The following is a 52,140-nucleotide window of genomic DNA, read 5'->3' on the forward strand; positions in this document are numbered from 1 at the left end:
TCCCCGCGGTTCACTGCGCCGACTGCGGCCATACGACGGTCGAGGTGGAGACGCCGGACCGCTGCGTCTCCTGCGGCTCCCGGAGCCTCCGGCAGGAGGAAGACGTCCTCGACACGTGGTTCTCGTCGGCTTTGTGGCCGTTCTCGACGCTGGGATGGCCGGAAGCGACCCCCGACCTCGCGCGGTACTATCCGACTTCCGCCCTCGTGACCGGGTTCGACATCCTCTTCTTCTGGGTCGCGCGAATGATGATGATGGGGATCGCGTTCACCGGGAAGGCCCCCTTCCGCGACGTCGTGATCCATGCCCTCGTTCGGGACGCGAGGGGGGAGAAGATGAGCAAGACCCGGGGAAACGTCATCGACCCGCTCGAGGTGATGGACCGATACGGGACCGACGCCTTCCGCTTCACGCTGGTGGCGCTGGCGGCGCAGGGGCGCGACATCCGGATGTCCGACGACCGTGTGGAAGGATACCGCAACTTCATGAACAAGATCTTCCAGGCCGGCCGTTTCGTGCGGATGCACGTCGACGGGGAGACACCGAGGGAACTGCCGGAGGGTCTTCCCGTTGTGGATCGATGGATCCTCTCCCGCCTCCAGCGCGTGATCGACGAGATCCGGCGGGGGATCGAGGAGTACCGTTTCAACGACGCGGGCTCGGCGTTCTACCAGTTCACGTGGCACGAGTTCTGCGACTGGTACGTCGAGATGATCAAGCCGTCCCTTTCCCAGGAGGCCGACCCGCTCGCCCGGCGGAACCAGCGCTCGGTCCTTCTCCGGGTGTTCGAGACGATCCTCGCCCTTGGGCAGCCGTTCATCCCGTTCCTCACGGAGGAGATCTGGCAGTCGCTGCCCGGGAAGCGGGACAGCATCCTCCGGCAAGGCTACCCCGCCGTCGACACGGAGAAAACCGACGTCGACGTCGAGGAGAACATGGGGCATCTCATGGAGGTGATCCGGGCGGTGCGCAATATCCGCAGCGAGCTGAACGTCTCCCCCGCGAGGAAGGTGGAGGTCCGGCTCAAAGGCCAGGTGGAAGAGCTCGCGTTCCTGAGGGAACACGAGGAGATCCTGCGACGCCTGGCACGCGCGGAAACGGTGACGTACAAGGATGCCGACTACATCCCCGTTCAGGACGCGACTGCGGTCGTGAACGACATCGAGGTCTGCCTCCCCCTGGCGGGGCTCATCGATTTCGACCAGGAGGCCAGGCGTCTGCGCAAGGAGATCGACCGGGCAGGTGCCGAGCATTCCGTCGTCACGGGGAAGCTTGCCAACGAGAAGTTCGTGGCGAACGCGCCCGCGGATATCGTCGAAGCCCATCGCACGCGGAAGGACGACCTCGAGGAGAAGCTTTCCAAGCTGTCCCAGAACCTGGAACTGGTGACCCGGTACCTTTCGTGACCCACCGCCTCGAATTCGAAGAATTGGTCCGTGCGGCGCTGCACGAGGACGCGCCCTTCGGAGATCCCTTCGGCGCTGCTTTTCAGGGGCCTGGCCGCGGGATTTTTCTCGCGGGAGCGCCGGGTCTTTTTTGTGGCGGCCCCGTGGCTGCGGAGGTCTTCCGCCAGATCGACCCGAAGGTTTCGGTGACGTTTGCGGAGGAGGGACGTGGCCTATCGGCAGGGGAGCGGGCGGGCGAGGCCAGCGGCCCCGTAAGTTCCCTGCTTCGTGGCGAGCGGGTGGCGCTGAACTTTCTGCAGCGGCTCTCCGGCATCGCCTCCGTGACGGCGAGGTTCGTGGAAAAGGTGGCCCCTTACGGCACCCGCATTCTGGACACCCGAAAGACCACCCCCCTGCATCGGGCGCTGGAGAAATACGCCGTGCGGGTGGGCGGCGGCGCCAACCATCGCTTCTCCCTCTCCGACGGCATCCTGATCAAGGAGAACGGCATCCGCGCGGCGGGGGGGATCCCCGAGGCAGTGGCTGCCGCGCGGCGGGTTGCCCCTCCCCTGATCCGCGTGGAGGTCGAGGTGGAAAATCTGGACGACGCCGAGACGGCGGTGGGGGAGGGAGTCGACGCGATCCTCCTCGACAACATGTCCCCCGAGGCGGTCCGCGAGGCGGTACGACGCTTCGGCGGCAGCGTTTTCCTCGAGGCCTCCGGTGGGATCCATCTCGGCAACGTCGAGGAATACGCGCGGACCGGCATCGCCGCGATTTCGATCGGCGCGTTGACGCATTCCGCGCCGGCGCTGGACCTTTCCTTCGAGCTGTTGCGGTGATGCGGACGATCCTTCTGGTTTGCATTCTCCTGACGCTCTCCGTCACGTGCGCGGCCGACCCCGAAGGATACCGGAGGATCGAGTCCGTGGCGGCTTCGGTCAACGGCGAGGTCCTCTTCCTGTCGGACGTTATACGAGAAGCCTGCTTTTACCGATGCGGGACGGTTCCGGGGCAGGCGCCGCAGGAGATGTCGCTTTCCCGCGCCAGGGAAATGCTCATCGCCGACACGCTGGTCCTCCAGGAGGCGAAGAAGCTGGGCCTGGGCGCGGTGGACAACGAGGCGCTCGCATCCTCGACGGCGGAAGCGCTTTCCAGGACGGGAAAATGCACGTCCCCCTGCGCGGCGTCCCTCACGGAGACGGAGGTGAGGGAGCTCCTTTCGCGCAGGCTGCTGGTGCGGGATTTTCTGGAACGGCGCATCGCGATCTTCATCGAGGTCAACGACGGGGAGGTGCGGCGCGAGACCGCGCAGCGCTCCCGCGCGGGCTTGCCCCCGGAGGAGCTCTCCGAGGAGAAGGTCCGGAAAAGCCTTTCCGAGGAAAAAGCGGCGGCCGAGATCCGAAACTGGTTCGCCCGGTCGACATCCAAATCCAGGATCGTGCTCTCCCCTTTGCCGGAGCCATGAAGATGGAGGTATACACCCTGACCATCCGCTCCTCGTTCTCCGCGGCCCACCGCCTGCGGGAATATGGAGGGAACTGCGAGCGGCTGCACGGCCACAACTGGCAGGTGGAAGTGACCGTCGAGTCGGAGAGCCTGGACGAGCAGGGGATGGCGATGGATTTCCGGGAGATGAAGGAAAGACTCCACGACATCCTTTCGGGGATGGACCACAGGTACCTGAACGAGATCCCGCCGTTCGACGTGCAGAACCCGTCGTCCGAGAACCTCGCACGCTACATTTTCGGCGAAATGGAAGGGAAGATCCCCGCGCCGGCGCGCCTTCGCCGGGTCACCGTCGGGGAGTCCGACGACGCCCGGGCTTCGTTCACCCGCCGCGCCTGAAGCGACGTCACGGCTTCAGCGATTCATTCAACCGTTTCAGAAATTCTTCGAGGTTGATTCCGTGGACCTTGGCGCCGTGTTCGAGGTTCTCGAACTCGGAGAGCTGACACCCGGCGCAGTCGATCCCGAAACGCTCGAAGACCGGGATCGTCCGGGGGAATTTCCGAACGACGTCCTCGATCTTCATGTCCTTGTGGATCATGGCGGCCCTCCCGGCGGGATGGACCCATTTTATCACGGCGGCCGGTCAGGGAAGTTCGAGGAATCGGAGGGGGGGCTCCGAGGGGATCCGCCCGATCTTCTTCGCAAGACGGTAGAACTTCACGAGTCCCTGCTTCTCCTCCTTCAGGTCGTAGGAGAGATTTCTCCAGTAGGCCGTGCGCATTTCCTTCGGCATCCAGTCCGGGCCGATCAGGAGATGTTCGGGGCGGGTCAGGGATTCCCGGGCGATCCGCTTGGCGGTGAGCAGCGTCCGCGCGAATCCGAGAAGGGCCTCCCGTCGCCTGGAAAGCGCCTCGCGGGAGACGATCCAGAGGGCGAAGACGAACGGCGTCCCCGTTTCGCGTCGCCACCATTCACCCAGGTCGGTCACATGCTTTGCGGTTCCGGAGATCCTTGCCTGCAGCGCTTCGTCCCCGATGGCGAGGTAGGCGGGGTAATGGCGCAACGCCTTCCCCGGCGGGAACTCCGTCCGGACGAGGCGGTTCCGTTTCCCCAGGGATTCCCGAAGCAGGATCTCCAGAAGAACGACCGAGGTGTCCGACGCACGTGTGACGGCGATGGGGCCGTCCGGGATCCTCGAAAGCGGGTCGTTCGAGAGGAGGAGCACGCTCATCACCTTCGAGCGGGAGGCGATCGAGATGTCCGGGCAGAGGAGGTACCGGTCCGGATGCTTCGCATACTCGATCGAGGAGGAAGGGGAGATGTCCAGTAGCCCCGAGCGCAGTTTCCGGTTGAGCTCCGACGGGGTTCCGGAGACGAAACGGACGTCCTCGAGCGAGAAGTGGGTGGTGAGGGCGTGGAAGATCGGGACCAGGTTCGCGTAGGGGATGCGCCCTACGCGCAGCGACGGGTTCGTCATTCGTATCTCAGCGCCTCGATGGGGTGCAGCGTGGCCGCTTTCCGCGCCGGGTAGACCCCGAAGAAGATACCGACAAACACGGAGAAGGTAAAGGCCAGGACGACGGCCCATGGCGGGATCGCCACAGGGAGCTTGGGGACCAGGATCCGGATGACGCCCGCCCCCAGCGTCCCGACGAGCACGCCGAAAAACCCTCCCGCCGCGGACAGGGTGGTCGACTCCATCAGGAACTGGATGAGGATGTCGCGGTTCCGGGCTCCCACGGCCTTCCGGATCCCGATCTCGTTCGTCCGCTCCTTCACGGTCACCAGCATGATGTTCATGATGCCGATTCCGCCGACCAGGAGCGAGATGGCCGCGATCCCGCCGAGGACGTAGGTGAGCGTGTCCAGGATCGTGAACAGCGAGGAGAGGATGGCCGCCTGGTTGGTGATCGTGAAGTCCTCGTGACGGTTGTGGTTCTTGAACAGGAGCGACCGGGCGAGCTCCTTCCCGGAGTCGATGTCGTTCTTGTTCCGCACGGAGATGAGGATCTCGACGAGGGCGTCGGTATCGAAGATGTCCATGGCCGACCGCACCGGGATGAAGACGATGTCGTCGATGTCGAATCCCAGGCTCACCCCCTTGCGTTCCATGATCCCCGTCACGCGGAACCGCGCCCCCGAGATCTTGACCACCTCGCCCAGCGCGCTGGCGTTTCCGAACAGCTCGCGCTTGACGGTCCGGCCGAGCATGCAGACCCTCCGCTTCGCCTCCACGTCCGCGTCCGTGACGAAGCTCCCGACCTCGACGTGGATGTTGCGGACCGGGGAAAAATCGGGGGTTACTCCCAGGACGGTGACGTTGCGGGACCGGGACCCGAGGCGCACCTCCGACGTGCCGAACACCACCGGAGCGACCCCGCCGAAGAGGTATCCCTTCTTCTCGAGGATTCTCGCGTCGTCCAGGGTCAGCTTGTGCCGCGCCGCCCCGATGATGGGCGGCCCTCCCTTGGTCTCGATCTTGCCGGGCGTGACGATCAGGATGTTGGCCCCCAGCCCCGCGAACTGCTCCTCCACGTAGTTCTTCGTCCCCTCGCCCAGCGAGACGAGGAGAATGACGGCGGCCACTCCGATGATCACTCCGAGCATCGTAAGGGCGGACCGGAGCCGGTTGGTGCGCAGCGCATCGAGCGCAACGGAGAGGAATTCCCGGGGGGTCATCCGCGCAGCTCCCGGTACTCCTCCGGCGTCACCAGACGGCCGTCGACGATGTAGACGATGCGCCTGGCGTTCCGGGCGATGGCGAGGTCGTGCGTGACCAGGACGATCGTCGCACCTTCGGCGTTGAGACGGGTGAGGATTCCCAGCAGCTCCTCGCCGGATTTCGAGTCCAGGTTCCCCGTCGGCTCGTCGGCCAGCAGAAGGGAGGGGCGGTTCACGAGCGCGCGGGCGATGGCGACCTTCTGCTTCTGGCCGCCGGAGAGCTGGTTGGAGAGGTGGTTCTTCCGGTCCTCGATCCCCACGGCCCGCAACGATTCGAGCGCCCGACGGGAGCGTTCCTCCCGCCCGACGCCGGCATAGAGCAGGGGGAGCTCCACGTTTTTCAGGGCGGTGTAGCGGGGTAGAAGGTGGAACACCTGGAAGATGAAGCCGATCTCCCGGTTCCGCATCTCCGCCAGGGATTCCTGAGACAGCCGGGTCACCGGAGTCCCCTTGATCTCGTAGGTCCCGGAAGTGGGGACGTCCAGGCAGCCCAGGAGGTTCATGAGGGTGGACTTGCCCGATCCCGACGGGCCCATCACGGCGAGGAAGTCGCCGGGGAAGATGTCGAGGTCGACCCCTTCGAGCCCGACGACGGGCTGCTCCCCGCCCTCGTAAATCTTGCCGACTCCCCTCAGGCGGAGGAGGGGCTCACTTCCGGCTGCGGATCCCAACGCGGCTCCCGGGGGTGAGGTTCTTGATCTCCAGGGAAGTGATGATCGCTTCTCCCGGGGAGATCCCGACGAGGATCTCCGTCCAGTCCCAGTTGGAGATCCCCGTGGTCACGTCCCTGCGGACGGCCCTCCCGTCCGCGACGACAAGGACGAACTTCCGCCCCTCCCGCTCCATCACCGCCGCGGAGGGGGCGAGGAGGACGTTGTCCTTTCCGCCCGTCAGCACCTCGACGTCCGCCGACATCCCGAGGCGCAGCGGCTTGGGGGGCTCGATCGGAAGGATCCGGATCGTGTTGGCCCGGGAGACTTCCTTGGAGACCTCGACGACCGGCTTGATCTCGGAGACCTTCCCGGCGAACGTCTCCCCCAGGTAGGCGTCGGGGAACAGCTTCACCTTCTGGCCGACCTTGATCTTGGCCGACTCCGACTCGTCGATGGGCGCTTCGATGTAAAGGTCGCCGGGGTCGGCCAGGGCGAAGAGAGGGGCGCCGGGAATCTTCGTCTCCCCCACCTCTGCCGTCTTCCGGATAACGATGCCGGCGTAGGGAGCCGTGATCCGCAGCTTCGCCCGGCGGCCCTCAAGGGATGCGGCCTTGGCTCTTGCGGAGACCACCCGCGCCTTCAGGGACTCGATCTCCCGGTCGACCGCCCGGACAGCCGCTTCTCCGGCATCCGCGATCTTCGCCTCTTCCTCGGCGTTGGCGAGGCGGGTTTCCGCCTGCTCCATCTCCGCCTTGGAGAGGAACCCGCGGCGGAACAGCCCGGAGGCCCGCAGGTGGTCATCCCTCGCCTGGCGCAGGTTGGCCGCCGCGCGAGCGGACTCGGCCCGGTATCTCCGATCGGCTTCGTCCCGCTTCGCCTCCGACTGCCGGAGCCCTTCCTGAGCCGAGAGGACGTCGGCCCGGGCGGCGTCCACCTGCCGGTCCAGTTCCGGATCCGCCAGAACCGCCAGCAGGTCGCCCTTCCGAACCGGGGTCCCTTCGTCGGCCGAGATCCTGGCGATCCGGCCCCCCACCTCGGCCGAGAGCGTGGACTCCTGCCGGGACTTCACCGTGCCGGCGGAAACCGAGGTGACGATCTCGTCGATCGGGCCCTTCCTCGCCTCGAAAACGTCGACCGTGAGCACGGAGGCGCTCCGGTAGAGGGCGAACGCGGCTGCGGCAAGGACGAGGGCGATCCCCCCGAGAATCGCCTTGGTGCGCATCTTCATCGGACGGCGATTCCTTCCCGGTCGAAAATCGTTCCCGCGGCCCTCCGCAGGCGGGTCTCCGCGGCGTAGGCGTCCGCCTGCGCGCGGATCTCGGCAAGGCGCGCCTCGGACAGGTCCTTCTGGAACCGGAGGACCTCGACCGTGGTGGATCTTCCCAGGTCAAGCATCTGTTCTTCCGCTTCCAGCTTCTTCGAAGCCGCTGCGACCGTGACGCGGGAAGCGGTGATCCTTTCCCGGGCCGACTCGAGATCCCGCGCGGCTTTGCGTACCTCCGTCCGGATTTTGAGGAACAGCGCCTCCTCCAGGAGGCGCTGTTCCTCGAGGGCGGAACGGGCCTTCGCCCATTCCGCCTTCTCCCGGTCGAATCTCCAGGGAATCTCCGACTTCAGCCCCGCGAACCAGTTGTAGTACCGGCCGGAAAACAACTGGTCGATGCTGTCCCCGTAGTTCCCCGCGAACGCCGTCGAGGAGACGGGGAACAACGGGTTGAGGATGGGATTGGGAGACCCCGCCAGGCCGGAGAGTCCGGCGGAGACGGTGAGGTCCAGGGAGGGGAGCGTCCGGTTCCTGGCGACGGCCTCCTGGATCTCGGCCTGCCTCCTTCGCTCGGCCTGGGCGGCGACCTCCGGGCGTCGCCGGACCGCCTCCTCGAACGATTCGTCGGCTCCTGGAGGGGAGACGTCTCCCTGCGGCGGGACGGGGGTGAGCCGCTCCTCCCATTCGCGGTCGAGGCGCAAGCCCAGGAGGTACTTGAGATCGTCCTCCGAGCCCCGCGCCGCCGCTTCGGCGCGGATCAGTTCCTCCTTCCGCGCCGCCGCCGCCGCTTCGGCGGGGAGCCGGTCCATGGGAGCCGCCGCGCCGGCCTCGATCCGGGCGTCGGTCTGGGCCATCAAGCGGTCTGCCAGCTCCAGGGCCTCCCTTCGGACCTCCACTTCACGGCTGGCCGCGTAAAAGGAGAGGAACGCGGACCGCGCAGCGGCGACGATATCCATCGCCTTTGCCTTCCATTCCTCCGTCCTGGCCGCGGCACCGGCCCGGGCGATCCGGAGCGGCCCTTCGGTGACCTGCCGGCCCCGGTTTTTCAGGAGCGGCTGCTGCGCCGAGAGGGTCAGCGCCGTGGTGTATTGCGGCGAGAGCAGGGCGATCGAGGTGCCGGTTTCCTGTCGCTGGTTCTCGAAGGCGAGCGTCAAGGCCGTGCCGGTGCGAAGCAGCTCCTCTGCCCCCAGGTCGAGCTTGTAGGCCCGCTGGTCGAGGGAGAGGCTCCCGTCGAGCGCCGAGCCGCTGGGGGTGATGGACCGGGAGGCGCCCAGGTCACCGGTGAACCTCGGAAGGAAGGCGGCTTCCTCGATCGGTACGCCGAAGGCCGCGATGTCCCGCTCGGTGCGGGAAACCGCGATGTCGATGTTGCCCCGGAGAGCGATCTCGACGCATTCCCGCATGGAGATTTCCCGCGGGGCGTCGTTATCCCTGGCCGGGAAGGCGGAGGAGGCAGGCACGAGGAGGGCCAGCAGGACGATGAGCGTAGAGGGCGTCTTCATCGGTGTCCTTTGGGCGGCAGCCGGGAGATAGTTTATCACGTCCGCCGGAGGGATATGGGTGCAAGGAACCGGCTGTCCTTTAGGGCCTGATCCGCCTTGACGCGGAGCCCCGAAATTCCAATAATGATGGGGCAATCTCCCTGGAGGTCGTTGAATGAACTGGACGGCGTTGAAGAAGTTCGTGCCGCCGAACGCCGCGGCCAAGGTTCCACGGGACCATCCTGCCTGTCCGCTCAACGGGCGCGACGTCTTCAAGGCCCTTTCCCCGCACAAGGGGATCGTGATGGCGTGCAACATCCGCATCCCCTCGGTCATCCCGGGAATCATGAGGGCCGCCGACGAGCTGGGCGCGGTCGTGGCGTTCGAGCTTGCGAAGACGGAAGGAAACGTGGACGGGGGCTACACGGGGATGAACCCGGAGACCTTCGTCCACACGATCCTCTCCCATGCGGAGAGGGTGAACTTCTCCGTTCCGTTCGTCATCCACGGAGACCATATCACCGTCAAGAACACCTCCGCCAAGGAGATCGACGAGGCCCGCGCCCTGATCGCGGCAGAGCTTTCCGCCGGGTACACCTCCTTCGCGATCGACGCCTCCTTCAACCCGATCCCGGAGAATGCCCGGATCACCGCCTTGCTCTCCGCCCCGATCCGGGAGCGGAAGCTGGGGCTGGAGGTCGAAGTGGGGGAGATCAAATCCGCGGGGAGCGAGTCCACGCTGTCCACCGTGGAAGAGGCCGTCGAACTGATGGAGCGGCTCTCCGCCGCAGGGGTCGCAGCCGATCTTCTCGCCATCAACAACGGCTCCAAGCACGGCAACTACCTGGAGGGGGAGAAGATCTTCATCGACCTCGAGCGGACGGGGCAGATCCACGCGGCGGTCCACGCCCGGTTCGGTGTCGATATCGCGCAGCACGGGATCACCGGCACGCCGCTCCACCTGATCGGCCGGTTCGCCGACTACGGCATCCGCAAGGGGAATGTCGGCACGCAGTGGCAGAACATTGCCCACGAGGGGCTGCCCACCGCGCTGATGCAGAAGATGCGCGACTGGGCAAAGGGCGTCGGCAAGGACATCAAGTTCGCGACGAAGCCGTTCAAGCAGGAGATCGACGCGATCCCGGCCGAGTACGCGGAGAAGATCGAGAAGGCGGCCTACCGGGAAGCCCTCCAGCTCTTCCGGGCGTTTCGCGCCGAGGGGACCGCAAAGATCGTCGCCGATTCCCTCGCCGTCAAGGTCTAAGAGAACGTTTGCGGATCGTCGCGGGGAAATGGCGGGGGAGGACCCTGCGAGCCCCGAGAGGCTTGGCTGTTCGGCCTACGTCGGACCGGGTGAGGGAAGCGATCTTCGACATCCTCGGGGAACGGGTGTACGGCATGGCCGTCCTCGACCTTTTCGCCGGAAGCGGGGCCCTGGGCCTGGAGGCGCTCTCCCGGGGGGCGTCACAGGCGGTATTCGTCGAACCCGATCCGACCGCATTCGGCTTTTTACGGAAGAACATCGAATCGCTGGGGGCCGGGCAAGCGGAAGGCCATCTCCTGGATTACCGGCAGGCGTTGCGCCACCTGCGGGCACGATCGATGCGGTTCGGCCTCGTGTTTCTCGACCCCCCGTACGGGAAGGGGCTGGCGGCGGATTCCGCGGCGGGACTTTCCCGGGCGGGCCTTCTCCAGCCGGAGGGCACGGTCGTGGTGGAGGAAGCGTTTCGGGCGCCCGAGGCTGCATTTCCGGAGGAGTGGGAGCTCTCCGTAGACCGGCGGTACGGCGGCACGAGGGTGAGAATGTTCAGGGTTTCCTCCTGAACGCGAATGCGATGATTTCGAAGAGGGAGACAAGATGAGGACGATCGCGGTGTACCCAGGCTCGTTCGATCCCCCGACCTTCGGGCACCTCGACATCATTGAACGGTCGTCGCGGGTGTTCTCGCAGGTGATCGTCGCGGTGGCCAGCAACCTCCGGAAGAACGTCATGTTCACCCCGGCGGAGCGGGGGGCCATGCTGCGCAAGCTCACGCGGCCCTATTCCAACGTGAAGGTCGACTCCTTCCGCGGGCTCCTGGTCGATTACGCCCGGGACAAGGGGGCCCACGTGCTGGTCCGGGGCCTGCGGGCCATTTCGGATTTCGAATACGAGTTCCAGATGGCGCACATGAACAAGAAGCTGGCGCCCGAGATGGACACGGTCTTCATGATGACGGGGGAGCGGTACTCCTACATCAGCTCCAACATCGCCAAGGAGATCGCCGCCTTTGGTGGAAAGATCGACGACCTGGTCCCCGCGCTGGTCCGGGAGAAGGTCCTTTGGAAAATCAGGAAGAGCAGGTAGCCAACGATCCGCATCCGTGGAAAGGAGCGAAGCATGATGAAGCTTGCAGGCAGGGTGGGGAAAATCAAGCCTTCACCGACGCTGGCGATCACGAGCAAGGCGAAGGCGATGAAGGCGCAAGGGGTCGACGTGGTCGGCTTCGGAGCGGGGGAGCCGGACTTCGACACTCCCGATCACATCAAGGAGGCCGCGAAGAAAGCTTTGGATGAGGGATACACGAAATACACCCCCGTCCCCGGTTCGCCGGAGCTCAAGGACGCGGTCATCGCCAAGCTCAAGCGCGACAACGGCCTCGAGTACGGGCGGGAGAACATCATCGTGTCGCTGGGCGCCAAGCATTCCATCTACAACGTTGCACAGGCGTTCTTCGAGAGGGGCGACGAGGTCATCATCCCGGCCCCGTACTGGGTCTCCTACCCGGACATCGTCCTGCTGGCCGGCGGGACGCCCGTGATCGTCGAAACGACGCAGAAGAACGGGTTCAAGATGACCGCCGCGCAGCTCAACAAGTCGATCACCTCCAAGACGAAGTGCGTGGTGCTGAACAGCCCCTCCAACCCCACGGGATCGGCCTATACCCGGCCTGAACTCAAGAAGCTGGCGGACGTGATCGTCCGGCGGGATATCACCGTCCTCTCCGACGAGATCTACGAGAAGATCGTCTACGACGGGTTCGAGTTCTCGAGCATCGCCTCGTTCGGCCCGGAGATCAAGAAGCGGACGATCCTGGTGAACGGGCTGTCCAAGGCGTTCTCGATGACCGGCTGGCGGATCGGCTACGTCGCTGCGGACAAGGACCTCGTGGCGGCGATGAACAACATCCAGAGCCAGAGCACGTCCAATCCCGTCTCCTTCTGCGACAAGGCGGCCATCACGGCGCTCAACGGGCCGCAGGACTTCATGAAGACGTGGGTGGAGGAGTTCGACAAGCGGCGCCGCTACATGGTCGACCGGCTGAACAGCATCCCGGGCGTGTCCTGCCTCCTGCCGCAGGGGGCGTTCTACGTCTTCCCGAACTTCTCGAAGCTGTACAGGAAGAAGACTCCCTCGGGGAAGAAGATCGGCAACTCGACCGAGCTGGCGGCGTACCTGCTGGAGGAGCACAAGGTCGCTGCGGTGCCGGGAGTGGCGTTCGGCGCGGACGCCTGCCAGCGACTGTCGTACGCGATGTCGATGGCGAACATCGTCAAGGGGATCGACCGGATCGAGGCCGCCGTCCAGGCGCTCCGGTAGCCTGCATCGGGGAGGCGTCGCCGCCGCGATGCCCCCCCGGCCGCGTTACTCGTAACGGAAGGCGCTGCGCCTCCTCCTTCGGCGGCTCCGCCGGACCCTCCTATGACATGCGCCTTTCGTTAGGTGCGCGTACCGCCGCGGGTGCAAGTTTCCTTCCCTGCTGTGGCAGCGAAGCAGGTAACGCTTGCATCGGAGCAAGCGACCATGGATCCGCGGCCGCCGCAGGAGTCCCCCTCGCGAGGAGACGCAGGCGGAATCGGCGAAAGGCCCCGCGTCCCTGGCAACCGAAAAGCCTGGCGTACTGAATCGGGTGACCGAAGGCCGGGGAAAGGACCTTGGGGCACGCTTGCTGGACGAAGCCGGGGAGACAAGGCGGAACGCGACGGGGGAGCTCCGGAGGCGTAGCCGCGGAGCTCCCATAGCTTGCCCTACGAAAAAAGGCCTGCGGCTTTACAGCGGACGCTCGCCGGTCCTCTTGAAACGGAAGTAGTCGGCGAGGATCTGCGCGTGGTCGAAGGCGAGCGGCGTCGGGAGGTCGTGCTCCGGGAAGAGCCGCGCCTCCACGGCGTCGTCGGCCCCTGAAGGCGTTCCTTCCGCTTTCCCCATGTAAACCGTTGAAATCGTGTGCCTGCGGGAGTCGCGGGCGGGGTCGGAATAGACGCCGAGCAGCCCCGTCAGGGTTACCCGCAGGCCTGTCTCCTCCAACGCTTCGCGGACGGCCGCGTCCTGCGCCCTCTCCCCCGCGTCGATGAACCCGCCCGGGATGGCCCACCCCGGCGGGGGGTGCTTGCGCCGGATCAGCACGATCCGGTCTTCCACTTCGATGATCACGTCGACGGTGGGGACGGGTGGCGCCGGTTTCATGCGGGATCTCCCTATTTATGCTATAAAATTGTATATGAATTTCACGAATCCCGCCGCCATCTTCGTGTCTTCCTTCATCATCGCGCTCTCCGGGGCGCTGATGCCCGGGCCGCTCCTTGCGGTGACCATCCGCGACACTACCCGCCGCGGTTTTATCGCTGCGCCGCTGCTCGTGCTCGGCCACGGGATCCTGGAGCTGGGGCTCCTGGCGCTCCTTATGCTGGGTCTCGCGGAGTGGTTGAAAGGGGAGGCGGCGACGACCGTCATCGCGCTGGCCGGCTGCAGCGCGCTTTTGTGGATGGCGGTCGGAATGGTGCGCGAGGTCCGTTCCCTCCGGTTCGACCCCGGCGCAGGGGCTTCGAATGCCGCCGGTCCCGATACGGGGAATGCCCGCAACCTCTGGCGTCCCGTGGCGGACGGCATCATCGCCTCGATCTCCAACCCCTACTGGTCGCTGTGGTGGGCGACGATCGGGCTGGGATACCTGGCGCTCTCCAGTGGGCAGGGGCTCACCGGCGTGGCCTTCTTTTTCGCCGGCCACATTCTGGCCGACATCGCCTGGTTCCTGTTCGTCGGCCTGACCGTGTCCGCGGGGCGGGGACGGTTCACCGACCGCATCTACCGCGGGATCGTCGGCGTCTGCGCCGGCTTCCTTTTCTTCTTCGCGCTGTCGTTCGGGTACTTCGGGGTGACGAAGCTGTTCCGCCTGCTGTGAGACGGAAACCATCGCAAGGAGGCCGATCATGAAGGCTGTCGTGATGGCCGGGGGATTCGGGACGAGGATGCGCCCGCTGACGGAGAAGCTGCCCAAGCCGATGGCGTACGTGGCCAACCGCCCCATGATGGAGCACGTGGTCCGCCTGCTCGCCAAGGGGGGGATCCAGGACCTGGAGGTCCTGCTCTATTTCTACCCGGAGAAGATCACCTCCTACTTCGGCGACGGCTCCCGGTGGGGGGTGAGGATCAACTACATCGGCGCGGAGGCGGATTACGGAACCGCCGGGGCGGTCAAGAACGCCGAGGAGCTCCTGGACGGCACCTTCCTCGTCATCAGCGCCGACATCCTCACGGACTTCGACCTCTCCAAGGCGTTCGAGTTCCACCGGGAGCGCAAGGCGGCCGCCACGATCGTCCTCACCCGGGTGCCCAATCCTCTCCAGTACGGGATCGTCCTGACGGACGAAGACGGCCGGATCGTCCGGTTCCTGGAGAAACCGTCCTGGGGGGAGGTCTTCTCCGACACGATCAATACGGGAATCTACATCTTCGAGCCCGAAGTGCTCTCCCTGATCCCGGAGAAGAAGAACTTCGACTTCAGCAAGAACCTCTTCCCGGCGATGCTCTCCCGGGGGGACCGCCTGCTGGGGTACATCGCGGAAGGGTACTGGAAGGACGTGGGGAACCTCTCCGAGTACCTGAACGTGCACCTGGACATCCTGGCGGGGAAGGCGGCAATCGAGTTCGAGGGGAAGAGGGCCGGCACCGGGAACGTCTGGATCGGCGAAGACACGCACATCGAATACACCGCCGAGCTGAAAAACGTCGTTCTCGGAAAAAACTGCGCCATTTATGGCGAGGCCGTCGTGGAAAACTCCGTGCTCGGGGACGGGTGCATCGTGGAGGACGGCACCGTCATCCAGTCGTCGGTGGTGTGGCCGCGAACCACAATCCACAAGGGCGCGCGGCTCCTCGAGAACATCATCGGATCGGACTGCGAGATCCGGGGCCACGCCTTCCTCGCCGAGCGCGCGGTCATCGGCGACCATTGCCGCATCGGCACCGGGGCGGTGGTCAAGGCGAACGTGAAGGTCTGGCCCCACAAGGTGGTCGAGGACGGCGCCGTCCTCTCTTCCTCGCTCATCTGGGGAGAGAAGTGGGCGCGCTCCCTGTTCGGCGCCTACGGCATCTACGGCCTGGCCAACCTGGAGATCTCGCCCGAGTTTGCCGCCAAGCTGGGCGCCGCCTACGCGGCGACGTTCGGCAAAAAGGTGGTCCTCTCCACCAGCCGGGACAGCCACAAGGCCTCCCGGATGATCAACCGGGCCATCATGACCGGGATGCTCTCGGTGGGCGTCGACGTCCATGATTTCGGGGTGACTCCGCTGCCCGTGGTGCGGTTCCTCGCCCGGGGTCACCGGGATGAGCGCGGAGGGGTCCACACCCGCAAGAGCCCCTTCAATCCCAAGTTCATCGATATCAAGTTTTTCGACGATACCGGCCTCGACCTTTCGATGGCGCTGGAGAAGAACATCGAGTCGCTCTTCTTTCGGGAGGATTTCGTTCGAGCCGACATCGAGGAGACGGGGCAGATCACCTTCCCCGTCGGAGGGTTCGAAACCTACGTTGACGGCTTCCTGAAATCCGTCGATACAAAGGCGATCCGCGGACGCGGGTTCAACATCGTGATCGATTACTCCTACGGCGCCTCCGCCCTGATCTACCCCCGCATCCTGGGGCGGCTCGGGGTCGAGACGGTGGCACTGAACGCCATGCTGGACCCGGAAAAGATCACCAGGACGCAGGAGGAGTTCGACAAGGGGCTCCATCACCTGTCCGCCATCGCGCGGTCCCTTTCGGCCAACTTCGGCGTGATGATCGACACGGGCGGAGAGAAAATCTTCCTGATCGACGAGAAGGGGGACGTCCTCTCCGACTGGGTGGCCCTCCAGATCTTCTGCCTCCTGGTCTGCCGGCAGAACCGGAAGGGGTTGGTGGGAGTGCCGGTGACCGCCTCCCGCAACATCGAAAAGATCGCGGCGAGGTTCGGAATGGCCGTCGTCCGCAGCCGGACCCTGCCGCGCTCCCTCGTGGAAACGGCCGCGCGGGAGGGGGTGGAGTTCGTCGGCGACGGCAACGGCGGGTACGTCTTCCCCCGATTCCAGCCCGCGTTCGACGGGATGTTCGGGATCGTCAAGCTGATGGAGCTTCTGGCGGGCGAGGAGCGCGCGCTCTCCGACGTCCTCCGGGAGATTCCCCCGACGGTGTTCGTCCAGAAGAAAATCCCCTGCGCCTGGGAACACAAGGGGGCCCTGATGCGCGTTCTGGCGACCCACGCCAAGGGGAAGCCCAGCCAGTTCATCGACGGCGTGAAGATCTTCCACGGCGAGGACTGGGTACTATTCTACCCCAGCCAGGACGAGGCCTACTTCCACCTGTGCGTCGAAGCGGAGGATCGGCGGAACGCCGAGGGTCTCTTGGTGCACTACACGGACCTCTTCTCCTCGTGGAGCAAAGGGCTTTGAACAAAGGGCAGACGGTACGCGTTCACGTCATGGAGGTGGGACCGCTTGCGGTGAGCTGCTACATCGTCGAGCATGTTTCCACCCGCAAGGCGGTGGTGATCGACCCGGGGGACGACGGCGAGGCGATCCTCGGGGAGATCGGGAGGCTGGGACTGGAAGTGGACAAGATCCTGCTCACGCACGGCCACTTCGACCACGTGGGAGCGGTCGGGCTCCTCCGCAAAAAATCGGGTGCGAAGGTCCACCTCCACCCCGACGACGTCGAGCGGATGAAGACCGCCCGGCGCCAGGGGCTGATGTTCGGCCTGTTGATACCGAACACCCCATCGCCGGACGTTCTCGTGGGGGAGGGAGATCGAGTCCCGTTTGCAGACCGGGAGTTCCGCGTGTCGCACACTCCCGGGCACACGCCGGGCTGTGTATCCTACATCATGGAAAGCGAGAAAATGGCGTTCGTCGGGGACCTGATCTTCGCCGGGTCGATCGGCAGGACCGACCTGCCCGGGGGAGACTACGACGCGCTGATCCGGGCGGTGCGGGAGAAGATCTTCGTCCTCCCCGACGATACCGTACTGTTCCCGGGGCACGGACCGGCCACCACGGTCGGCGGGGAGAAGCGGTCCAATCCATTTTTCACGGGGGGCGGGTAGATGGGCATCTTCTCCGGCAGGGAGGTGGTCCTGGGGGTGACGGGCGGAATCGCCGCCTACAAGGCGTGCGAGATCGTCCGGGAGCTCCGGAAGGAGTCGGCGAACGTCCACGTGATCCTCACCGCTTCGGGGGCCCAGTTCATCACGCCGCTGACCCTGCAGACCCTGGCCAGGAACCCGGTGGTGACGGATCTGTTCAACCTCATCTCCGAGTCGGAGATCGGGCACATCTCCCTCGCGCAACGGGCCCACCTGCTGCTGATCGCCCCGGCGACGGCGAACATCCTCGGGAAGATCCGAAACGGGATCGCGGACGACATGCTTTCGACGGTCGTGATGGCGACGACGGCGCCGGTGCTGATCGCCCCGGCGATGAACTCGCAGATGTACGCCTCCGCGGCGGTGCAGGAAAACCTTTCGGTTCTTTCGGCGCGGGGTTTCCACTTCGTGGAGCCGGACGAAGGCGAGCTCGCCTGCGGGACGGTGGGACCCGGGCGGCTTGCGGACGTCGGGAAGATCCTCGAAATGGCCCGGATCCTCCTGTCGGAGAAGCCCCTGGCGGGGAAGAGGGTGGTCGTGAGCGCCGGCCCGACGGCAGAGCCCCTGGATCCGATCCGCTTTCTCTCGAACCGGGCCTCGGGCAAGATGGGATTCGCGATGGCCCGCGCCGCGCGCCGTCTCGGGGCGCAGGTGACGCTGGTGTCCGGCCCGACGGCCCTGCCCGACCCCCTTTTCCTGACGACCGTCCGCGTCCGGACGGCGGAGGAGATGTTTTCCGCCGTCTCCCGCGCGGCCGAGGATGCCGAAGCCGTCGTGATGTGCGCGGCGGTCGCCGATTTCAAGGCCAAGAGGTCCGCGCCCGGCAAGATCAAGAAGGAGAGCTTCGACTACCGCGTGGAGCTTTCTCCCACGGTGGACATCCTGGAGTGCCTGGGAAAGAAAAAGGGGAACCGGGTCCTGGTCGGGTTCGCGGCGGAAACCGACGACCTCGCGCGGAACGCGCGGGAAAAGATGCGGCGGAAGAACCTGGACGCGATCGTGGCAAACGACGTTTCGCGGACCGACATCGGCTTCGAGTCAGACGACAACGAGGTCCGGATTTTCTTCCCGGACGGCGAGGTCCGGGAACTTCCGCTGACCACCAAGGACGGAATCGCGGTGGGGGTCTGGCTGGCGCTCAACGGGAAGCTGTTCCGCCGATGACGAGACGCCCCTCGCCGAAAATGGTCGCCGCCTACCTGCGGGAGATCGGGATCGACTACATCCTCGTTCCGCCACCTGCCGAAAGGCCGGCATCCGCCGCGAAATCCGCCGCTGCAACGGTTACGGGCACCGAGGCGGGGGAAACCTTGGAAGAGATCCGGAAGGAGCTTCTTTCGTGCCGCGGGTGCCCGCTGTGCAACGGGCGAAGGACCGTCGTCTTCGGAGTGGGCAATCCCCTTGCCCGGTTGATGTTCGTCGGCGAGGGACCCGGGGAGGAAGAAGACCGGCAGGGCGAGCCGTTCGTCGGGGCCGCCGGGAGGCGGCTCAACCAGTGGATCGCCCGCCTGGGCCTCCGGCGCGAGGACGTCTACATCGCCAACATCGTCAAATGCCGGCCGCCGGGGAACCGGGCCCCCTTCCCGGAGGAGGCCGCTTCCTGCCTGCCGTACCTCAAGCGGCAGATCCGGGCGATCCGGCCGGAGGCGGTCTGCACGCTGGGTGCCGTCGCCCTGCAGTACCTGCTGGGCACGAACGAGAAGATTACGCGGGTGCGCGGGAAGTGGCGGGAGGTCGACGGCATCCCGGTGCTGCCCACGTATCATCCGGCATTCATTCTTCGCAACCAGACCCGGGAAACGGAGGCGTTCGCCGATTTCGACCTCCTCGCGGAGCGACTCCATCTCAAGTGATATGGGCGCGCCGCTGCCGATCGTGGGGGTGAGCCGGAAGGGGGAGGAGCGGCTTCGCTCCGGCCACCTCTGGGTCTTCGGGGACGACCTCCGCGACCTTCCGCGGGAGCTGCCGCCCGGATCCTGGGTGCGGGTCCTCTCCCGGGCGGGAGAACCCCTCGGGACGGGAACCTTGAATCTTGCCAGCCGCATCGCGCTGCGGGTCGTCTCCCGCGGGGTGGTGAGCCCGGGGAAGGCGTTCTTCCGCGAGCGGCTCGAGGAGGCGTGGAGGAGGCGGACCGAGGCGGGGCTGGGGGGAGAGCGCGCCCTCCGTCTAGTGTATTCGGAGGGGGATTTCCTCCCCGGCCTGATCGTCGACCGGTACGGCTCCATTCTGAGCGTCCAGATCCTGACGGCGGGGATGGAGGCCGCACGAGAGGATATCGTCGAATCGCTCGCGGAGAGGTTCCCCTGCCGTCTCCTCCATGAACGCTCCGAAGGGGGCGGCAGGAAGCGGGAGGGGCTTCCTGAAAGCAAGGGGCCGTTGCGCGGCGGGGGCGAACCCCGGGAGGAAGTGGAAATGGACGGCCTGCTGTTCCTCGTCGACGTGGAAACCGGGCCCAAGACGGGGTTCTTCCTGGACCAGCGGGAGAACCGCCGGATCGTTCGGGACCTCTCCCGGGGGAAACAGGTGTTCGACGGGTTCTGCTCGACCGGGGCCTTCGGGCTTTATAGTCTCGCGGGAGGGGCCGGGAGCGTCCTTGCGATCGACTCCTCCGGTCCCGCCGTGTCCGCCGCGAGGGAAAACGCCGCGCGGAACGGGTTCACCGCGCGCTGGGAGGGGAAGGCGGCCGATCTCTTCACGGAACTGCGCGAACTGTCCGTGTCCGGACGGCGGTTCGACCTCGTCGTCCTGGACCCGCCCTCTTTCGCCAAGTCCCGGGAAGGCCGGGAGGGAGCGATGCGAGGATACCGGGACATCAACCGTCTGGGGCTCTCCGTTCTTGCACCGGGAGGGATCCTCGCGACGGCTTCTTGCACCCAGCGGGTCGATATGGCGAAATGGAAGGAGGCACTGAGGGCGGCCGCCGCCGATGCGCGGGTGGACCTGCAACTGCTGGTCACAGGCGGGCAGCCTCCCGACCACCCGGTCCTGCTCGGGGTGCCGGAAACCGAGTACCTGAAATTCGCCGTCTATCGGAAGAGGTCGTCGTGACGCTGCGGTCTGCCCGACAGGGGATCCTTTTCGTGCTCCTCCTTCTCGTCGCCGTCCTTCCCGCGCGCGCCGTCTCCGCGGAAGCGCCCCACGGAGCGGTGATCGCGACGATCGCCACCTCCATCAACCCCGTCACCGCCGATTATCTGTCTTCCGTCATCGAAAAGGCGGAAGAAGCGGGAGCCGCCCTGATCGTCCTGGAGCTGGACACCCCCGGCGGCCTCGACAGCGCGATGCGGCAGATGGTCCAGGAGATCATCAGGACCCGGATCCCCGTGGTCGTCTACGTCTCGCCATCGGGCGCCCGCGCGGCCTCCGCCGGGGTTCTCATCACCCTTGCGTCGGACGTCGCCGCCATGGCACCCGGCACGAACATCGGTGCGGCCCACCCGGTGAGCATCGGGGGCGGCGGGATGGACAACACCATGACGAGAAAAGTGGAGAACGACGCCGCCGCGTACGCCCGGTCCCTGGCGGAGAAGAAAGGGCGCAACGCGGACTGGGCGGAGAGCGCCGTCCGGGAGAGCACCTCCCTCACGGAAAGGGAGGCCCTCGAGAAGCACGTCATCGACCTGGTCGCGCCGTCGCTTGGCGACCTGCTTTCCAGGTTGGACGGGAAGGAGATCCGCAAGGGGGAGGAGGCGATCGTCCTGAGCACGAAGGGGATCCAGGTGACCCGGGTCCCCATGGGGATCCGCCATCGCATCCTGTCCTCGCTGGCCGACCCCAACATCGCCTACATCCTGATGATGATCGGCATCTACGGGATCTTCTTCGAGCTCTCCAACCCCGGCGCCGTCTTCCCGGGGATCGTCGGCGGAATCTCCCTGATCCTGGGGTTCTACTCCCTGCAGACGCTCTCGGCCAACTACGCCGGATTCCTCCTCATCGCACTGGCGATCCTCCTCTTCATCCTGGAGGTCAAGGTACACTCTTACGGCGCACTGACGATCGGGGGAATCGTATCGATGCTCCTGGGGAGCCTGATGCTCTTCCGCGCCTCCGCGGATCCGTACCTGCGGATTTCGTGGGGGGTGCTGCTGTCGATGGTCGGAGCCTCGGTGGTCTTTTTCACGACGGTCATCACGCTGGCGGTGCGAAGCCAGTTGCGCAGGCCCGTCACGGGAGCGGAGGGGATGATCGGGGAAACCGGGGAGGCGATGGAGGACTTCGCGGGAGAAGGCAAGGTGTTCGTCCTCGGGGAGTGGTGGAACGCCCGGTGCGGCGTCTCCCTGAGGAAGGGAGAAAAGGTGACCGTCGTCGGCCGGGAGGGGATGACGCTCCTCGTCGAGCCCAGGAATACGCGCAGCTGAAAGGGATTCCTCGGAGAATCCCGGAAGGAGGGAATGGAATGGTTCCTTACTTAGCGCTGGTGATCATCGCGATCCTGTTCCTGTACAGCGCCATCAAGATCCTCAACGAGTACGAGCGGGGGGTGATCTTCCGGCTGGGCCGTGTCATCGGGGCCAAGGGGCCGGGGCTCATCCTGCTTATCCCCGTCATCGACAAGATGGTCCGGGTGGACCTGCGCGTCGTGGCGATGGACGTTCCCGCGCAGGATGTGATCACGCGGGACAACGTCACGATCAAGGTGAGCGCCGTGTTGTACTTCCGCGTCCTGGACCCCAACCGGGCGATCATCAGCGTCGAAAACTACCTGTACGCCACCTCCCAGCTGGCGCAGACGACCCTCCGGTCGGTGTGCGGGCAGGCCGAGCTGGACGACCTCCTCTCCGAGCGCGAGAAGATCAACGCGCACCTCCAGGAGATCCTCGACAAGGACACGGAGCCGTGGGGCGTCAAGGTCGCGAAGGTGGAAATCAAGAACATCGACCTGCCGCAGGAGATGCAACGCGCCATCGCCAAGCAGGCCGAGGCCGAGCGGGAGCGGCGCGCCAAGGTCATCGGCGCCGAGGGGGAGTTCCAGGCGGCGCAGAAGCTCGCGGACGCGGCGCAGATCATCGGTGCCCAACCGATTGCACTGCAACTGCGCTTCCTGCAGACGCTCCGGGAAGTGGCGTCCGAGAACAACTCGACCACCATCTTCCCGGTTCCGATCGACCTGTTCACCCCCTTCATGGAGGTCGCGAAGGCCATGAAAGCCACCCTCCCGCCGGCCGGCGACCGTCCCCCGCAGGGGGGAGCGTAAAACCGACGTCGATGGGGAGGAGCCGCCGTTCATCGGGGAGCGACGTGGTCGCGCCGGCTCACGCTCACACGATGCCAGGTGTCACTGCGCCGGCCGCCTCGGGGCCTGCCGCGCTCGCCGTCGCTCGCGCTTTTCCTCCCTATCCGGTCGGCGGCCCCTCGGAGCTCGAACCCTCCCCCCGTAACCGTAGGGTCGGGCTCTCGCTCCTTCTCTTTTCCGTTGGGGTCGCTTTCCTTTTCGGAGGGTGCGCCGGCGCGCCGCCGCGTGCGAAGCTGCCTCCCGCCCCCCCGCCGGCAGTCCCCCCTCCGCCGGTTCCACGGCCGCAGGCGCCGCTCCCGTACGTTCACACGGAGTCCGCGTCCGTACGCCCCGTGCGCGTTCTTCTGGGAGGGACGCAAAAGGAGCTTTCGGTCACGGGGGAATCGATCCGGGCCTGGAGCTTCGCCGGAGCCCTGGTGGCCGAGGGAAACGGGGCGGTGAACCTTTCCGTACGCGGCGAGAAGATCCTGTGGAGCGGATGGAAAACGCTTTCCTCGCCGATCGACATCGCCTCGCCTTCCGGTTTGCGGCTCGGCGGGAAACAGCTCGTCGGAAGGATCCGGGTTTCGGCCCACAAGGGTCAGCTGCTGGCCGTGGCGGTCGTCCCGTTGGAGGAGTACGTCACGGCGGTCGTCAGCCGGGAAGCCCCCCCGTCCTTCCATCCGGAGGCGCTCTCCGCCCTGGCGGTGGCGGTGCGGACCTACGTCCTGATGGCGATGGAGAAGCCGCGCGATCCCACCCACGATGTCGCCGCAGGGGTGGAAGATCAGGTCTTCGAGGGAATGGACAACGTCGCGGAGGTCTTCCGGAAGGCGGCCGGCTCGACGAGAGGCGAGGTCCTCGCCTTTCAGGGGGCTCTCGCGCGCGCGGCGTATCATTCCACCTGCGGGGGAAGGACCGAAACCGCGAAGGGCGCCTGGGGGACCGACGTGCCGTATCTGCAATCCATTACGTGCGATGACTGCCGGGACAGCCCCGCGTTCCGTTGGGATTACCGGATGACGGCGAAAGAGGGGAAGCGGATTGCGCATTCGCTGGGAGTGAGAGCGATCGACGACCTGAGGATCGAAGTCGCGGGGCGCACCTCCACGGGCCGCGCGCTCCGTGTGCGGCTTTCCTCGGGAAGGGTTTCCCGGGAGGTTTCCGCCGCCGTATTCCGGCGGGAGGCCGGTTACGCCCGTGTCAAAAGCCTGAAGATGGAAATCGTTCCGGTAGGGAACGGGTGGGTGTTCGCGGGGCAGGGGTACGGCCACGGCGTGGGAATGTGCCAGTGGGGGGCCGACGGCATGGCCAAGAGCGGGAAGGCGTACCGGGAGATCCTGACGCGTTATTACCCGGAGACCGCTCTTGCCCGGAGCTCCCCCTGAGGACCGCGGATCTCGATTACCCGCTGCCGCAGGACCGGATCGCCCAGGTCCCGGCGGAAAGGCGACGCGACGCGCGCCTGATGGCGGTGTGCAGGGAAACGGGGGAGATTCGCCACCTGCGGTTCCCGGACCTCGTCGGTCTCCTGCGCCGGGGCGATCTCCTCGTGCTGAACGACACGAAGGTGATCCGGGGCCGCCTGCGCGCGAGAAAGGCGACCGGGGCGGCGGTCGAGATCTTCCTGCTTGCCCCCCTCGATGGGCGGGAGCCCGGAGGAGAAACGTGGGAAGCCCTGGCCCGGCCGTCGAACCGGCTCAAGGAAGGAATGCACTTCCGGGTGGGAGGGGATCTCTCCGTCCTGCTCTTGCGCCGGTTGGGGGAAGGGCGGTGGTCGGTGCGTCTTTCCGCCCGCGGGTCCGTCCACGAGGTCCTTGAGCGTACGGGGGAGGTCCCCCTCCCGCCCTATATCCGAAGAAGGGCGGGGGATCCTCTGCTTTCGACGGACGCAGAGCGGTACCAGACGGTGTACGCGCGGCGCCCGGGCTCCGTCGCGGCGCCCACCGCGGGGCTGCACTTCGATGGGAAAATGCTCGCGGAAATCGCCGGCGTCGGCGTGTCGACGGCCACGGTGACCCTGTCGATCGGGTACGGGACGTTCTCCACGATCCGCGCCGCGGACGTGGAGCACCACGAGATCCACCCGGAGGAGTACCGCCTGGGGAGCGAGACGGCGGCCGCGGTCGCCGCGGCGAGGAACGGCGGGGGAAGAGTCGTGGCGGTGGGGACGACGAGCGTCCGGACCCTGGAGTCGTGCGCGGGACCGGACGGACGGGTCGCGCCGTCCGAAAGTACGACGCGTCTGTTCATCACACCCGGGTACCGGTTCCGCGCCGTCGATGTCCTCCTGACCAATTTCCACCTCCCCCGGTCGAGCCTGCTGGCGCTCGTGATGGCGTTCGGCGGCGTGGAGCTGATCCGGGAGGCCTACCGGAAGGCGGTTTCGGAGCGGTACCGGTTTTTCAGCTACGGCGACGCCATGCTCGTTTTTTAGGGACCGCTCCGGTTTTTAGGAGTCACGATTGCCGATTTCCTTTACCGTGACCGCCCGCGATCCCGGGACAGCCGCCCGGACCGGGACGGTTTCGAGCGAGCACGGAACGTTTTCCACGCCGGCGTTCCTGCCGGTGGGAACCGCGGCCGCGGTCAAGGGGGTATGGCCCGGCCAGCTGACGGAAATGGGGTATGGGTGCGTCCTGTCCAACACCTATCACCTGTACCTGCGGCCAGGGCACGAACGGGTCCGGCGGCTGGGCGGACTGCACCGGTTCATGGGATGGGATGCCTCCCTCCTGACCGACAGCGGGGGGTACCAGGTGTTTTCCTTGAGCTCCCTGCGAAAGGTGACGGACGACGCGGTGACCTTCCGGTCCCACATCGACGGCTCGCTTCATGTCCTGTCGCCGGAGCTCGCCGTTTCGGCGCAGGAGGCGCTGGGGTCGGATATCCGGATGGTCCTGGACGAATGCGTCGAGTACCCGGCGGGGCGCCGCGAGGTGGAGGAAGCGGTGCGGCGGACGACCGGGTGGGCGCGCAGGAGCCTTGTCGCCAACCGCCGCGAGGAGGGAGGGTTGTTCGGGATCGTCCAAGGCGGGATGTTCCCGGACCTGCGAAAACGCAGCGTGGAGGAGATCTGCTCGCTGGATTTCCCCGGCTACGCCATCGGTGGGGTGAGCGTCGGAGAAGGGAAGGAGCTCCAGCGGGAAATGGTGGCCCTCGCCGCCCCGCTTTTGCCCGCGGAGAAACCGAGGTATCTGATGGGCGTGGGGACGCCGGCCGACATCCTCTTTGCCGTCTCCTGCGGTGTGGACCTGTTCGACTGCGTACTGCCCACCCGCAACGCACGCAACGGGATGCTGTTCACTTCGGCGGGACCGCTCGTCATCAAGCAGGCGCGCTACGCCGAAGACCCCCTCCCTCCCGACGGGAAGTGCGGCTGCCCGACCTGCCGCTCCTTCTCCCGGGCCTATCTGCGCCATCTCTACCTGCAGAAGGAGATCCTGTCCTCGATGCTTTTAACCGTACACAACCTGCACTTCTACGCCCGGTGGATGGAGAGGATCCGCCAGGCAATTTTGGTTGGAAATTTCGGGGAATTTATGAAAGAATCACACGGTTCCGGCAACGATTAGTCCCTCGCGGAGGTCACGATGATGCTCGTACTCGGTGTTGCGTACGCAATGGGATCGAAGGGCGTGGGAGGAGGCGGTGGAATCGAGGTCCTCGCCCTGCCCTTGCTCTTTTTCGGGATCTTCTACCTTCTGGTCTTCCGCCCCCAGCAGAAGCAGGCGAAGAAGCAGCGCGAGTTCCTGCAGAACATCAAGGTCGGAGACCGCGTGGTGACGAGCGGCGGACTGCACGGAGAGATCACGGGGCTGACCGACACGACGATCACCCTGGAGATCGCCGACAGGGTGCGCGTCAAGGTGACCCGTTCCGCGGTGACGGGAAAGAGCCAGGAGGCGGCGGCCCCGGAAGCCAAGACGGCCAAGGGGTAGGTATCAGGACGAAAGGAGCGATTCAAGGGAGATGTGGAAGAGCATCCGGTGGAGGACCACGCTCATCGCCGTGTTGACCGCGGTCTCCATCGCGGCCGTGCTGCCGAGCCTGACGGACAACCTGCCGGACACCTGGAAGAAGATGCCCAAGATCCACCTGGGGCTGGACCTCCAGGGCGGGGTTTTCCTCCGGCTGGCCGTGGAGATCGAAAAGGCCATCGAGAACACGACGCTGCGGTACGCCGACGACGCGCGCGCGATCTGCCGGGAGAAGGGGATCCCCGTTCTGGGGTGGCAGAAGGAAGGATCGGACGGGTTCTCGCTCAAGTTCCCTCCCGGCGACTTCGCGGGACGGGCCATGACCGTGCTGAAGGACGAGCTGGGTTCCCTCGACTTCGCGCTCGGCGAGACGAAGCCCGAGGGCGCGACGATCATCGGCCGGATGAAGCCGGCCGAGGTCCAGGCGATCCGTGCGAACGCCGTGGGGCAGGGCGTCGAGACGATCCGAAACCGCATCGACCAGTTCGGGGTGCGCGAGCCGCAGATCGTGGCGGAAGGCGAGGACCGCATCGTCGTCCAGCTCCCGGGGGTCAAGGACCAGCAGCGCGCCATCGAGCTGGTGGGCAAGACCGCGCTCCTCGAATTCAAGCTGGTGGACGAAGGGGCGAGCGTCGAAGAAGCGCTGAAGGGGAATATCCCCGAGGACGACGAGATCCTCTACCAGAGAGCCGTGGACCCGCAGACCGGGCGGACCAGCAAGACGCCCCTGCTGGTGAAGAAACGGGCCGTATTGACCGGGGACACGATCAAGACGGCCAAGGTGAACTTCGGATCGCAGCGCGGGGGGGGCGCCTACGTTTCGATCTCTTTCGACGCGCGGGGCACGAAGATCTTCGACCGGGTCACCGCCGAGAACGTGAAACGCCGGCTGGCGATCGTCCTCGACGGCACCGTCTATTCGGCCCCCGTCATCCAGGAGCGGATCTCCGGCGGAGAGGCGCAGATCACCGGCGACTTCACCGCCGAGCAGGCCTCCGACCTGGCGATCGTCCTGCGGGCGGGGTCGCTGCCCGCCCCCGTCAAGGTGATACAGAACGTCACCGTGGGCCCGTCGCTGGGGCTGGACTCCATCCAGAAAGGGGTGCGCGCGGCCCTCATCGGCGCATTCCTCGTGGTGGCCTTCATGGCGGTCTACTACCGCTTCGCGGGGCTGGTGGCCAACTTCGCCCTGATCTTCAACATCCTCTATCTGCTGGCAGGGATGGCGCTCCTGGAGGCGACCCTCACCCTTCCGGGAATCGCCGGCATCATCCTGGCCATCGGGATGGCGGTCGACTCCAACGTACTGATCTTCGAGCGCATCCGGGAGGAGATCCGGACGAAGAAGACGGTTCGGGCGTCGATCGACGCGGGCTACGAAAAAGCGTTCTGGACGGTGGTCGACTCCCACGTGACGACGCTCATCACCTCGATGATCCTGTTCCAGTTCGGGACCGGCCCGATCAAGGGGTTCGCCGTAACGCTCTCCATGGGCGTGGCGATCAATCTCTTCACGGCGCTCGTGTGCACCAAGGTGGTGTTCGACTACCTCAACGCCCGGCGGCCGATGCAGGCGCTGAGCATCTAGGAAGGACAGGGAAAGCCAGCAGCCATGATGGAGCTCATCAAAAACACCCGCATCGACTTCATGGGGATCAGGAAGTACGCGTTCGCCTTCTCGTGCGTGCTGGTTCTGCTCGGGCTGTTCGGCGTCGTCCAGATCTACCGGGGGCACGCCAACTTGGGGATCGACCTGGCGGGCGGTACCTCCATACAGCTGAAATTCGGGAAGCCCGTGTCGATGGACCGGATCCGCCAGCTGCTGGCGGGGGCGGGGCACGGGGAGGCGAACCTGCAGGAGGTCCCGGGGGAGAACATCCTGATCATCAAGGTGGGGGCGAGGGGCAAGGAGGAGAAGATGATCTCCGACCAGGTGGTGAACCTTCTCCGCCAGAAGTTCCCCGACAACCAGGGCACGGTGGAGAGCGTCGCCGAGATCGGGCCGGCGATCGGCAGGAAGCTTCGCTCGGACGCGATCCTGGCGCTGGCGGTATCCGCGCTGGCGATCATCGTGTACCTCGCGTGGCGGTTCGAGTTCAAGTTCGGCGTCGCCGCGGCGGTCGCAACGTTCCACGACGTGGCGGCCCTCGTGGGGATTTTCTACCTGCTCGGGAAGGAGATGGACCTCCTCTTCATCACGGCCCTCCTGACCATCGGCGGCTACTCGCTCACCGACACGGTCGTGGTCTTCGACCGGATCCGGGAGAACATCCGCCTGAGGAAGAAAAAGACCTTCTCCGAGACGATCAACCTGAGCGTGAACGAGGTCCTGAGCCGCACGATCGTCACCTCCCTGACGGTGTTCCTGACCTGCGTCGCGCTGCTCTTCTTCGGCGGCGTCGTCCTGAAAGAGTTTGCGCTGGCCCTCACGATCGGGGTGGTCGTGGGGACCTACTCTTCCATCTTCGTCGCCAGCCCGATCGTCGCGATCTGGCGGGGGGAGAAGATGGTCGAGGTGAAAAGGTAAGGGGTGGAGGAGCGAACCCGACGAGAGTGGGCGCTCCGGACCCCTGACCGATCGCTCGTCCGGGAGATCTGCGGTAAAACCGGGCTTTCTCCCACCGCGGCCAAGATCCTGGCCAACCGCGGGATCGCCGGCGACGGCGAGACCGACCGCTTCCTCTCCGGGACCCTGCGGGACATTTCTTCTCCCTGGTTGATGAAGGACCTCGAGAAAGCGGCGCTGCGCCTGATCGAGGCGGGCCGACGGAAGGAGCCGGTGCTGATCTACGCCGATTACGACGTGGACGGCGCAACCGGCGCCGCCTGCCTGTTCCTCTTCCTCCAGGAGGCCTTCCCCGGGCTCCCGGTGCGGATCCACCAGAATCACCGGGTCGTGGACGGCTACGGGCTGCGTCCCGAGCACCTGGACGCCGCCGCGGCCTCCGGGGTCAAGCTCGTCGTGACGGTCGACTGCGGCATTTCCGACATCGAGGCGATCGGGCGCGCGGCCGCGCGCGGGGTGGATGGGATCGTGACCGACCACCATCTCCCGGGCCCGGCGCTTCCTCCGGCGGTCGCCGTCCTCAATCCCAAGCGGCGCGATTGCGGGTTCCCGGAGAAGGATCTGGCCGGCGTGGGGGTGGTGTTCACGCTGCTGCGCGGCCTCCGCGCGCTGCTGCGCGGCGACGGATCGCACGCGGGAGAGGCGGACGCAGGCCTTCGCCGCTTTCTCGACCTCGTTGCGCTGGGCACCGTTGCGGATATGGTCCCCTTGCGGGGGGACAACCGCATCCTCGTGAAGGAGGGGATTCACGAGATCCGGGAGCATCCCCGCGCGGGAGTGACCGCCCTCCTGTCGGTGGCGGGCATCGATCCGGGAACGGCGAACGAGTCCGACCTGGGATTCCGGGTCGGACCGAGGCTGAATGCGGCCGGCAGGGTGGGGGAATCCCGCCGCAGCTCCGACATTCTGGTCACCGGCGACCGCGACGAAGCCTGTCGGATTGCCGCCGAGCTCAACGTCGACAACTCCCGCCGGCAGCGGGAGGAGGAGCGGATCCTGCGTTCCGCCGAGGCGGCTCTCCTTTCGGGCCCTCCCGCCTCCGGCCTGGGCGCCATCGTGCTGGCCGATCCGGACTGGCATCCCGGGGTGCTGGGGATCGTGGCCTCCAAGCTGGCGGAGAGGTTCTTCCGCCCCACGGTCCTCCTGCGGCTGGAAAACGCGGAGGCCAGGGGGTCCTGCCGCAGCGTCGACGGCTTCCCGTTGGTGGACGCCCTCGAGGAGCTGTCCGCCCTCCTCTTCCGCTACGGGGGGCACAGCCAGGCGGCGGGCCTTGCCCTCCCTGTGGAGAACCTGCCCGCGTTCCGCGAGGGGATGAACCGCATCGCCCGCGGTTACGCCTCGATGCGGGGGGGCGCTCCCGGCAAGCCGGTGGACGCGCAGGTCGGGCTCGGCGACCTCACCCCGGGATTCATGGAGGAGCTGGAGCGCATGCGCCCGTTCGGCATGGGGAACGAGGAGCCGGTCCTCCTCGCGCGAAGGCTCCGGGTCACGCGGAAAAAATCGTTCGGGGCCAGCGGGCAGCATCTAAAATTCGAGGTGGCGGACGACAACCGGAGGTTCGAGGTGGTGGCGTTCCACCACCCGGCGCTTTCCGTGGGGCCGGAGGGGTACGTGGACCTGCTGTTCACCCCCCAGAGGGTCTATTTCCGGGGGAACAGGAGCTTGCGCCTTCTCCTCCGCGACGTCCGCCCGTCGGGCGGAGACACTCCTCAACGAGGGACTTGATACAGGGATGTCCCCCAGGGGAATGTCCCCTGTGGGATGTCGCCCGCCATACGGGTGAGGGGGAGAGGGGAAGTGCTGGGCTGGGGGAAGATCCGAGACAAGCTCCGCGAGGCATTCTCGGGGGAGATGGACGAGAAGGCGCTGGCCGCAGGCTTCGCCGTGGGGGTCTTCTTCAGCTTCTCGCCGCTGGTTTCCCTTCACACCGTCCTGGCGCTCCTGGTGGCGTTGATCTTCCGGCTCAGCAAGATCGCTGCGGCCGCCGGCGTGTGGGTGAACAATCCCTACACGATGCCCTTCGTGTTCTACGGCTGTCTCCGGCTCGGCGAGTGGATGCTGGGCAGCGGCTTTCACCCGCTGGCGTGCGAGCGGTGGACGCTCGACGCCATCCTCCGGGCGGCCATGCCCTGCATCGCCCCGCTGATGCTGGGAACCACGGTCGTCGGGCTGATCGCCGCTGTGGTCGCTTACGGGATTGTCTATCGGATCGCCGTCAGGGTAAAATCTGCGCGGCGGAACACATAAGAACCCCGCGTTTTGCGGCGGGCCGCCGTCCGCAAAGGAGGACCTCCCGTGAAGCCTTACTCGGTCAGTTTCGGAGGGATCACCGACAAGTATTCCTCCTGGAAGAATTCGTCCTTCGCCGTCATCCCGTTCCCGATCGACCTGACGACCACCTACATGGGGGGCGCCCGCAACGGCCCCCGGGCGATCCTGGAGGCTTCCAGCCACATGGAGCTCTTCGACGAGGAGAACAAGATCGAGCCGTACCGGGCGGGGATCTTCACCTCCTCGGAATTCCCCCTGTTGACGTCCGGACCGCTCTCCATGCTGAAGCAGGTGGAGCGCAGGTTCCGCTCGGTCATCAAGGCCGGCAAGTTTCCCGTTCTCCTGGGCGGGGAGCATTCCGGGACCTGCGGCGCCGTGGCCGCGCTCCGGAAGAAATATGGGGAGCTGACGGTGCTCCAGTTCGACGCGCACGCGGACCTCAGGGACTCCTACCTCGGGACTCCCTGGAACCACGCCTGCGTCGGGCGGCGGATCGTGGACTCCGGCGCGAAGCTCGTCCAGGTGGGGATCCGCAGCATGTCGGAAGAGGAGGACCGCTTCCTGAAGAAGTCGGAGAGCGTGAAGACGTTCTATGCCTCGGAGCTCAGGGAGAGCCTGGGCGACGTCACCAAGGGAATCGTCAGCAGCCTTTCCGGCAACGTGTACATCACCTTCGACCTGGACGCCTTCGACCCGGGGATCATGCCTTCCGTGGGGACGCCGGAGCCGGGAGGCTTGAGCTGGTTCGAAGCCGTCGACATTCTCCGCGACGTCATGCTGTCCAACTGCAACATCGTCGGGTTCGACATCATGGAGCTGGCGCCGATCCCCGGGATGATCGCCCCGGATTTTCTCGTCGCCAAGCTGTGCTACCGCATGATGGGTTGGGTCCTCGCGAAGCGAGAGGAAAAATAGGGTCTGCCCCCGCAAAGGAGAATCCGCCGATGTTCGTGCCCTCGAAGATCTTCTTCACCAAGGGTGTCGGGCGACACCGGGAGCAGCTGACCTCGTTCGAGCTCGCCCTGCGGGACGCCGGGATCGAGAAATACAACCTGGTGCAGGTGTCGAGCATCTTCCCGCCCAAGTGCAGGATCATCAAGAAGGAGGAGGGCTTAAAGCTCCTCACGTCGGGGGAGATCGTGTTCGTCGTCATGAGCCGGTGCCAGAGCGACGAGCCTCGGAGGCTGATCGCCGCGTCGGTGGGATGCGCGCTTCCCTCCGACCGCGACGTGTACGGCTACCTGAGCGAGCACCACGCCTACGGACAGACCGAGAAAGTCGCCGGGGATTATTCCGAAGACCTCGCCGCCGCGATGCTCGCCTCGACGCTGGGCATCGAGTTCGACGAGGAAAAAAGCTGGGATGAGAAGAAAGAGGTGTGGAAGATCAGCGGGAAGATCTACCGGTCCTTCAACATCACCCAGTCGGCGATCGTGCGGGACGAGTACACGACCGTAATCGCGGCTGCCGTCCTGGTCATCTGATCCGTAAATGGGAGGCGGCATGAGAGGAGCGAAAATCCTGGGAACCGGCAGGGCGCTGCCCCCGCGGGTGGTGACCAACGCCGACCTGATGAAATGCATGGACACCACGGAGGAGTGGATCGTGCAGCGCACCGGGATCCGGGAGCGGCGTTTCGTCGACCCGGGGACCGGGACCGCCGACCTGGGGACCGAGGCCGCGCGTGCCGCCGTTGCCCGCGCCGGTCTTTCCCTCTCCGATATCGATTTCATCGTTTTTGCCACCGTCTCGCCGGATTACTTCTTCCCGGGCGGAGGGGTGTTCGTCCAGGAAAAGCTCGGGCTCCCCACGATTGGCGCCCTCGACGTCCGGACGCAGTGCACCGGTTTCCTCTACGGGATCTCGGTGGCCGAGGCCTACATCAAAGGCGGGTTCTTCAACCACGTCTTGGTCATCGGCTCCGAAGTCCAGAGCACGGGTCTGAATCTGAGCACCCCGGCGCGGGATGTCTCGGTCATCTTCGGGGACGGGGCCGGGGCTGCGGTCGTGGGGCCGGCCGAGGCGGGGAAGGGGATCCTCTCCTCCCACCTTCACGCGGAGGGGAAGTACGCAAAAGACTTGATGTGCGAGGGGCCTTCCTCCATCGAGCACCCGCGCTTAAGCCACGAGATGCTGGACGCCGGGCGCCACTTTCCGAGGATGAACGGACGGTATGTGTTCACCCACGCGGTGCGGAGGTTCCCCGAGGTGATCCGCGAGGCGCTCGCGGCGAACGGGGTGTCGATCGCGGACCTGTCCCTCGTCATCCCGCACCAGGCGAACCTGAGGATCACCCAGGCCGTGGCCGGTGCCCTGGAGGTCCCCGAGGGAATGGTCTACTCGAACATCGAGAAGTACGGGAACACCACCGCCGCCTCGATCCCCATCGCCCTCGACGAGTGCGTCGAGCAGGGGAGGATCCGGGAGGGGGACCTCGTGTGCCTCGCGGCCTTCGGATCGGGGTTCACCTGGGCCGCGACGCTGATCCGCTGGTAGCGTGGGGAAGCTTCTGCGCGTCAGGATCCGGGAGATGGAGCCGGGAGATCTCGACGAGGTGATGGCGATCGAGGAGGTTTCGTTTCCCACGCCGTGGCCCCGCAGGCTCTTCGAGGAAGAGATCGTCCGGGAATTTTCGGACGCCCTCGTCGCGGCCCCCGCGGAAGGGGAGGGCGTCCTGGGATACTCGGTCTGCTGGACCGTGGCGGACGAGTCCCACCTGTTGAACATCGCGGTCCGGCCGGATGTGCGCGAGCGCGGCGTGGGCGGCGCGCTCCTCGGGGCATGCATGCTTCGGTCCGCCCGGGCAGGGGCCGTCCGCATCCACCTGGAAGTGCGCGCCGGGAACACTCCCGCCATCCGGATGTATGAGCGGGAGGGGTTTTCCTTCCTGGGGATTCGAAGAGGATATTACGCGGATACCGGAGAAGACGCGGTTCTTCTCTCCCGGGAGCTTCGGAGGTCGGATGTCCCATAGCCGGATGCAATTCGTGGCGGGAAAAATCGTGCGGAACGAGGGGCACGGGGAGATCTTCTATCGCCTGGAAGCGGCCGTCCCCGAGCCGGTCGAGTACGAGCCGGGCCAGTTCGCCATGGTCTCCGGCTGGCCGGGGAACGACCCGCTGCTCCCGCGGCCCCTGGCGATCTTTCGAGCGGGCGCGGCGCCGAAGGGCAAGGGGACGGTCGAGTTCGTCTACAAGGTCGTGGGGCGCGGCACCGCGCTGCTGTCGGGGATGCACCCGGGAGAGTCGCTGTCCCTCACCCTTCCGCTGGGCCGGGGGTTCGACCTCGCCAAGGACGGGCAGCTGTACTGGCTCGTTGGCGGCGGCGTCGGGTTCGCGACCGTCTTTCCCGCCGCCGCGGCGCTCGGAAGGCGGCGGGCGGAATATGAAATGTTTCTGGGAAGCCGCACCCGCGAACAGCTTCCCCCGAAGGAGTGGACGCCCGGCGGCTCATCCCCGGGGCGTGTCCACCTCTGCACCGAGGACGGGACCGCCGGTTATTTCGGGCAGGTCACCGACACCATCCGGGAGCGGATGGCGGCCCTTTCCGATGCCGATGCCACCCGCCTGACGATCCTCGCCTGCGGCCCCCGGGAGATGCTGAAGGAGATCGCCCTGGCGGCTTCGGTGCGGGGCGCGGAGATGCAGGCGGCGCTCGAAAATCACATGGCGTGCGGGTTCGGCGTCTGCTGGGGGTGCGTCGTTGCCCTGCGGGAGGGGGAGCAGATCGCCTATCGGCGGGTCTGCAAGGAAGGGCCGGTCTTCGATGCGCGGGAGGTCGTCTGGTGAAACCGGACCTCTCGGTATCCCTGGGAAGGCTGCGCCTGAAGAACCCGGTGATGAGCGCGTCGGGGACGTTCGGGTACGGGCTCGAGTTCTCCCCCTTCTACGACATCTCGCGCCTCGGGGCCGTCGTGGTCAAGGGGTTGTCGCTTGCGCCCACGCCGGGGAACCCTCCGGGGCGGATCGTCGAGACGGCGTCGGGGATGCTCAACGCCATCGGCCTGCAGAACATCGGGGTCGAGCGGTTCATCGAGGAGGTCGCTCCGCGCCTTTCGGACGCGGGGGCCACGTTCGCCGCGAACATCTACGGACGGACGGTGGAGGAGTACGAATCGGTCGCCGTCCGGCTTTCGGAGCTGTCCTCTCTCGCCGCGATCGAAGTGAACGCCTCCTGTCCCAATGTAAAGGAGGGCGGGATGGCGTTCGGCGCGACGCCGGAGGGGATCTCGCATCTCACCGGCCGGGTGCGGAAGGCGACCGGGAAGTCCCTCTGGGTCAAGCTCAGCCCCAATGTCGCGGACATCGCCTCCGTGGCGGCTGCTGCGGAAGGCGCAGGGGCGGACGCCGTGTCGCTCATCAACACCATCGTCGGGATGGCGGTGGACCACCGGACGCGCAGGCCGAAGCTGTCCAACGTGACCGGGGGGCTGTCGGGGCCGGCGATCAAGCCGGTCGCCCTGCGGATGGTGTGGGAAGTGTGCCGGCGCGTGAAGATCCCGGTGATCGGGATCGGCGGGATCCAGACGGCGGCGGACGCGCTGGAGTTCCTTCTCGTGGGGGCCTCCGCGGTGCAGGTCGGGACGGCCAATTTCCGGAACCCGAGGGCGTGCGTGGAGATCCTCGAAGGGGTCGAGACGTTCCTGCGGGAAGAGCGGCTCGCCGGGATCTCGGAGTACCGTGGGAAGCTGCACCTGTAAAGAAAAAGAATTGTCTTGTGGGCGATTTACGATTCCTCGTATAATGGGGCCAGGTAGCGGGGAAACTCTGGAAAGTGGGCCGTCGCCCACTTTTTTTTTCGATGTGACAAACCCATGAAAGCGGACATCGAAAAGATCGAAACCCTGGTCGCCCAGGTGGCGCGGGAAGAGATGGTGGAGGTCTTCGACCTCGCTGTTGCGAGGGAAGGCCCTCGGACAGTGATCCGCGTCTTCCTGGACCGCGAGGGAGGCATCCGCCTCGGAGAGTGCGAGTCGTTCAGCCGGAAGATGAGCGCGGTGCTCGATGTCAGCGACCCGATGCCGGGCCCTTACGTCCTGGAGGTTTCTTCGCCGGGGCTCAACCGGAGGCTTACGAAGCCGGCGCATTTTGCGGCGGTGGCGGGAAGGCGGATCCGGGTGGCGCTCTCCGAGCCGGTAGAAGGGAGTCGGAACTACCGGGGAACCCTGTTCCGGGCCGACGGGGAGGGCATCGACCTCGAGCGGGACGGCAAGATCTTCCGGTTCCCCTACCGCGCGGTGCGCAAGGCGAACCTGGAGGTTGACCAGGAAGAACTCTTCGGAAAGGGAAAGAGATAGCAATGATTCTGGACATCGGGCAGATCATCACGCAGCTGGGCAAGGAGAAGGGGATCGACCGGGTCGTGATCGTCGAAGCGATCAAGGAGGCCCTGGAGATCGCCGCCAGGAAGAAGTACGGGATGAACAAGCGGATCGAGGCTACCTACGACAGCGAAACCGGCGAATTCGAGATCCTGGAGTTCCGCACCGTCGTGGAGGAGGTCAAGGACCCCGAGGCCGAGATCTCGCTCGAAGCCGCCCGCGAGTACGACCCCGAAGCGGTCTACAACGACAACATCGGGTTCCGGATGAGCACCCGCGACCTGGGCCGCATCGCCGCGCAGACGGCCCGCCAGATCATCATGCAGAAGGTGAAGGACGCCGAGCGGGAAGTGATCTATAACGAGTTCATCGGCCGGAAGGGGGAGATCATCAACGGGATCGTGCAGCGCTACGAGCGCGACTGCCTGGTCGTCGACCTGGGCAAGACGGAGGCCGTCATGCCGATGTCGGAGCAGATCCCCCGCGAGCGGTATCGCCAGGGAGACCGGATTCGGGCCTATATCAAGGACGTCAGCAAGACCCCGCGGGGGCCGGAGATCCTGCTTGCGCGCTCCGACCCGCGGATGATCCTCAAGCTGTTCGAACAGGAGGTCCCCGAGGTCTACGAGGGGGTCGTCTCCATCCTGAGCGTCGCGAGGGAGCCCGGTTTCCGGACGAAGATCGCCGTCCGCTCGAAGGACCGCGACGTGGACCCGGTGGGGGCATGCGTGGGGATGAAGGGATCCCGGGTGCAGAGCGTCGTCCAGGAGCTGCGCGGCGAGCGAATCGACATCATCGCGTGGGACGAAGATCCCGCGAAGTTCGTGTGCAACGCCCTCCAGCCGGCGGAGATCATCCGGGTGCTGGTCAACGAGTCCGAGAAGAGCATGGAGGTCGTCGTACCCGAGGAGCAGCTCCTCCTGGCGATCGGGAAAAAGGGGCAGAACGTCAAGCTGGCTTCGAAGCTCGTGGGGTGGCACATCGATGTCCGAGCGGAAGGGCAGGTCGAGGACGCCCTGAAGCGCGCGGAGGGGCTCTTCGCCCCCAAGAAGGCGGACCCGTCGGCGAAGGCCGAGGTTCCCCCGGGCGACGTGCCCGCTGCGCAGGAGCCCGAACCTTCGGTGGAGCCGCATCCGCAACCCTCCGTTGCGCCGCAGGGCCTGGAAGGCGGTGAGACTCCGCCCGCGGAAGAACCCTCCCCGGGGGAAGGGGACAGTGAAGCCAAACAGTGACCGCCGCCTCCCGGAGAGGACGTGCGTTCAGTGCGGAAGCACAGGGAGGAAGGAATCGTTTTTCCGGATCGCGGGACGGCCCGAATCGGGCTGGGAGCCGGATCCGGGAGGGAGGAAGCCGGGCCGCGGGATCTACCTTTGCCGGGCCGCGGAGTGCGTGGAAGGATTCGCGAGGCGGATCCGGACCCCGAAGGGAGCGGCGCGGTGGAAGATGGGGGTCAACGGATCGGTGCTCGCGGACAAGGTTTCCGCCTGGTGGGCCGCTGAAGAGCGAAAGTAGGGAGGGTGGATGGAGAAGGTTCGCATTCGGGAGCTGGCCAAGGAACTCAGGATGGAGACGAGCAAGGAGATCCTCGCGTTCCTTGAGCGGATCGGGCAAAAGGGCAAGTCGGCATCGAGCAGCATCGAGGGAGACGTGATCGAGCGGGTGAAGAATCACTTCCGGAGGACCGCGCCGCCGCCTCCCCCGAAGCAGACCCTCGTGGTCACGCGCGCCGACGGGACCCTCGAGCGCCGCTCGAGCAGGGTGGTCCTGCGGCGCGGCGCACCGGTGGTCGAGAAGCCCCCCGCCCCCGAAGAGCCTTCCGCACCGGCACCTCCCGCAGGCGAAGCGGCCGCCGGGGCTCCTTCCGTCGCCGCGGCGCCCGCCCCCGTGGAGTCGGTTCCGGACGTCGCCAAGGCGCCGGAGGCGGTCCCGGCCGCGGAAACGCCCGGGGCGGAAGCGGAAAGCCGGCAACCGGCGGTAGCTGTTGTCCGGGTGGTGGAAAAGACGCCCGCCGAGAAGGCCGCCGAGGAGCGGAAAGAGAAGGAAAAGAAGTGGAAGAAAGCCAAGCCCCACGAGAAAAAGGTCCAGAAGGGAGTCCTGAAGAGAACCATCATCCAGGAAATCGTCGAGGAGCCCGAAGCCCCGAAGGCGCCGGAGAAACCGGCGGCCGAGGCCGAGCCGGTAGTGGTGCGCCAATTCCAGCCGGTCCGGGCGCTCAAGAAGAGGGGAAAGCCCGTCAAGGAAAAGAAGGCTCCCTCCACCCTTCCGCCGAAGGCCAGCAAGCGCGTGTTCAAGATCGAGGAGGTCATCACCGTCGGGGATCTCGCGCACCGGATGGGGATCAAGGCCGCCGACGTGATCAAGAAGCTGATCGAGATGGGGATGCCGACCACGGTCAATCAACTCCTCGACGCCGACACCGCCCGGATCCTGGCCCAGGAGTACGGGTACGAGGTGGAGAACGTCGCGCCCGAGGTGGAGAGCCTCATCGACCAGGAGGAGGACCGGGAGGAGGACCTCGTTTTGCGTCCGCCCGTCGTGACCATCATGGGGCACGTGGACCACGGGAAGACCACCCTGCTGGACGCCATCCGGCAGAGCAACGTCACCGACCACGAGGCGGGAGGGATCACCCAGCACATCGGCGCATACGAGGTCGAGCACGGCGAGCGGAAGCTCGTCCTGCTGGACACGCCGGGCCACGAAGCCTTCACCTCCATGCGGGCCCGCGGCGCGTCGGTCACTGATATCGTGGTGCTGGTCGTCGCCGCCGACGACGGCGTGATGCCGCAGACGATCGAGGCGATCGACCACGCCAAGGCGGCGGGCGTGCCCATCGTGGTGGCGGTCAACAAGGTCGACAAGTCCGGGGCGCAACCCGACCGCATCCGGCAGCAGCTCTCCGAGCACGGGCTCCTCCCGGAGGAATGGGGCGGCCAGACGCTGTACGCCAACGTCTCCGCGAAGAGAAAGACGGGGATCGAAGCCCTGCTCGAGCTCGTCCTGCTCCAGGCCGACCTCCTGGAGCTGAAGTCCAACCCCAGGAAGATGGCGCGGGGGACGGTCATCGAATCCCGCCTGGAGAAGGGACGGGGTCCGGTGGCGACGGTTCTTGTCCGGGAAGGGACTTTGCGGGTCGGCGACCCGATCGTCACGGGGATCCACTACGGAAGGGTCCGGGCGCTGGCCAACCACAAGGGAAAGCGACTCGTGGAGTCTCCACCCGGGACCCCCGCGGAGATCCAGGGGCTTGACGGGCTCCCCGCCGCCGGCCAGAAGTTCGCGGTCCTCAAGGACGAGCGGACGGCGCGCCAGATCGCACTGCACCGACAGGAAAAGGACCGGGAGAAGACGGTCGCGCGGCCCCGGTTCAGCCTGGAGGATCTCCACCGGCACATCGAGGTCGGGGACCTGAGGGAGCTGAACATCGTCATCAAGGCGGACGTCCAGGGGTCGATGGAGGCGCTGCAGTTCTCCCTGGGGAAGCTCTCCGGAGAGAAGGTCAAGGTGAAGGTCATCCATGCCGGGGTCGGCGGGATCTCGGAGACCGACGTGATGCTGGCTTCGGCTTCCACAGCCGTCGTCATCGGCTTCAGCGTGCGGCCCGAGCCCAAGGCGGCGGAGCTGGCCGAGCGGGAGAGCGTCGATGTCCGGCTCTATTCCGTGATCTACGACGTCGTCGACGACATCCGGAAGGCGATGGAAGGGCTGCTCGCGCCGACGTTCCGGGAAGCCTCCCAGGGGCGCGCCGAGGTCCGCAACACGTTCCACATCTCCAAGATCGGGACCATCGCCGGCTGCTACGTCCTGTCGGGAAAGATCACCCGGAACTCGAACCTCCGCCTGCTGCGCGACAGCGTAGTCGTGTACGAGGGAAAGCTCTCGTCCCTGAAGCGGTTCAAGGAGGATGTCCGCGAGGTGTCGGAAGGGTACGAGTGCGGGATCGGTATCGAGAACTTCAACGACATTCAGGTAGGCGACCAGATCGAGGCGTACGTGATGGAGAAGGTCGCCGGGACGCTCGCGTAGCGCCATGCTGGTGGCGGTGCTGTTGGCAGAGCTTCTCTTTCCCGACGCCGCTTCCCTCAAAGACAAACGCCGGAGGCTTTCCGGGCTGACCGGGAAGATCCGTTCCGGGTACCCGGTGTCCGTCGCCGAGGTCGGCTTCCAGGACCTGTGGCAGCGGGGCCGGATCGGCATCGCGCTGGTGTCGACCGACGCGCGACTGGCGCGGTCGATGCTGGACCGGATCAGCGATTTGGTGGGGCGGGACGGGGAGGTGGAGCTCCTCGACCGCCGGATCGAGTTCCTCCGGGTCGATGAGGAGGAGACATGAAAGGCCGAGGCGACCGCCCCGCCCGCGTGGCGGAACGGATCCGGGAGGAGGTTTCCCTCATCCTCCAGAACAGGGTGAAGGATCCCGGCATGGGGGTGGTGACGATCACGGACGTGACGATCACCCCCGATCTCAAGACCGCGCGCGTCCATTATTCCGTCCTGGGCGGGGACGAGGAGAAGATCGCCGTCCGGGACGCGCTGCGGCGCTCCAAGGGGTTCATCCGGAAGGAGCTCGGACGGACCCTCCAGCTGCGGTACTCCCCCGAGGTGGCGTTCCTGTTCGACAATACCTATGAAAAGGGTGCCCGGATGGACCGGCTCCTGAGGGAGATCCGGTCGGAGGGCGACGGTGAAAAATAACATCGAGGCGATCTGCCGCGTCTTCCGGGAGAAGGATCGGTTCCTGATCGCCTCCCACGAAAACCCCGAGGGGGACGCCATCGGCTCCCAGCTGGCGCTGGCGCTTGCGCTGCGGAAGATGGGGAAGACCGCGACCGTCCTGAACGCCGATCCCGTTCCCGGGAACCTGGCGTTCCTACCGGGGGCCGACAGCGTGGTCTACGAGGAGAACGGCTCCCGCTACGAGGTGGCCGTCGTGGTGGATTGCGGCTCCTCCGAAAGGACCGGGCGCGTGCAGGCGGAGCTTTGCAAGCCCCCCGTCCTGGTGAACATCGACCATCACCGGACCAACGGCGGCTGCGGCAATTATTGCCTTGTCGACCCGGAGGCGGCCGCGACGGGGATCCTCATCTACCGGATTCTGGCGGCCATGAACGTGGAGATCGATTGCGACGTCGCCGTCAACATCTACGTTGCCATCCTGACGGACACCGGCTCCTTCCACTACGCCAACACCTCGCCGGAGGCCTTCCAAATCGCGGGGGAGATGATCCGGCGGGGGGTCGACCCCTGGGCGGTGGCGGAAAAGGTCTACGAGACCCAGAGCGCCGACCGGCTGCGCCTGCTGGGGAGGGTGCTCAGCTCCCTGGAGATCGCGGCCGGGGGGAAGGTCGCGGCCGTCACGACAACGAAGAAGGACCTCGCCGACTTCTCCGCCAGGAAGGATTTCCTCGAGGGGTTCATCAACTATCCCCGCTCGGTGATCGGGGTCGAGGTGGCGGTGGCGTTCCGGGAGGAGGACGCCGGGGAGATCCGGGTGAGCCTCCGGTCCAAGGGGCGCGTGGACGTTTCCGCGATCTCCCAGGCGTTCGGGGGAGGGGGGCACCGCAATGCCGCGGGATGCAGCCTGCGCGGCCCCCTCGATGAGGTGAAGCGCAAGGTCTACGGGGCGTTGGAGGCGGCGCTCCGGTGACGGACGGCGTCATCGTCCTGGACAAGCCCGGCGGGATCACCTCCTTCCGCGCCGTCGAGGAGGTGGGGAGAGTCCTCCGGACGAAGAAGTGCGGGCACGCCGGCACCCTCGACCCGATGGCGACCGGAGTCCTGCTGGTGTGCGCCGGCAGGGCCACGAAGATCGCCGGATACCTCGCCGCGCAGGAAAAGGAATACGAGGCCCGTTTCCGGTTCGGGGCCGCCACCGACACGGGGGACGTCACCGGCAAGGTGATCGAAAGCCGGCCGGCCGCGTTTGCGCCTTCGGATGCCGTTGCCGTCGCCGTTTCCGGGCTTGTCGGCACCCGGGAGCAGGTCCCTCCGGCCTTCTCGGCCGTCAAGGTGGCCGGGACCCGGGCGTACGTGATGGCCCGGCAGGGGAAACCCCTGGAGCTTTCCCCGCGCACGGTGACCGTCGCCGAGGCGCGTCTTCTTTCATGGTCGGAGGAAGGGTTCGCCGTTTTCTTGCGGTGCTCGAAGGGGTTTTACGTCCGCGCGCTACCGCGGGAGCTGGGCCGGCTGCTGGGCGTCCCGATGGCCGTTTCGTCGCTGCGCCGGCTGCGGTCCGGCACCTTTCGCGTCGAGGATTCGGTAACGCTCGCGGACCTCGTCGAGGAGGGGAAGCGCGGCGCGGCGGCGTCCCGGCTGGTCCCGATCGAGAAGGCCCTCGCCGGGTTCCCGCAGTGGGAGATCCCGAAGGAGGCCGTCGTAGCGGTCCGTCACGGCGGCTCGCCCGCGCCCTGGCTTGCCGGGCGCGATCCGGGGCCCTCGCAAGGCGTGGTCCTGCTGACTCACGGGAAGGAGGGGCCCGTCGCCCTCGTCGAGCGGATCGGGGAGGGCCGGTGGAGGATCGTGCGGGGCATATGAATTTACTTCCCTGCGGGGATATGTTATAAAATAAAAATCCGGCAAATCTGTATGATTTTCTGATCCTTTGAAAGGGGAAGGGCGAAGCGAAATGGGCTTGGAGACGGAGAAGAAGAAGGACTTGATCGGCAAGTTCCGGGTACACGAGTCGGACACCGGCTCGCCCGAGGTCCAGATCGCCCTCCTGACGGAGAGGATCAACGAGATCACGGATCACCTCAAAACGCACAACAAGGACTTCAACACCCGGAGGGGGCTGTTGAAGCTGGTCGGTCAGAGGCGCCGTCTCCTCGACTACCTGAAGTTGAAGGAATCGCTGCGGTACAAGGCGGTAGTAGAAGCGCTCGGCCTGCGCAAGTAATTCGGGAAACGAACGATATCCACATCATCGCTGCCCCCGTGGCGGCACAAGAAGGGAATACAAACAAATTGGGACACGTGTACGAAAAGGAAATATCGGGAAGAAAACTTTGCATGGAGACCGGCGTGTTGGCCAAGCAGGCGGGCGGCGCCGTGGTCGTTCGGTACGGGGACTCCTTGGTCCTCGTGACGGCGTGCGGCGACGAGACGACTCCGCGGCAGGGGATCGATTTCCTCCCCCTCGTCGTCGACTACGTCGAGAAAACGTTCGCGGTCGGGAGGATCCCTGGCGGCTTCTTGAAGCGGGAGGGGAGGCTCTCGGAATTCGAGGTGCTGACGTCGAGGCTCATCGACCGGCCGATCCGGCCGCTGTTCCCGAAAGGGTTCTACAACGAGACCCAGGTGATCGCCACCGTCCTCTCCGCGGACAAGGAAAACGACACGAGCATCCTGGCGATGATCGGCGCTTCCGCCGCACTCACCCTCTCCGACCTCCCGTTCAGCGGGCCGATCGCCGGCGCTCGGGTAGGTCGGATCGACGGGAAGCTCGTCATCAATCCCCGGATCCCCGAGCTGGCCGGCAGCGACGTGAACATCTTCGTGGCCGGCAGCCGCGACGCCATCCTGATGGTGGAGGGAGAGGCCGGCGAGGTCCCGGAGGAGGAGGTGCTCGACGCGATCCTGTTCGCCCACGAGTCCCTCCAGCCGATCCTCGAGATGCAGGAACGGATGCGGGAGGAGATCGGCAAGCCCAAGCGCACCTTCGAGAAGAAAGAGCTCTCCGAGGAGGACCTGCGCAAGATATCGGAGGTCGCGGAGAACGACTTGCGGGCCGCGTACGGCATCCAGGCCAAGCAGGACCGCCGGAAACGGATCGACGAGATCGCGGAGGCCGTCCGGAACGCCTTCTCCGAGGAGGAGCGCGTCGAGAAGGCCACCCTCATCGCGGAGACCTTCAAGAACCTGGAAAAGCGGATCGTCCGCGGAAAGATCCTCGCTACGGGCCAGAGGATCGACGGCCGGCGGCTCACGGACATCCGGCCCATCGAGAGCCGGGTGGGGGTGCTCCCCCGCACGCACGGCTCCGCGATCTTCACGCGGGGGGAGACCCAAGTGCTCGTCACCGCCACGCTCGGCACCACGCAGGACGAGCAGCGGATCGACTCCCTGCTGGGCGAGTCCTACAAGTCGTTCATGCTGCACTATAACTTCCCCCCCTTCAGCGTGGGGGAGGTGAAGATGCTCCGCCAGCCCGGGCGCCGGGAAGTCGGCCACGGCGCGCTGGCCGAAAGGGCCGTCTCCAAGGTGGTCCCCGGGGAGCAGGAGTTCCCGTACACCATCCGTATCGTCTCCGAAGTCCTCGAGTCGAACGGCTCCTCCTCGATGGCCACGGTCTGCGGCGCCTCCCTCGCGATGATGGATGCGGGGATCCCCACGGCCGGCGCGGTCTCCGGCATCGCCATGGGACTCATCAAGGAAGGGGACAAGGTCGCCGTCCTCTCCGACATCCTGGGCGACGAGGACCACTTGGGCGACATGGACTTCAAGGTGGCCGGGACCGCGAAAGGGGTCACCGCCATCCAGATGGACATCAAGATCGGGGGGGTTAGCCGGGACATCCTGCTGGCCGCCCTTCGGCAGGCCCGGGAAGGGCGCCTCCACATCCTCGACAAGATGAACGTCGCGCTCGACAAGCCCCGCGCCGAGCTGTCGCCATTTGCGCCGCGCATTTACGTCATGAACGTGAGGACCGACAAGATCCGGGAAATCATCGGCCCGGGAGGAAAGGTCATCCGCAGCATCCAGGAGCAAACCGGCGTCAAGATCGACGTCGATGACGACGGGACGGTCAAGATCGCGGCGGTCGACGCCGCTTCCGCCAGGGCGGCCATCTCCATCATCGAGGGGATCGTCCAGGAGGCCCAGGTGGGGAAGGTCTACGAGGGGAAGGTGCGCAAGATCATGGACTTCGGTGCCTTCGTGGAGCTGTTCCCCGGTACCGACGGGCTCCTGCACGTCTCCCAGATCTCCACGAAGCGCGTCCGCTCCGTCTCCAACTGCTTCAAGGAGGGGGACAAGGTCACCGTAAGCGTCCTCGAGGTCGACCGCGACGGGAGGATCCGCCTCTCTCACAAGGAGTTCGAGAAGGAGGGGGAATTCCCCGCCACGGCGTTCGTCGGGCCGGACGATCCGGAAGGCCGCAGCGAGCGGGAACCCCGCGGCGACCGCCCGCCGCGCGACAAGGACCGCGAGCACGGGGGCGGGAGCCGGAGAGGCAGGCGCTGACGACCCAACCGATGACGGTCGGCAAAACAGTCCTCGAGAGCGGCGTCACGATCATCAGCGAGCAGGTCCCCTACCTTTTCTCCGCGACGGTGGGGATCTGGGTTTCCGTGGGATCCCGCGCGGAGTCCCTCCCCGACAACGGCATCAGCCACTTCATCGAGCACATGCTGTTCAAGGGGACCGCCCGCCGGAAAGCCATCGACATCTCCCGCGAGGTCGAGTCGGTGGGCGGGTCGATGAACGCGGTTACCGATCGGGAGTACACCTTCTTCTTCGCCAAGGCGCTCTCGAAGGATTTCCTCCTGGTCGCCGACCTCCTCTGCGACATCTTTCTCAACTCCCGCTTCGACGGGGAGGAGCTGGAGCGCGAAAAAGGGGTCGTCCTGCAGGAGATCCTCATGGTGGAGGACAGCCCCGAGGACTACCTCCACGACTTCTTCCACGAATCGTACTGGGGAGGGCACCCGCTGGGCTTTCCCATCCAGGGGACGCCGGAGAGCGTATCCGCCTTCGACCGGGAGCGGGTGATGCGGTATTTCGGCGACCGGTTTCGGCGCTGCGGCACGGTCGTGACCGTGGTGGGGAACCTGCCGCACGACCAGGTCGTGGATGCCTTCGCGAGGGCGCTGGGCCCGCTGGCGCTGGGGGAGCGCCTCCTGCCCGATGCGCCGCCCCCTCCGGAGCGCGGCGTGTTCCTCAAGAAGCGGCCGCTCGAGCAGCTCCACCTGGCTCTCGGGGCCCCGGCGATCTCCCGGAGAAGCGAGCTCAAGTACGTGGCCTATGTCCTGAACACGATCCTGGGCGGCAGCATGAGCAGCCGCCTCTTCCAGGAAATCCGCGAGAAGCGCGGCCTCGCCTATTCCATCTATTCCGCCATTTCCGCCTACGAAGATTCGGGGATCCTGAAGATCTGCGCCGGGACGTCGCGGGACAAGGCGCGCGAAGTGCTGACGGTGACGGGGGAGGTGGTCGATGGGATGCGGGAGGGGCGCTTCGAGGACAGGGAGGTCGCCCTGGCGAAGGAACTGATCAAGGGAAACATGCTCCTCAACCTGGAGAGCGCCGAGTACCGCATGTCCCGCCTGGCGATGAACGAAATGTTTCTGGGGCGCCTCGAGCCGCCCGAGGAAGCGCTGCGCCGGGTGGAAGAAGTAACCCCGGAGCAGGTGCGCAAGCTCGCCGCAACGATGCTCGACCGGGAGCGGTTCTCCCTTGCCGCCGTCGGCGACCTGCCGGCGGGCCCCCGGCTGGCATTCTAGAATGACGGGCGACAGAGTGATTCCCGTCCGGCTCCTCCGCGATGGGGCCGGGGATCTGCTGCCCGCCTACCAGACCGAAGGCGCGGCCGGGATGGACCTGCGCGCCGATATCGACGAGGAGATCGTGCTTCCGCCGATGGGGCGGGCGATGATCCCGACGGGGATCTCCGTGGCGCTCCCCGCCGGCGTGGAGGCGCAGGTCCGGCCCCGCAGCGGTCTTGCGGCGCGGCATGGAGTGACCTGCCTGAACTCGCCCGGCACCATCGACTCCGACTACCGCGGTGAGATCCTCGTGATCCTCATCAACCTCGGAAACGAGCCGTTTTCCGTGCGGCGGGGCGACCGGATTGCGCAGCTGGTCTTCGCGACGTCCCTGCGGGCGTCCCTCCGGGTCGTCGACGACCTCGACGCGACCCGGCGCGGGGAAGGCGGGTTCGGGCACACCGGGGTGTAACACCGGGAGGAGGGCATCATGATCGAACGGTACACCAGGCCCGAGATGGCGAAAATCTGGGAACCGGAGAACCGGTTCCGGATCTGGCTGGACATCGAGCTCCTCGCGATGGAGGCGATGGTGAAGAAGGGGTGGATCCCCGCCGCCGCCCTTGCGCGGGTGCGCAAACGCGCCCGGTTCGACGTCTCCCGGATCCACGAGATCGAGAAGAGGGTCAAGCACGACGTGATCGCCTTTCTGACGTCGGTGGCCGAGCACATCGGGGACGACTCCCGGTTCCTCCACGTCGGCATGACCAGCTCCGACGTCCTGGACACCTCCCTCGGCGTGCAGATGCGGCAGGCCCTCACGCGCCTTGTCCGCGAGGCGGAGAAGGTGTACGAGGTGCTTCGGAAGCGGGCTTTCGAGCACAAGGACACGGTGATGATCGGACGCACCCACGGCATCCACGCGGAGCCGGTAACCTTCGGGCTGAAGATGGCTTTGTGGGCCGACGAGATGCGCCGGAACGTCGCCCGGCTCAAGCGCGCGCGGGACGTGATCTCCGTGGGGAAGCTCTCGGGGGCCGTCGGGACGTTCGCGAACATCGATCCGTTCGTGGAAGAGTACGTCTGCCGGAAGCTGGGCCTCGCGCCCGCCCCTGCGTCGACCCAGGTCGTCCAGCGGGACCGGCACGCGGAGGTGTTCGCCACCCTTGCGATCGTCGGGTCCTCCCTGGACAAGTTCGCCACCGAGATCCGACACCTCCAACGGACGGAGGTCCTGGAGGTCGAGGAATTCTTCTCCGAGGGGCAGAAAGGGTCCTCCGCGATGCCCCACAAGCGGAACCCCGTGCTGTCGGAGAACCTCTCGGGACTCTCGCGCCTTTTGCGAGGGTACTCCGTCACCGCGATGGAGAACATCGCCCTCTGGCACGAGCGGGACATCAGCCACTCCTCCGCGGAGCGCGTGATCGCCCCGGATGCCACCATCGTCCTCGACTTCGCCCTCAACCGTTTCCGCGGGATGATGGAAAAGCTGCTCGTCTACCCGGACCGCATGAAGAGGAACCTGGAGAGCACCCGGGGGCTCATCTATTCCCAGCGGGTCCTCCTGGCCCTTGCCGCAAAGGGACTCTCGCGGGAACGGGCCTACGAGGTGGTCCAGAAGTCCGCGATGGAGGCGTGGCGGGGGCAGAAGGAGCTTGCCTCCCTCCTCTGGAAGGATCGCGAAGTCCGGGCGCTTCTCCGCAGGGAGGAGTTTGACGAACTGTTCGACATCCGGTATTACCTGAAGAGCGTCGACGCGATATTCGACCGGGTATTTGGCCGCAAAGGGAGTACGGCGTGAAGACGCGTCTTCGTCACCCTGAGAACCAGGGAAGGGCGTTTTTGTCCTGCCCTCCGGAAAAGAAAGCCGCGCTCCCCGCGACCGCCGCGGAGTTCCGTATTACAATGGAAGAACTGGGCGTGGTGGGATCGGCGATCGAGATCGAGGGAATCGCCCGGGTGGAGGCGCTGGAGATGAAAAGCGTCTGGGCCGGCGGCTTGGCCGGCGCGCTCGGGTACGGGGGATAAGCCGCGCATGTGCGGAATCTTCGGCGTCATGGGCCACCCGGAAGCGGCCAATCTGACCTACCTGGGGCTCTACGCCTTGCAGCACCGGGGGCAGGAGAGCGCGGGGATCGCCTGCGCGGACGGCGACGTGATCACCTTCCACAAGGAGATGGGGCTGGTCGCGGACATCTTCTCCGAGGAGGTCCTGGCGCGGCTTCCCGGTTTCATCGCCATCGGGCACGTCCGCTACTCGACGACCGGGAGCTCGGAGCTCAAGAACGCCCAGCCGTTCGTCGTCGATTTCGAGAGCGGCTCGATCGCGGTCGCGCACAACGGGAACCTGGTCAACGCCCACGTGCTGAAACAGGAGCTCGAGGTGAGCGGATCGATCTTCCAGTCCACGATGGACACGGAGGTCATCGTTCACCTGATTGCCCGCTCCCGACGGGGGCGGATCGAGGACCGGATCGTCGACGCGCTGGCCCAGGTACGGGGCGCCTACTCGCTCCTGTTCCTGACGCGGGACAAGCTCATCGCCGTGCGCGACCCCCACGGCATACGGCCCATGGTGCTGGGGAGGATCAAGGGGGGGCATGTCGTCTGCTCGGAATCGTGCGCCCTGAACCTCATCGAGGGAGAGCTGGTCCGGGACGTCGAGCCGGGGGAGATGATCGTGATCGACGAGCGCGGGATGCACTCCTCCCATCCCTTTTTCCCCGCGCCGGCGCATTTCTGCGTCTTCGAGTACATCTATTTCGCCCGGCCCGACTCGATCATGGGCGGGACCAGCGTCTACGAGGTCCGCAAGCGCCTGGGACACGAACTCGCGCGCATGCACCCGGTGGACGCCGACATCGTCATCCCGGTTCCGGATTCCGGCGTGCCGGCGGCGATCGGCTACTCCGAGGAGTCGGGGATCCCCTTCGAGATGGGGCTCATCCGCAACCACTACGTCGGCCGGACCTTCATCGAGCCGCAGCAGTCGATCCGGCACTTCGGCGTCAAGATCAAGCTGAACACGGTCCGCGGGATCGTGGAGGGGAAGCGCGTCGTCGTGGTGGACGACTCGATCGTGCGCGGGACGACGGGGCGCAAGATCATCAAGATGATCCGCATGGCGGGGGCGAAGGAGGTCCACGTCCGCATCAGTTCGCCGCCCACCGTCTTTCCGTGCTTTTACGGGATCGACACGCCGCTCCGGCGCGACCTCATCGCGGCCACGCACAGCCTCGAGGAGATCAAGGCCTACCTCACCTCCGACTCCGTGGGCTACCTGACGATCGACGCGCTGCACACCTGCGTTCCCAAGATGGAAAAGGGAACCTGCGATTCCTGTTTCTCCGGCAATTATCCGGTGCCGCTCGAGGTCCAGGAGAGCGAGGAGCAGCTTCCGCTGTTCCGGGGCTCCGTACGGATTTAAGATCCACCCATCCTCATCGGGGGAGGCCGAGACGCCATGTCCCACCAGCAGGCCGCCGCAATCAGCGACCGGGAGCGGTTCCTTGCGCTCCTCAAAGAGAAGAGCTACGAGAAGCGCAAGGTGATCCTCACCTCGGGGCGCGAGTCCGATTTCTACATCGACTGCAAGCAGGCCACGCTGACCGCCGAGGGGGCGTTCCTCTGCGGACGTCTTTTCTGCGAAATGCTGGAGAAAGGGAGTTGGCCGGAGGCGGTCGGCGGGATCACCCTGGGGGCCGATCCCATCGTGACGGCCGTGTCCCTGACCAGCGCCCTCCGCGGCCGGCCGATCCCCGCCTTCATCATCCGGAAGGAGCCCAAGAAGCACGGCACCGCCCAATGGGTGGAGGGGACGAAGAACCTGAGGCCGGGGATGAAGGTGGCGATCGTGGAGGACGTGGTGACCACCGGGGGCTCCACCCTTCGCGCGATCGAGCGGGCGGAAGAATTCGGGCTGGCGGTCTCCCGGGTGCTCTGCATCGTCGACCGGAACGAGGGGGGCGCGGAAACCATCGCCGGGAGGGGATATCGACTCGAGGCGATGTTCCTGAAGGAGGACGTGGAAAATGCGTGACCTTCGCCATTGTGCGACAAGGAATGCGCTCGCTCTCTCCTTCCTCGCGGCGATCTTCCTTTTCCCGGCCTGCGGTACCCGCGTGAGCACCCTGTACGAGAAGGTGCTGGGGTCTCCCACGTACGGCCGGACGACGGAGACCTACACGCGGACGAAGGAAGTTCACGACGGGCTCGACACGCGGTTCATCTTCTCCGCCACGTGGCTTTCCCACGAGTGGATCCGGGCGTTCTCCGAGGAGTACGCCAACATCTACTACCTCGACGCGGAGCGGAAAGAGAAGGTGATCTCCCTGTGGAAGGGGGAATCCGGGACGTACGTGCGGTTCTTCGTCGCCCTCTTCACGCCCGACGAGAGGGGGAACGATCTCGAAAAAAAGGAGACGCTCTGGAGCCTGCGCCTGGTCCGCGCGGACGAAAAGGATTTCGAGCCGGTCTACCTCCGGAAGTCCGGGCTGCGCACGGAGGAGATCTCGCGGTTCTTCCCCTACTCGGGGACGTGGTACCGCGCCTACGAGGTGGCGTTTCCGATGGAGGCGCTGGAGGGGCCGTCCCCCAAGCCCGGCGCCCCTCGGCTCAAGCTCGTCCTGTCCGGTGTCCAGGGCCGCGCCGTCCTCTCCTGGGAGTAGCGGCAACCTGGATTGCCGCCACGGCGTTTCCCGCGTGTCGGCTTTCCTCGGCGTTCTCCTTCTCTCCCTGACATCCTTTGCGGGATGCAATTCGTTCCTCTTCTATCCTGAAAAGGAGCACTTTGCCAACCCCCATCTCCAACGGGTCGCTCACGAGGATATTTTTTTTGCCGCGCCGGACGGCCCGCGGCTTCACGGGTGGTTGCTCCGCCCCGCCGGGATTCCACGCGGGACCCTCCTGTTTCTGCATGGGAACGCCGAGAACATCAGCACGCACGTCAATTCCGTGCTGTGGCTGGCGCTGGAAGGTTACCGGATTTTCCTCTTCGATTACCGGGGGTACGGGAAGTCGGAAGGCCGGCCGACGCT

General features: G+C 66.1%; 54 protein-coding genes and 1 pseudogene (1 of these 55 cut by a window edge). 48 read left to right on the forward strand and 7 right to left on the reverse strand.

What is annotated here, in order from left to right; all coding sequences use genetic code 11:
- The 4 genes in view from A2Z13_09705 to A2Z13_09720 are tightly spaced (at most 2 nt apart) and all read left to right on the forward strand, a layout consistent with a single transcriptional unit that may run on beyond the window.
- Positions 1-1,406, forward strand: partial view of a valine--tRNA ligase gene (locus tag A2Z13_09705; protein ID OGP80890.1) — the 3' portion only. 1,243 nt of this gene lie to the left of the window's left edge; 1,406 of the gene's 2,649 nt are visible here — the last part of the coding sequence; its start codon lies off the left edge, out of view; the stop codon is at positions 1,404-1,406.
- Positions 1,403-2,227 carry a nicotinate-nucleotide diphosphorylase (carboxylating) gene (locus tag A2Z13_09710; protein ID OGP80891.1) on the forward strand — a complete coding sequence of 275 codons (825 nt, stop codon included), beginning with the start codon at positions 1,403-1,405 and terminating at the stop codon, positions 2,225-2,227. The genes A2Z13_09705 and A2Z13_09710 overlap by 4 nt, the downstream gene beginning before the upstream one ends.
- Positions 2,227-2,853 carry a hypothetical protein gene (locus A2Z13_09715; protein ID OGP80892.1) on the forward strand — a complete coding sequence of 209 codons (627 nt, stop codon included), beginning with the start codon at positions 2,227-2,229 and terminating at the stop codon, positions 2,851-2,853. The genes A2Z13_09710 and A2Z13_09715 overlap by 1 nt, the downstream gene beginning before the upstream one ends.
- Before the next feature lie 2 nt (positions 2,854-2,855).
- Positions 2,856-3,233, forward strand: coding sequence for a 6-carboxytetrahydropterin synthase QueD (locus tag A2Z13_09720; GenBank protein OGP80938.1), 378 nt, complete (start codon positions 2,856-2,858; stop codon positions 3,231-3,233).
- A gap of 7 nt (positions 3,234-3,240) precedes the next feature.
- Here A2Z13_09720 and A2Z13_09725 read toward each other — a convergent pair whose 3' ends face one another.
- Genes A2Z13_09725 through A2Z13_09750 form a run of 6 tightly spaced genes read right to left on the reverse strand, consistent with a single transcriptional unit; the run spans position 3,241 to position 8,977 of the window.
- A complete protein-coding gene (locus tag A2Z13_09725) occupies positions 3,241-3,435 on the reverse strand; it encodes a disulfide oxidoreductase (GenBank protein OGP80893.1) in 195 nt (64 codons plus the stop codon).
- Between the two features lie 45 nt (positions 3,436-3,480).
- Positions 3,481-4,314: a hypothetical protein gene (locus A2Z13_09730; GenBank protein ID OGP80894.1), complete on the reverse strand. Its 834-nt coding sequence runs from the start codon at positions 4,312-4,314 to the stop codon at positions 3,481-3,483.
- Positions 4,311-5,516 (reverse strand): hypothetical protein, encoded by a 1,206-nt coding sequence (locus A2Z13_09735; GenBank protein ID OGP80895.1) that lies wholly within the window; start codon positions 5,514-5,516, stop codon positions 4,311-4,313. The genes A2Z13_09730 and A2Z13_09735 overlap by 4 nt, the downstream gene beginning before the upstream one ends.
- Entirely contained in the window at positions 5,513-6,229 is a 717-nt protein-coding gene (locus A2Z13_09740) for a macrolide ABC transporter ATP-binding protein (protein ID OGP80896.1), read from the reverse strand. The genes A2Z13_09735 and A2Z13_09740 overlap by 4 nt, the downstream gene beginning before the upstream one ends.
- Positions 6,207-7,439 (reverse strand): hypothetical protein, encoded by a 1,233-nt coding sequence (locus tag A2Z13_09745; protein ID OGP80897.1) that lies wholly within the window; start codon positions 7,437-7,439, stop codon positions 6,207-6,209. Before A2Z13_09745 ends, A2Z13_09740 begins: the two co-directional genes overlap by 23 nt.
- A complete protein-coding gene (locus tag A2Z13_09750; GenBank protein OGP80898.1) occupies positions 7,436-8,977 on the reverse strand; it encodes a hypothetical protein in 1,542 nt (513 codons plus the stop codon). Before A2Z13_09750 ends, A2Z13_09745 begins: the two co-directional genes overlap by 4 nt.
- A gap of 154 nt (positions 8,978-9,131) precedes the next feature.
- On the opposite strand from A2Z13_09750, the gene A2Z13_09755 reads away from it, so the two are divergent.
- From A2Z13_09755 to A2Z13_09770, 4 genes are read left to right on the forward strand one after another with little or no spacing between them, the layout of a single operon-like run.
- Positions 9,132-10,220 carry a fructose-bisphosphate aldolase gene (locus A2Z13_09755; GenBank protein ID OGP80899.1) on the forward strand — a complete coding sequence of 363 codons (1,089 nt, stop codon included), beginning with the start codon at positions 9,132-9,134 and terminating at the stop codon, positions 10,218-10,220.
- 8 nt (positions 10,221-10,228) lie between these two features.
- Positions 10,229-10,780 (forward strand): 16S rRNA (guanine(966)-N(2))-methyltransferase RsmD, encoded by a 552-nt coding sequence (locus A2Z13_09760; GenBank protein ID OGP80900.1) that lies wholly within the window; start codon positions 10,229-10,231, stop codon positions 10,778-10,780.
- 34 nt (positions 10,781-10,814) lie between these two features.
- A complete protein-coding gene (locus A2Z13_09765) occupies positions 10,815-11,303 on the forward strand; it encodes a pantetheine-phosphate adenylyltransferase (GenBank protein OGP80901.1) in 489 nt (162 codons plus the stop codon).
- Between the two features lie 36 nt (positions 11,304-11,339).
- A complete protein-coding gene (locus A2Z13_09770; protein OGP80939.1) occupies positions 11,340-12,536 on the forward strand; it encodes an aspartate aminotransferase in 1,197 nt (398 codons plus the stop codon).
- A 450-nt stretch (positions 12,537-12,986) separates the two neighbouring features.
- Here A2Z13_09770 and A2Z13_09775 read toward each other — a convergent pair whose 3' ends face one another.
- Positions 12,987-13,400, reverse strand: coding sequence for an NUDIX hydrolase (locus A2Z13_09775; protein ID OGP80902.1), 414 nt, complete (start codon positions 13,398-13,400; stop codon positions 12,987-12,989).
- Between the two features lie 34 nt (positions 13,401-13,434).
- Here A2Z13_09775 and A2Z13_09780 point away from each other — a divergent pair, with 34 nt between their 5' ends.
- The 40 genes and pseudogenes from A2Z13_09780 (at position 13,435) to A2Z13_09975 (ending at position 52,140) form a co-directional block, all read left to right on the forward strand.
- Positions 13,435-14,115: a hypothetical protein gene (locus tag A2Z13_09780; GenBank protein ID OGP80903.1), complete on the forward strand. Its 681-nt coding sequence runs from the start codon at positions 13,435-13,437 to the stop codon at positions 14,113-14,115.
- A gap of 28 nt (positions 14,116-14,143) precedes the next feature.
- On the forward strand, positions 14,144-16,642 hold the full coding sequence (locus A2Z13_09785) for a nucleotidyltransferase (protein OGP80904.1): 2,499 nt from the start codon (positions 14,144-14,146) through the stop codon (positions 16,640-16,642).
- Between the two features lie 29 nt (positions 16,643-16,671).
- A complete protein-coding gene (locus tag A2Z13_09790; GenBank protein ID OGP80940.1) occupies positions 16,672-17,292 on the forward strand; it encodes a hypothetical protein in 621 nt (206 codons plus the stop codon).
- A complete protein-coding gene (locus A2Z13_09795) occupies positions 17,293-18,495 on the forward strand; it encodes a phosphopantothenoylcysteine decarboxylase (protein OGP80905.1) in 1,203 nt (400 codons plus the stop codon).
- Complete coding sequence (locus A2Z13_09800) at positions 18,492-19,184, forward strand: hypothetical protein (protein OGP80906.1); 693 nt, start codon at positions 18,492-18,494, stop codon at positions 19,182-19,184. The genes A2Z13_09795 and A2Z13_09800 overlap by 4 nt, the downstream gene beginning before the upstream one ends.
- 1 nt (position 19,185) lies before the next feature.
- The gene (locus A2Z13_09805) at positions 19,186-20,379 is read left to right on the forward strand and encodes a hypothetical protein (GenBank protein ID OGP80907.1); all 1,194 of its coding nucleotides are present in this window, start codon (positions 19,186-19,188) and stop codon (positions 20,377-20,379) included.
- Between the two features lie 23 nt (positions 20,380-20,402).
- Positions 20,403-21,692 carry a serine protease gene (locus A2Z13_09810; protein ID OGP80941.1) on the forward strand — a complete coding sequence of 430 codons (1,290 nt, stop codon included), beginning with the start codon at positions 20,403-20,405 and terminating at the stop codon, positions 21,690-21,692.
- Between the two features lie 38 nt (positions 21,693-21,730).
- The gene (locus A2Z13_09815; protein ID OGP80908.1) at positions 21,731-22,528 is read left to right on the forward strand and encodes a hypothetical protein; all 798 of its coding nucleotides are present in this window, start codon (positions 21,731-21,733) and stop codon (positions 22,526-22,528) included.
- A gap of 371 nt (positions 22,529-22,899) precedes the next feature.
- Positions 22,900-23,934, forward strand: a complete 1,035-nt coding sequence (locus A2Z13_09820) for a hypothetical protein (protein OGP80909.1) — start codon at positions 22,900-22,902, stop codon at positions 23,932-23,934.
- Positions 23,931-24,983 (forward strand): tRNA preQ1(34) S-adenosylmethionine ribosyltransferase-isomerase QueA, encoded by a 1,053-nt coding sequence (locus A2Z13_09825; GenBank protein ID OGP80942.1) that lies wholly within the window; start codon positions 23,931-23,933, stop codon positions 24,981-24,983. The genes A2Z13_09820 and A2Z13_09825 overlap by 4 nt, the downstream gene beginning before the upstream one ends.
- Positions 24,984-25,011: 28 nt before the next feature.
- Positions 25,012-26,121, forward strand: a complete 1,110-nt coding sequence (locus A2Z13_09830) for a tRNA guanosine(34) transglycosylase Tgt (GenBank protein ID OGP80910.1) — start codon at positions 25,012-25,014, stop codon at positions 26,119-26,121.
- Positions 26,122-26,139: 18 nt separating this feature from the next.
- A complete protein-coding gene (locus tag A2Z13_09835; protein OGP80911.1) occupies positions 26,140-26,487 on the forward strand; it encodes a preprotein translocase subunit YajC in 348 nt (115 codons plus the stop codon).
- 31 nt (positions 26,488-26,518) lie between these two features.
- Complete coding sequence (locus A2Z13_09840) at positions 26,519-28,114, forward strand: protein-export membrane protein SecD (GenBank protein ID OGP80912.1); 1,596 nt, start codon at positions 26,519-26,521, stop codon at positions 28,112-28,114.
- Positions 28,115-28,141: 27 nt separating this feature from the next.
- Positions 28,142-29,053, forward strand: coding sequence for a protein-export membrane protein SecF (locus A2Z13_09845; GenBank protein OGP80943.1), 912 nt, complete (start codon positions 28,142-28,144; stop codon positions 29,051-29,053).
- Positions 29,054-29,056: 3 nt separating this feature from the next.
- Positions 29,057-30,817 carry a single-stranded-DNA-specific exonuclease RecJ gene (locus tag A2Z13_09850; GenBank protein OGP80913.1) on the forward strand — a complete coding sequence of 587 codons (1,761 nt, stop codon included), beginning with the start codon at positions 29,057-29,059 and terminating at the stop codon, positions 30,815-30,817.
- A gap of 72 nt (positions 30,818-30,889) precedes the next feature.
- Positions 30,890-31,339 (forward strand): hypothetical protein, encoded by a 450-nt coding sequence (locus A2Z13_09855; protein OGP80914.1) that lies wholly within the window; start codon positions 30,890-30,892, stop codon positions 31,337-31,339.
- Positions 31,340-31,387: 48 nt separating this feature from the next.
- On the forward strand, positions 31,388-32,278 hold the full coding sequence (locus A2Z13_09860; GenBank protein ID OGP80915.1) for an agmatinase: 891 nt from the start codon (positions 31,388-31,390) through the stop codon (positions 32,276-32,278).
- A gap of 29 nt (positions 32,279-32,307) precedes the next feature.
- Entirely contained in the window at positions 32,308-32,847 is a 540-nt protein-coding gene (locus tag A2Z13_09865; GenBank protein OGP80916.1) for an arginine decarboxylase, pyruvoyl-dependent, read from the forward strand.
- Between the two features lie 19 nt (positions 32,848-32,866).
- A complete protein-coding gene (locus A2Z13_09870; GenBank protein OGP80917.1) occupies positions 32,867-33,859 on the forward strand; it encodes a 3-oxoacyl-ACP synthase in 993 nt (330 codons plus the stop codon).
- 34 nt (positions 33,860-33,893) lie between these two features.
- Positions 33,894-34,337 carry a ribosomal-protein-alanine N-acetyltransferase gene (locus A2Z13_09875; protein OGP80944.1) on the forward strand — a complete coding sequence of 148 codons (444 nt, stop codon included), beginning with the start codon at positions 33,894-33,896 and terminating at the stop codon, positions 34,335-34,337.
- Between the two features lie 4 nt (positions 34,338-34,341).
- Positions 34,342-35,151 (forward strand): hypothetical protein, encoded by an 810-nt coding sequence (locus A2Z13_09880; GenBank protein ID OGP80918.1) that lies wholly within the window; start codon positions 34,342-34,344, stop codon positions 35,149-35,151.
- Positions 35,148-36,062 (forward strand): dihydroorotate dehydrogenase B catalytic subunit, encoded by a 915-nt coding sequence (locus A2Z13_09885; protein ID OGP80919.1) that lies wholly within the window; start codon positions 35,148-35,150, stop codon positions 36,060-36,062. Before A2Z13_09880 ends, A2Z13_09885 begins: the two co-directional genes overlap by 4 nt.
- Before the next feature lie 114 nt (positions 36,063-36,176).
- The gene (locus A2Z13_09890; GenBank protein ID OGP80920.1) at positions 36,177-36,659 is read left to right on the forward strand and encodes a hypothetical protein; all 483 of its coding nucleotides are present in this window, start codon (positions 36,177-36,179) and stop codon (positions 36,657-36,659) included.
- Positions 36,660-36,661: 2 nt separating this feature from the next.
- Positions 36,662-37,915 (forward strand): transcription termination/antitermination protein NusA, encoded by a 1,254-nt coding sequence (locus A2Z13_09895; GenBank protein ID OGP80921.1) that lies wholly within the window; start codon positions 36,662-36,664, stop codon positions 37,913-37,915.
- Positions 37,899-38,195, forward strand: coding sequence for a hypothetical protein (locus tag A2Z13_09900; GenBank protein ID OGP80922.1), 297 nt, complete (start codon positions 37,899-37,901; stop codon positions 38,193-38,195). Before A2Z13_09895 ends, A2Z13_09900 begins: the two co-directional genes overlap by 17 nt.
- Before the next feature lie 9 nt (positions 38,196-38,204).
- Positions 38,205-40,709 (forward strand): hypothetical protein, encoded by a 2,505-nt coding sequence (locus tag A2Z13_09905; GenBank protein ID OGP80923.1) that lies wholly within the window; start codon positions 38,205-38,207, stop codon positions 40,707-40,709.
- 4 nt (positions 40,710-40,713) lie between these two features.
- Positions 40,714-41,016 (forward strand): hypothetical protein, encoded by a 303-nt coding sequence (locus A2Z13_09910; protein ID OGP80924.1) that lies wholly within the window; start codon positions 40,714-40,716, stop codon positions 41,014-41,016.
- A complete protein-coding gene (locus tag A2Z13_09915) occupies positions 41,013-41,378 on the forward strand; it encodes a ribosome-binding factor A (GenBank protein ID OGP80925.1) in 366 nt (121 codons plus the stop codon). The genes A2Z13_09910 and A2Z13_09915 overlap by 4 nt, the downstream gene beginning before the upstream one ends.
- Position 41,379: 1 nt before the next feature.
- Positions 41,380-42,330: a hypothetical protein gene (locus A2Z13_09920; protein OGP80945.1), complete on the forward strand. Its 951-nt coding sequence runs from the start codon at positions 41,380-41,382 to the stop codon at positions 42,328-42,330.
- A complete protein-coding gene (locus tag A2Z13_09925) occupies positions 42,327-43,217 on the forward strand; it encodes a tRNA pseudouridine(55) synthase TruB (protein ID OGP80926.1) in 891 nt (296 codons plus the stop codon). The genes A2Z13_09920 and A2Z13_09925 overlap by 4 nt, the downstream gene beginning before the upstream one ends.
- 91 nt (positions 43,218-43,308) lie before the next feature.
- On the forward strand, positions 43,309-43,578 hold the full coding sequence (locus A2Z13_09930; GenBank protein OGP80927.1) for a 30S ribosomal protein S15: 270 nt from the start codon (positions 43,309-43,311) through the stop codon (positions 43,576-43,578).
- A 77-nt stretch (positions 43,579-43,655) separates the two neighbouring features.
- Entirely contained in the window at positions 43,656-45,863 is a 2,208-nt protein-coding gene (locus A2Z13_09935; protein OGP80928.1) for a polyribonucleotide nucleotidyltransferase, read from the forward strand.
- Between the two features lie 11 nt (positions 45,864-45,874).
- On the forward strand, positions 45,875-47,122 hold the full coding sequence (locus A2Z13_09940; GenBank protein OGP80929.1) for a hypothetical protein: 1,248 nt from the start codon (positions 45,875-45,877) through the stop codon (positions 47,120-47,122).
- A gap of 1 nt (position 47,123) precedes the next feature.
- The gene (locus A2Z13_09945; GenBank protein ID OGP80930.1) at positions 47,124-47,576 is read left to right on the forward strand and encodes a deoxyuridine 5'-triphosphate nucleotidohydrolase; all 453 of its coding nucleotides are present in this window, start codon (positions 47,124-47,126) and stop codon (positions 47,574-47,576) included.
- A gap of 18 nt (positions 47,577-47,594) precedes the next feature.
- Positions 47,595-48,905, forward strand: a complete 1,311-nt coding sequence (locus tag A2Z13_09950) for an adenylosuccinate lyase (protein OGP80931.1) — start codon at positions 47,595-47,597, stop codon at positions 48,903-48,905.
- 41 nt (positions 48,906-48,946) lie between these two features.
- Positions 48,947-49,132, forward strand: a complete 186-nt coding sequence (locus A2Z13_09955; protein OGP80932.1) for a hypothetical protein — start codon at positions 48,947-48,949, stop codon at positions 49,130-49,132.
- Positions 49,133-49,139: 7 nt separating this feature from the next.
- A complete protein-coding gene (locus A2Z13_09960; protein ID OGP80933.1) occupies positions 49,140-50,531 on the forward strand; it encodes an amidophosphoribosyltransferase in 1,392 nt (463 codons plus the stop codon).
- A gap of 60 nt (positions 50,532-50,591) precedes the next feature.
- Positions 50,592-51,143 (forward strand): orotate phosphoribosyltransferase, encoded by a 552-nt coding sequence (locus A2Z13_09965; protein OGP80946.1) that lies wholly within the window; start codon positions 50,592-50,594, stop codon positions 51,141-51,143.
- Positions 51,136-51,771 carry a hypothetical protein gene (locus A2Z13_09970; GenBank protein ID OGP80934.1) on the forward strand — a complete coding sequence of 212 codons (636 nt, stop codon included), beginning with the start codon at positions 51,136-51,138 and terminating at the stop codon, positions 51,769-51,771. The genes A2Z13_09965 and A2Z13_09970 overlap by 8 nt, the downstream gene beginning before the upstream one ends.
- A gap of 34 nt (positions 51,772-51,805) precedes the next feature.
- Positions 51,806-52,140: pseudogene (locus A2Z13_09975) on the forward strand (alpha/beta hydrolase).

This window comes from Deltaproteobacteria bacterium RBG_16_64_85, from assembly GCA_001798885.1.
Lineage (GTDB): Bacteria > Desulfobacterota > Deferrimicrobia > Deferrimicrobiales > Deferrimicrobiaceae > FEB-35.

Excerpts from the sequence above, each read along its gene's own strand:
- A2Z13_09945 (OGP80930.1), top strand. The coding sequence starts at position 47,124 with ATGACGGGCGACAGAGTGATTCCCGTCCGGCTCCTCCGCGATGGGGCC.
- A2Z13_09840 (OGP80912.1), top strand. The coding sequence starts at position 26,519 with ATGTGGAAGAGCATCCGGTGGAGGACCACGCTCATCGCCGTGTTGACC.
- A2Z13_09880 (OGP80918.1), top strand. The coding sequence starts at position 34,342 with ATGCAATTCGTGGCGGGAAAAATCGTGCGGAACGAGGGGCACGGGGAG.
- A2Z13_09905 (OGP80923.1), top strand. The coding sequence starts at position 38,205 with ATGGAGAAGGTTCGCATTCGGGAGCTGGCCAAGGAACTCAGGATGGAG.
- A2Z13_09745 (OGP80897.1), bottom strand. The coding sequence starts at position 7,439 with ATGAAGATGCGCACCAAGGCGATTCTCGGGGGGATCGCCCTCGTCCTT.
- A2Z13_09910 (OGP80924.1), top strand. The coding sequence starts at position 40,714 with ATGCTGGTGGCGGTGCTGTTGGCAGAGCTTCTCTTTCCCGACGCCGCT.
- A2Z13_09865 (OGP80916.1), top strand. The coding sequence starts at position 32,308 with ATGTTCGTGCCCTCGAAGATCTTCTTCACCAAGGGTGTCGGGCGACAC.
- A2Z13_09780 (OGP80903.1), top strand. The coding sequence starts at position 13,435 with ATGAATTTCACGAATCCCGCCGCCATCTTCGTGTCTTCCTTCATCATC.
- A2Z13_09940 (OGP80929.1), top strand. The coding sequence starts at position 45,875 with ATGACGGTCGGCAAAACAGTCCTCGAGAGCGGCGTCACGATCATCAGC.
- A2Z13_09870 (OGP80917.1), top strand. The coding sequence starts at position 32,867 with ATGAGAGGAGCGAAAATCCTGGGAACCGGCAGGGCGCTGCCCCCGCGG.
- A2Z13_09775 (OGP80902.1), bottom strand. The coding sequence starts at position 13,400 with ATGAAACCGGCGCCACCCGTCCCCACCGTCGACGTGATCATCGAAGTG.
- A2Z13_09730 (OGP80894.1), bottom strand. The coding sequence starts at position 4,314 with ATGACGAACCCGTCGCTGCGCGTAGGGCGCATCCCCTACGCGAACCTG.
- A2Z13_09970 (OGP80934.1), top strand. The coding sequence starts at position 51,136 with ATGCGTGACCTTCGCCATTGTGCGACAAGGAATGCGCTCGCTCTCTCC.
- A2Z13_09805 (OGP80907.1), top strand. The coding sequence starts at position 19,186 with ATGGGCGCGCCGCTGCCGATCGTGGGGGTGAGCCGGAAGGGGGAGGAG.
- A2Z13_09790 (OGP80940.1), top strand. The coding sequence starts at position 16,672 with ATGGAGGTGGGACCGCTTGCGGTGAGCTGCTACATCGTCGAGCATGTT.
- A2Z13_09755 (OGP80899.1), top strand. The coding sequence starts at position 9,132 with ATGAACTGGACGGCGTTGAAGAAGTTCGTGCCGCCGAACGCCGCGGCC.
- A2Z13_09720 (OGP80938.1), top strand. The coding sequence starts at position 2,856 with ATGGAGGTATACACCCTGACCATCCGCTCCTCGTTCTCCGCGGCCCAC.
- A2Z13_09750 (OGP80898.1), bottom strand. The coding sequence starts at position 8,977 with ATGAAGACGCCCTCTACGCTCATCGTCCTGCTGGCCCTCCTCGTGCCT.
- A2Z13_09915 (OGP80925.1), top strand. The coding sequence starts at position 41,013 with ATGAAAGGCCGAGGCGACCGCCCCGCCCGCGTGGCGGAACGGATCCGG.
- A2Z13_09715 (OGP80892.1), top strand. The coding sequence starts at position 2,227 with ATGCGGACGATCCTTCTGGTTTGCATTCTCCTGACGCTCTCCGTCACG.
- A2Z13_09770 (OGP80939.1), top strand. The coding sequence starts at position 11,340 with ATGAAGCTTGCAGGCAGGGTGGGGAAAATCAAGCCTTCACCGACGCTG.
- A2Z13_09815 (OGP80908.1), top strand. The coding sequence starts at position 21,731 with ATGGTTCCTTACTTAGCGCTGGTGATCATCGCGATCCTGTTCCTGTAC.
- A2Z13_09735 (OGP80895.1), bottom strand. The coding sequence starts at position 5,516 with ATGACCCCCCGGGAATTCCTCTCCGTTGCGCTCGATGCGCTGCGCACC.
- A2Z13_09890 (OGP80920.1), top strand. The coding sequence starts at position 36,177 with ATGAAAGCGGACATCGAAAAGATCGAAACCCTGGTCGCCCAGGTGGCG.
- A2Z13_09930 (OGP80927.1), top strand. The coding sequence starts at position 43,309 with ATGGGCTTGGAGACGGAGAAGAAGAAGGACTTGATCGGCAAGTTCCGG.
- A2Z13_09895 (OGP80921.1), top strand. The coding sequence starts at position 36,662 with ATGATTCTGGACATCGGGCAGATCATCACGCAGCTGGGCAAGGAGAAG.
- A2Z13_09845 (OGP80943.1), top strand. The coding sequence starts at position 28,142 with ATGGAGCTCATCAAAAACACCCGCATCGACTTCATGGGGATCAGGAAG.
- A2Z13_09795 (OGP80905.1), top strand. The coding sequence starts at position 17,293 with ATGGGCATCTTCTCCGGCAGGGAGGTGGTCCTGGGGGTGACGGGCGGA.
- A2Z13_09835 (OGP80911.1), top strand. The coding sequence starts at position 26,140 with ATGATGCTCGTACTCGGTGTTGCGTACGCAATGGGATCGAAGGGCGTG.
- A2Z13_09950 (OGP80931.1), top strand. The coding sequence starts at position 47,595 with ATGATCGAACGGTACACCAGGCCCGAGATGGCGAAAATCTGGGAACCG.
- A2Z13_09800 (OGP80906.1), top strand. The coding sequence starts at position 18,492 with ATGACGAGACGCCCCTCGCCGAAAATGGTCGCCGCCTACCTGCGGGAG.
- A2Z13_09765 (OGP80901.1), top strand. The coding sequence starts at position 10,815 with ATGAGGACGATCGCGGTGTACCCAGGCTCGTTCGATCCCCCGACCTTC.
- A2Z13_09875 (OGP80944.1), top strand. The coding sequence starts at position 33,894 with ATGGAGCCGGGAGATCTCGACGAGGTGATGGCGATCGAGGAGGTTTCG.
- A2Z13_09785 (OGP80904.1), top strand. The coding sequence starts at position 14,144 with ATGAAGGCTGTCGTGATGGCCGGGGGATTCGGGACGAGGATGCGCCCG.
- A2Z13_09725 (OGP80893.1), bottom strand. The coding sequence starts at position 3,435 with ATGATCCACAAGGACATGAAGATCGAGGACGTCGTTCGGAAATTCCCC.
- A2Z13_09960 (OGP80933.1), top strand. The coding sequence starts at position 49,140 with ATGTGCGGAATCTTCGGCGTCATGGGCCACCCGGAAGCGGCCAATCTG.